This window comes from Collimonas sp. GW821-FHT02H07 (assembly GCF_059421505.1).
The window spans coordinates 57,056-113,538 of sequence record NZ_JBWKVC010000009.1 but is presented as its reverse complement, the minus strand read 5'-3'; the positions used below and the strand labels follow the sequence as shown (position 1 = coordinate 113,538).

At 62.0% G+C, this 56,483-nt stretch carries 52 protein-coding genes (2 of these 52 running past the window's edge); 20 read left to right on the top strand and 32 right to left on the bottom strand.

Annotated features, from left to right (window positions below; genetic code table 11):
* The 3 genes from AC07V8_RS15445 to AC07V8_RS15435 form a co-directional block, all read right to left on the bottom strand.
* Positions 1-309 carry the beginning of a fimbria/pilus outer membrane usher protein gene (locus tag AC07V8_RS15445; RefSeq protein ID WP_494679175.1) on the bottom strand. 1,905 nt of this gene lie to the left of the window's left edge, so the window shows 309 of its 2,214 coding nt (coding positions 1-309); the start codon lies at positions 307-309; its stop codon lies beyond the left edge, outside the window.
* A 67-nt stretch (positions 310-376) separates the two neighbouring features.
* Positions 377-1,099, bottom strand: coding sequence for a fimbrial biogenesis chaperone (locus AC07V8_RS15440; protein ID WP_494679176.1), 723 nt, complete (start codon positions 1,097-1,099; stop codon positions 377-379).
* 21 nt (positions 1,100-1,120) lie between these two features.
* Positions 1,121-1,651: a spore coat protein U domain-containing protein gene (locus AC07V8_RS15435; protein ID WP_494679177.1), complete on the bottom strand. Its 531-nt coding sequence runs from the start codon at positions 1,649-1,651 to the stop codon at positions 1,121-1,123.
* 339 nt (positions 1,652-1,990) lie between these two features.
* Between AC07V8_RS15435 and AC07V8_RS15430 the strand changes: the two genes are divergently transcribed.
* From AC07V8_RS15430 to AC07V8_RS15415, 4 genes are all read left to right on the top strand, one after another.
* Positions 1,991-2,437 (top strand): RrF2 family transcriptional regulator, encoded by a 447-nt coding sequence (locus AC07V8_RS15430; RefSeq protein ID WP_494679178.1) that lies wholly within the window; start codon positions 1,991-1,993, stop codon positions 2,435-2,437.
* Positions 2,438-2,541: 104 nt separating this feature from the next.
* A complete protein-coding gene (gene hmpA / locus AC07V8_RS15425; RefSeq protein WP_494679179.1) occupies positions 2,542-3,750 on the top strand; it encodes an NO-inducible flavohemoprotein in 1,209 nt (402 codons plus the stop codon).
* Between the two features lie 230 nt (positions 3,751-3,980).
* Positions 3,981-6,038: a S46 family peptidase gene (locus AC07V8_RS15420; protein WP_494679180.1), complete on the top strand. Its 2,058-nt coding sequence runs from the start codon at positions 3,981-3,983 to the stop codon at positions 6,036-6,038.
* Between the two features lie 101 nt (positions 6,039-6,139).
* Positions 6,140-6,706: an NnrU family protein gene (locus AC07V8_RS15415; RefSeq protein WP_494679181.1), complete on the top strand. Its 567-nt coding sequence runs from the start codon at positions 6,140-6,142 to the stop codon at positions 6,704-6,706.
* 139 nt (positions 6,707-6,845) lie between these two features.
* Here AC07V8_RS15415 and AC07V8_RS15410 read toward each other — a convergent pair whose 3' ends face one another.
* From AC07V8_RS15410 to AC07V8_RS15395, 4 genes are all read right to left on the bottom strand, one after another.
* Positions 6,846-8,351 carry an NAD(P)H-hydrate dehydratase gene (locus tag AC07V8_RS15410; RefSeq protein WP_494679182.1) on the bottom strand — a complete coding sequence of 502 codons (1,506 nt, stop codon included), beginning with the start codon at positions 8,349-8,351 and terminating at the stop codon, positions 6,846-6,848.
* Positions 8,352-8,465: 114 nt separating this feature from the next.
* A complete protein-coding gene (locus tag AC07V8_RS15405; protein WP_494679183.1) occupies positions 8,466-9,743 on the bottom strand; it encodes a D-amino acid dehydrogenase in 1,278 nt (425 codons plus the stop codon).
* Positions 9,744-9,916: 173 nt separating this feature from the next.
* Positions 9,917-11,119: a DUF2252 domain-containing protein gene (locus AC07V8_RS15400; protein ID WP_494679184.1), complete on the bottom strand. Its 1,203-nt coding sequence runs from the start codon at positions 11,117-11,119 to the stop codon at positions 9,917-9,919.
* Between the two features lie 138 nt (positions 11,120-11,257).
* Positions 11,258-11,857, bottom strand: coding sequence for a short chain dehydrogenase (locus AC07V8_RS15395; RefSeq protein WP_494679185.1), 600 nt, complete (start codon positions 11,855-11,857; stop codon positions 11,258-11,260).
* 122 nt (positions 11,858-11,979) lie between these two features.
* Between AC07V8_RS15395 and AC07V8_RS15390 the strand changes: the two genes are divergently transcribed.
* Complete coding sequence (locus tag AC07V8_RS15390) at positions 11,980-12,900, top strand: LysR family transcriptional regulator (protein ID WP_494679186.1); 921 nt, start codon at positions 11,980-11,982, stop codon at positions 12,898-12,900.
* Here the strand turns inward: AC07V8_RS15390 and AC07V8_RS15385 are convergent.
* From AC07V8_RS15385 to AC07V8_RS15360, 6 genes are all read right to left on the bottom strand, one after another.
* Entirely contained in the window at positions 12,884-13,480 is a 597-nt protein-coding gene (locus AC07V8_RS15385; protein WP_494679271.1) for a Csu type fimbrial protein, read from the bottom strand. The genes AC07V8_RS15390 and AC07V8_RS15385 overlap by 17 nt on opposite strands.
* Complete coding sequence (locus AC07V8_RS15380) at positions 13,473-15,824, bottom strand: fimbria/pilus outer membrane usher protein (protein ID WP_494679187.1); 2,352 nt, start codon at positions 15,822-15,824, stop codon at positions 13,473-13,475. Before AC07V8_RS15380 ends, AC07V8_RS15385 begins: the two co-directional genes overlap by 8 nt.
* A gap of 33 nt (positions 15,825-15,857) precedes the next feature.
* Positions 15,858-16,526 carry a fimbrial biogenesis chaperone gene (locus tag AC07V8_RS15375; RefSeq protein WP_494679188.1) on the bottom strand — a complete coding sequence of 223 codons (669 nt, stop codon included), beginning with the start codon at positions 16,524-16,526 and terminating at the stop codon, positions 15,858-15,860.
* Positions 16,527-16,632: 106 nt separating this feature from the next.
* Positions 16,633-17,148: a Csu type fimbrial protein gene (locus tag AC07V8_RS15370; protein WP_494679189.1), complete on the bottom strand. Its 516-nt coding sequence runs from the start codon at positions 17,146-17,148 to the stop codon at positions 16,633-16,635.
* A 7-nt stretch (positions 17,149-17,155) separates the two neighbouring features.
* Positions 17,156-17,626 (bottom strand): Csu type fimbrial protein, encoded by a 471-nt coding sequence (locus tag AC07V8_RS15365; RefSeq protein WP_494679190.1) that lies wholly within the window; start codon positions 17,624-17,626, stop codon positions 17,156-17,158.
* A gap of 236 nt (positions 17,627-17,862) precedes the next feature.
* Entirely contained in the window at positions 17,863-18,780 is a 918-nt protein-coding gene (locus AC07V8_RS15360; RefSeq protein ID WP_494679191.1) for a LysR family transcriptional regulator, read from the bottom strand.
* 148 nt (positions 18,781-18,928) lie between these two features.
* On the opposite strand from AC07V8_RS15360, the gene AC07V8_RS15355 reads away from it, so the two are divergent.
* Positions 18,929-19,945: a zinc-binding alcohol dehydrogenase family protein gene (locus AC07V8_RS15355; protein WP_494679192.1), complete on the top strand. Its 1,017-nt coding sequence runs from the start codon at positions 18,929-18,931 to the stop codon at positions 19,943-19,945.
* Positions 19,946-20,141: 196 nt separating this feature from the next.
* Complete coding sequence (purL, locus tag AC07V8_RS15350) at positions 20,142-24,146, top strand: phosphoribosylformylglycinamidine synthase (RefSeq protein ID WP_494679193.1); 4,005 nt, start codon at positions 20,142-20,144, stop codon at positions 24,144-24,146.
* 132 nt (positions 24,147-24,278) lie between these two features.
* On the opposite strand, the gene AC07V8_RS15345 is transcribed toward purL, so the two are convergent.
* From AC07V8_RS15345 to AC07V8_RS15310, 8 genes are all read right to left on the bottom strand, one after another.
* Entirely contained in the window at positions 24,279-24,584 is a 306-nt protein-coding gene (locus AC07V8_RS15345; protein ID WP_494679194.1) for a hypothetical protein, read from the bottom strand.
* Between the two features lie 137 nt (positions 24,585-24,721).
* Positions 24,722-25,501, bottom strand: a complete 780-nt coding sequence (locus AC07V8_RS15340) for a peptidylprolyl isomerase (RefSeq protein ID WP_098496763.1) — start codon at positions 25,499-25,501, stop codon at positions 24,722-24,724.
* Positions 25,502-25,619: 118 nt separating this feature from the next.
* Positions 25,620-25,898, bottom strand: coding sequence for a BolA family protein (locus AC07V8_RS15335; protein ID WP_494679195.1), 279 nt, complete (start codon positions 25,896-25,898; stop codon positions 25,620-25,622).
* Positions 25,882-26,514 (bottom strand): septation protein A, encoded by a 633-nt coding sequence (locus AC07V8_RS15330; RefSeq protein WP_494679196.1) that lies wholly within the window; start codon positions 26,512-26,514, stop codon positions 25,882-25,884. Before AC07V8_RS15330 ends, AC07V8_RS15335 begins: the two co-directional genes overlap by 17 nt.
* A gap of 42 nt (positions 26,515-26,556) precedes the next feature.
* Positions 26,557-26,958 carry a peptide-methionine (R)-S-oxide reductase MsrB gene (gene msrB / locus AC07V8_RS15325; RefSeq protein ID WP_494679197.1) on the bottom strand — a complete coding sequence of 134 codons (402 nt, stop codon included), beginning with the start codon at positions 26,956-26,958 and terminating at the stop codon, positions 26,557-26,559.
* A gap of 34 nt (positions 26,959-26,992) precedes the next feature.
* Complete coding sequence (locus tag AC07V8_RS15320) at positions 26,993-28,489, bottom strand: protein adenylyltransferase SelO (protein ID WP_494679198.1); 1,497 nt, start codon at positions 28,487-28,489, stop codon at positions 26,993-26,995.
* Between the two features lie 76 nt (positions 28,490-28,565).
* On the bottom strand, positions 28,566-29,177 hold the full coding sequence (locus tag AC07V8_RS15315; protein WP_494679199.1) for a DUF2239 family protein: 612 nt from the start codon (positions 29,175-29,177) through the stop codon (positions 28,566-28,568).
* A 149-nt stretch (positions 29,178-29,326) separates the two neighbouring features.
* Positions 29,327-29,632 (bottom strand): zinc-binding dehydrogenase, encoded by a 306-nt coding sequence (locus AC07V8_RS15310; protein ID WP_494679200.1) that lies wholly within the window; start codon positions 29,630-29,632, stop codon positions 29,327-29,329.
* Between the two features lie 13 nt (positions 29,633-29,645).
* On the opposite strand from AC07V8_RS15310, the gene AC07V8_RS15305 reads away from it, so the two are divergent.
* From AC07V8_RS15305 to AC07V8_RS15290, 4 genes are read left to right on the top strand one after another with little or no spacing between them, the layout of a single operon-like run.
* Positions 29,646-30,590, top strand: a complete 945-nt coding sequence (locus AC07V8_RS15305; RefSeq protein WP_494679201.1) for a branched-chain amino acid ABC transporter permease — start codon at positions 29,646-29,648, stop codon at positions 30,588-30,590.
* Positions 30,590-31,651 (top strand): branched-chain amino acid ABC transporter permease, encoded by a 1,062-nt coding sequence (locus AC07V8_RS15300; RefSeq protein ID WP_494679202.1) that lies wholly within the window; start codon positions 30,590-30,592, stop codon positions 31,649-31,651. Before AC07V8_RS15305 ends, AC07V8_RS15300 begins: the two co-directional genes overlap by 1 nt.
* 8 nt (positions 31,652-31,659) lie before the next feature.
* Entirely contained in the window at positions 31,660-32,421 is a 762-nt protein-coding gene (locus AC07V8_RS15295; RefSeq protein WP_494679203.1) for an ABC transporter ATP-binding protein, read from the top strand.
* Positions 32,418-33,113, top strand: coding sequence for an ABC transporter ATP-binding protein (locus tag AC07V8_RS15290; protein ID WP_494679204.1), 696 nt, complete (start codon positions 32,418-32,420; stop codon positions 33,111-33,113). Before AC07V8_RS15295 ends, AC07V8_RS15290 begins: the two co-directional genes overlap by 4 nt.
* Before the next feature lie 13 nt (positions 33,114-33,126).
* Here the strand turns inward: AC07V8_RS15290 and AC07V8_RS15285 are convergent, their stop codons facing one another.
* From AC07V8_RS15285 to hutC, 3 genes are all read right to left on the bottom strand, one after another.
* Positions 33,127-33,927, bottom strand: a complete 801-nt coding sequence (locus AC07V8_RS15285; RefSeq protein WP_494679205.1) for a ferredoxin--NADP reductase — start codon at positions 33,925-33,927, stop codon at positions 33,127-33,129.
* Positions 33,924-35,453 (bottom strand): MFS transporter, encoded by a 1,530-nt coding sequence (locus AC07V8_RS15280; RefSeq protein WP_494679206.1) that lies wholly within the window; start codon positions 35,451-35,453, stop codon positions 33,924-33,926. The genes AC07V8_RS15285 and AC07V8_RS15280 overlap by 4 nt, the downstream gene beginning before the upstream one ends.
* 94 nt (positions 35,454-35,547) lie before the next feature.
* Entirely contained in the window at positions 35,548-36,258 is a 711-nt protein-coding gene (gene hutC / locus AC07V8_RS15275; RefSeq protein WP_494679207.1) for a histidine utilization transcriptional repressor HutC, read from the bottom strand.
* Positions 36,259-36,549: 291 nt separating this feature from the next.
* Between hutC and hutU the strand changes: the two genes are divergently transcribed.
* The 6 genes from hutU to hutG all read left to right on the top strand — a co-directional run bounded on the left by hutU (position 36,550) and on the right by hutG (position 44,004).
* Entirely contained in the window at positions 36,550-38,265 is a 1,716-nt protein-coding gene (hutU, locus tag AC07V8_RS15270) for a urocanate hydratase (protein WP_494679208.1), read from the top strand.
* Between the two features lie 48 nt (positions 38,266-38,313).
* Positions 38,314-39,861 (top strand): histidine ammonia-lyase, encoded by a 1,548-nt coding sequence (gene hutH, locus AC07V8_RS15265; RefSeq protein ID WP_494679209.1) that lies wholly within the window; start codon positions 38,314-38,316, stop codon positions 39,859-39,861.
* 71 nt (positions 39,862-39,932) lie between these two features.
* Positions 39,933-40,502 carry a HutD/Ves family protein gene (locus AC07V8_RS15260; RefSeq protein ID WP_494679210.1) on the top strand — a complete coding sequence of 190 codons (570 nt, stop codon included), beginning with the start codon at positions 39,933-39,935 and terminating at the stop codon, positions 40,500-40,502.
* 17 nt (positions 40,503-40,519) lie between these two features.
* Entirely contained in the window at positions 40,520-41,788 is a 1,269-nt protein-coding gene (gene hutI, locus AC07V8_RS15255) for an imidazolonepropionase (protein WP_494679211.1), read from the top strand.
* Complete coding sequence (locus tag AC07V8_RS15250) at positions 41,785-43,182, top strand: formimidoylglutamate deiminase (RefSeq protein WP_494679212.1); 1,398 nt, start codon at positions 41,785-41,787, stop codon at positions 43,180-43,182. Before hutI ends, AC07V8_RS15250 begins: the two co-directional genes overlap by 4 nt.
* Positions 43,183-43,200: 18 nt before the next feature.
* Positions 43,201-44,004 (top strand): N-formylglutamate deformylase, encoded by an 804-nt coding sequence (gene hutG / locus AC07V8_RS15245; RefSeq protein ID WP_494679213.1) that lies wholly within the window; start codon positions 43,201-43,203, stop codon positions 44,002-44,004.
* Positions 44,005-44,045: 41 nt separating this feature from the next.
* Here the strand turns inward: hutG and cls are convergent, their stop codons facing one another.
* Entirely contained in the window at positions 44,046-45,386 is a 1,341-nt protein-coding gene (cls, locus tag AC07V8_RS15240) for a cardiolipin synthase (RefSeq protein ID WP_494679214.1), read from the bottom strand.
* An 83-nt stretch (positions 45,387-45,469) separates the two neighbouring features.
* On the bottom strand, positions 45,470-47,614 hold the full coding sequence (locus AC07V8_RS15235; RefSeq protein ID WP_494679215.1) for a site-specific recombinase: 2,145 nt from the start codon (positions 47,612-47,614) through the stop codon (positions 45,470-45,472).
* Between the two features lie 114 nt (positions 47,615-47,728).
* On the opposite strand from AC07V8_RS15235, the gene aroQ reads away from it, so the two are divergent.
* Positions 47,729-48,304, top strand: a complete 576-nt coding sequence (aroQ, locus tag AC07V8_RS15230) for a gamma subclass chorismate mutase AroQ (RefSeq protein ID WP_494679216.1) — start codon at positions 47,729-47,731, stop codon at positions 48,302-48,304.
* 33 nt (positions 48,305-48,337) lie between these two features.
* Here aroQ and AC07V8_RS15225 read toward each other — a convergent pair whose 3' ends face one another.
* From AC07V8_RS15225 to AC07V8_RS15215, 3 genes are all read right to left on the bottom strand, one after another.
* Positions 48,338-49,435, bottom strand: a complete 1,098-nt coding sequence (locus AC07V8_RS15225; protein ID WP_494679217.1) for a patatin-like phospholipase family protein — start codon at positions 49,433-49,435, stop codon at positions 48,338-48,340.
* A 53-nt stretch (positions 49,436-49,488) separates the two neighbouring features.
* Entirely contained in the window at positions 49,489-50,109 is a 621-nt protein-coding gene (locus tag AC07V8_RS15220; protein ID WP_494679218.1) for a hypothetical protein, read from the bottom strand.
* 90 nt (positions 50,110-50,199) lie between these two features.
* Positions 50,200-50,643, bottom strand: coding sequence for a CHRD domain-containing protein (locus AC07V8_RS15215; protein ID WP_494679219.1), 444 nt, complete (start codon positions 50,641-50,643; stop codon positions 50,200-50,202).
* Positions 50,644-50,838: 195 nt separating this feature from the next.
* Between AC07V8_RS15215 and AC07V8_RS15210 the strand changes: the two genes are divergently transcribed.
* The gene (locus AC07V8_RS15210) at positions 50,839-51,150 is read left to right on the top strand and encodes a double zinc ribbon domain-containing protein (RefSeq protein ID WP_494679220.1); all 312 of its coding nucleotides are present in this window, start codon (positions 50,839-50,841) and stop codon (positions 51,148-51,150) included.
* 42 nt (positions 51,151-51,192) lie between these two features.
* The gene (locus AC07V8_RS15205) at positions 51,193-52,143 is read left to right on the top strand and encodes a cation diffusion facilitator family transporter (protein WP_494679221.1); all 951 of its coding nucleotides are present in this window, start codon (positions 51,193-51,195) and stop codon (positions 52,141-52,143) included.
* Positions 52,144-52,190: 47 nt separating this feature from the next.
* Here the strand turns inward: AC07V8_RS15205 and AC07V8_RS15200 are convergent, their stop codons facing one another.
* The 3 genes from AC07V8_RS15200 to AC07V8_RS15190 form a co-directional block, all read right to left on the bottom strand.
* Positions 52,191-53,204, bottom strand: a complete 1,014-nt coding sequence (locus AC07V8_RS15200) for a GGDEF domain-containing response regulator (RefSeq protein ID WP_494679222.1) — start codon at positions 53,202-53,204, stop codon at positions 52,191-52,193.
* Between the two features lie 68 nt (positions 53,205-53,272).
* Entirely contained in the window at positions 53,273-54,337 is a 1,065-nt protein-coding gene (locus tag AC07V8_RS15195) for a chemotaxis response regulator protein-glutamate methylesterase (protein WP_494679223.1), read from the bottom strand.
* A 137-nt stretch (positions 54,338-54,474) separates the two neighbouring features.
* Positions 54,475-56,483 carry the 3' portion of a hybrid sensor histidine kinase/response regulator gene (locus tag AC07V8_RS15190; RefSeq protein ID WP_494679224.1) on the bottom strand. Its footprint extends 256 nt past the window's final position, so the window shows 2,009 of its 2,265 coding nt (coding positions 257-2,265); its start codon lies beyond the right edge, outside the window — the gene reads right to left on this strand; the stop codon is at positions 54,475-54,477.

Sequence of the window (56,483 nt, the reverse complement as noted above, 5' to 3'; positions counted from 1 at the left end):
GAAGGCGCCGGTTTCGGAAGTCTGTTCCAGCAATTGACGGTGATCGCCAAGATTGAATTCCGAGTCGATGAAGGCGCTTGCCTGCGCCTGGATGACCAGCGTCTGGGTGCGGCTTTCGATCTCGGCGCGGACGCCAGGCAGGGCTTCCAGCGGATAGTAGTTTTCCTGATGGCTGCTGATGGCGGCAGTATTCGGCAAGCGCAAGCGGGCCTCCGTCAATAACTGCGACGGCACGATGATGCCATTTGCCGCAGTGCGCAGAATAAGCGTTGCGTCCGTCAATTTCTTGTCGTTGACGACAACGGCCAATAATATTTCCTGCTCTGCCGATGGCTTCTCCGCCGCGGCCGGCGCCGGGGTTTGGCAGGCGATCAGGCTAGCGGCTAGATACCTGGTCAGCCTCCAGCGTGAGGTGTTCTTCAATCTCGCCCTTGTCTGTCTGAATGTGCAGCCGGACCGCGCCGTCACGGATTTTCCCGTTCGCCAAGGACCATTCCTTGCGCTGGCCCGGCAAAACATAAGCAGGTGTGCCGATTTGCACCGCATCCTTGTCTTCGGCGTTGCGGAGCAGGATGCGGTTGATCTTGCTGTGGACGTTGCCCTCGTTGGCGGCGCTCAGCAACAGCGCGCCGGACACGTGCTTCAACTGCCAGGAAATCTTTTCCTGGCGGATCTTCGGGCCGATGAATACCGGAATGCTGACCCTCAGCAAAGTCTTCAGGCCGGGCCCTTGCAAGCCGGCTTGCGGAACTTCATCGATCAGCAGCCGATAGCTTTTCTCGCTGGGCGAGTTTTCCGGATGACGCAGGCCGAAGCGCAGGAATTGCATCTGGTCCGGCTCGATGGTGAAGATCGGCGGATTCAGCAGCAGTGCATCGGTATCGCTCAGCACCTCCTGACTGCCATCGGTGCTCCAGTCGACTGCTTGCACCTGGATGCGCACCGGCTGGTCGCCGGTATTCCTGATTTGCAGCACGCCGGCACTGCGCTCGCTGCTGAGGCTGAAGCCGATCGGATTGACGTTGAACGATGCTGCCGGCGCGTTGTTGGCCAGGCCTATGCATAACCCTGCGAGCAGACACCGCCACGTATTCAGCATGAGCGCCATTGATCGCCCCGCTTAAAACGTGACGGTGGCAACGACGGTATCGGTATAGGTTGCAGCAGGCTGGGACTGGGCGGCCGGGATGCTGGCGTAGATGGTGATCGGCGTTGCCAGGCCGGTGGCGGTGACCGCGGCTGGCGCGGTGCCGGCAGTGTTGCCCCAGGTTACGGTATGGCCGCTGTCGGAAAACAGGCCATAGTTGAGGTAGGTCGGGCTGCCGCCGCCGCTGGACAGGCGGCGCAGCGGCACTGCGTTGGTCGAACCGGTATTGGCATTGGCGCCCTGGCCCAGGGTAATCACCGGACTGGCGCCGACGGTGCAAGTGGTGGAGACGCTGGCTGTCGTGGTCTGGGGCGTCGACAGGTTGGCGACAATCGGATCGTAGGTGGTGGTGAAGCCGGTCGTGGAGATGATGCAATTGTTGGAAATGGTGACCGTATTGGTCATGGTCGCCGTGGCGGTGCTTGCGGAAGCGGTGTTGGAAACAGTGCTGTATGCCGTTGCTGACGCGATAATCAAAATGCCGTTCCGTACAAACTTTTTCATGACAAATCTCCCGATTGACATTTTTCGTTGTGGAAACCCAGGTAAACGCCTGGACATTTGTTTATGCCGCACTTCCCCAATAAAATTTCCCTAAAGGAAATATTTCTTTGAGCCATTATTGGCTTCATAGAGAAGCGGCGTCAAGTTACATTTTGTAGATGCATTTTGTATTTTGTTAAACATGCAAAAATCCTTCGCGTTTGCGAGTATCGCGCTCTCGATCAGCAAATGTCATTCAGGAAGGATTGTTAAATCGACTTATTGTTGCTTTTAAAATGCAACAATTGTATGATGAGGACATCCCGGACCCATGTTCCGCTCCTGGCAGGAAGCAAAGTCATGCAATTCACCAAATTTACAGATTTCGGCTTGCGCGTTTTGATGTATCTGGCGGCCACGCCGGAGCAGGGCGTGATTACGGTAGGCGAGCTGGCGAGTCATTTCGATATCCCCAAAAATCATCTGAACAAGGTGGTCAACCGCCTGGTCAAGCTGGGCTGGATCAGCGCCACGCCGGGCCGCAACGGCGGCCTGCGGATGGCGCAGGCGCCGGCCGGTTTGCTGCTGGGCGACATCCTGAGCGCGCTGGAAGGACACAAGGGGCTGGTGGATTGCGATGAGCCGCCATGCGCATTGCGCGGCAGCTGCCACTTGAAGCGGGTGCTGGATATCGGCCAGCGCGAATTCTATGCCGGCATGAACCGGCATAACCTGGCCGAACTGGTGATGTCGCCGACCTCGACGGTGATTGCGCGCATGCAGTTCCAGCCGATGGCCGCACACTGATTTCATCGATTTCCGGAGCGCCGCCGCTTCCTTTCCGGGCAGATATGGCGGCGCGTTTTTTTAATCTAATTGTAGTATTTTAAATGTCACAATAGGAGTTTGATATGCTTTCAGCCGCTTCCCGTCCCTACATTGCCGCTTCCGTTCCTGTCCTGCGCGAGCATGGCGTCACCATTACCCGCTGCTTCTACCAGCGCCTGTTTGCCGCGCATCCCGAACTGAAGAACATCTTCAACATGCCGAACCAGGAATCCGGCGCCCAGCAACAGGCGCTGGCCTCAGCCATCTTTGCCTATGCGGCCAACATCGATAATCCCGCCGCGCTGGCGCCGGTCATCAGCCGCATCGTGCAAAAGCACGTCAGCCTGGGAATCCGCGCCGAGCACTATCCGATCGTCGGCAAGCATCTCCTGGACGCCATCGCCGACATCCTCGGCGCCGCAGCCACGCCGGAATTGCTGGCCGCCTGGGCCGAAGCCTACGGCTTGCTGGCCGACACCCTGATCGCGGAAGAGCGCAAGCTGTACCAGGCGCATGGCGTCGAGCCGGGCGAATATCGCGCGGTCAGGATAGTCCGCAAGCAGAAGGAAAGCGACACCGTCAGTTCCTTCTATCTGCAGGCCAGCGACGGTGCCGAACTGCCGCCATTCCAGCCTGGCCAGTACATCAGCGTGGCCGTCAATGTCGCCGAATTGTCCTTGCGCCAGCTGCGCCAGTACAGCCTGTCCGGCGCGCCGGACAGCGGCCACTGGCGCATCAGTGTCAAGCGCGAGGAGGGCAGTCCGGCCGGACTGGTGTCGAACCTGTTGCACGACCAGTTCCAGGAAGGCGACGTGCTGTGGGTCAGCCCGCCCTGCGGCGATTTCGTGCTGGCCCCGGATGACATGGATACGCCGCTGGTGCTGATCAGCGCCGGCGTCGGCGTCACGCCGATGATGAGCATGCTGCACAGCAGCCTGCAGTTGAGCCCGCAACGGCCGGTCAACTTCCTGTATGCCACGCTTGATGGCCGGCATCATCCGCTCAAGCGCGAACTGGACAGCCTGCTGCTGCGGCACAGCCGGATGCAATCCTATGTGGCTTACGAAAGGCCGGCGGCGAATGATTGCGTGCCGCAGGATTACCAGCAGCAAGGCTACCTGCAGCTGGCGGCCGTGCCCGATGCGCTGCTGCCGCAGAACGCCGCGTACTTCCTGTGCGGCCCGGCGCCGTTCATGCGCGCCCAGCGCAATGCCTTGCTGGCGCGCGGCGTGCCGGAACGGCAGATCCAGCAAGAAGTCTTTGGTCCTTCCTTGCTCGAACACCTGCAATAGGCGATAGGCAAGCGGCAGGCAGGCGAGGCCGCCTGCGGCTGAAACGGCCACGCATTTTCCAGCCGCTTCAGCCGCGGCAAATCGTTCTTCCGATTGTCAAACAAGAGCGCAAATACGGCCGAATGAATGTCAAATGGTCGCCGCTAAATCTGAGCTGCATTCCTGATGACGATTCTCATTTCTATGTGGTAATGTCTCACTCCTAAAAATTATTTAATGTTAGAAAGACGATGCGAATTCATTGGCTTTTTGCGGTACTGCTGGTTCCAGGCATGAGCATGGCGGCGGAGGGGATGTGGACCTTGGACAACTTGCCGAAGGCGAAGATGCAGGCCGAGTACGGGTTCACCCCGAGCGATGCATGGATCAAGCGCACCATGCTGGGGTCGGCACGGATTGCCGGCGGCTGTTCGGCGTCCTTTGTGTCGAAAGACGGGCTGGTGATGACCAATCATCACTGCGCATCCGAATGCCTGGACCAGATGTCGACGGCGAAAAAGAACCTGATCAAGGACGGCTTCCTGGCCAAGAACCGCGAGCAGGAACTGAGCTGCCCGGAAATCGAGCTGAACCGTCTGGAGCAGATCACCGACGTCACCGGCGAGGTCAAGAAAGCCACCGCAGGGCTGGACGGCGCCGCCTTCAAGAACGCGCAGAATGCCGTCAAGGCCAAGCTGACATCGGCCTGCGTCGGCAACGACAAGGAAACCGTCCGTTGCGACGTCGTCGACCTGTATCACGGCGGCCAGTACCAGGTTTATAAATACCACCGCTTCCAGGACACGCGCCTGGTGTGGGCGCCGGAAAAGGCTGCCGCGTTCTTCGGCGGCGATCCGGACAACTTCAATTTCCCGCGCTACGACCTCGACATCACTTTGCTGCGCGCCTATGAAGACGGCAAGCCGGCCAAGATCGAGAACTATTTCCCGTTCAGCAAAGACGGTGCGCAAGACGGCGAAATGGTGTTCGTCACTGGCCAGCCGGGTTCGACCCAGCGCCAGCTGACCGTCTCGCAACTGACCACCATGCGCGACCTGACCCTGGTCAACACGCTGATCCGCTTGTCCGAATTGCGCGGCGTGCTGGAACAGTACAGCAAGAGCAGCCCGGAAGCAGCGCGCAATGCGGGACAGATGCTGTTCGGCGTGGAAAACGGCTACAAGGCTTTGCGCGGCCGCCTGAGCGCCCTGCAAGACCCGGTGCTGATGCAGCAGAAGCAGGACGACGAAACCGCCTTGCGTAAATTCGTGGCGCAGACGCCGGCGCTGCAAGCCAAGGTCGGCGGCGCCTGGGATGCGATTGCCGCTTCCCAGCAAGCCTATCGCCAGATCGAAGCGCCTTACGGCATGATCGAAGGCGGCCGCGGCTTCAGCAGCAAATACTTCAGCTACGCGCGCGACCTGGTGCGCGGTGCGGAAGAACGCGCCAAGCCGAACGGCGAACGCCTGCCGGAATATGCCGACGCCAAGCTGCCGGAAGTAGAGCAGGAATTGTTTTCCACGGCCCCGGTTTATCCTGATTTCGAAAAAGTGACGCTCGGGCTTTCATTCACCAAGATGCGTGAAATCCTTGGCACCGACGACGCTTTCGTCAAGCAGGTGCTGGGCAAGCAGTCGCCGGACCAGCTCAGCGCTGCCTTGATCGACAACACCAGGCTGGGCGACCCGGCCGTACGCAAGGCCTTGTGGCAGGGCGGCAAGGAAGCCATCCTGAAATCCGACGATCCGTTCATCAAGATGGAACTGGCGCTGGATCCGGCCGCGCGCGCGATCCGCAGCCGTTATGAAAAAGAAGTGGAATCGGTTCAGCAAAAGAACTCGGAACTGATCGCCCAGGCCCGTTTTGCCCAGCAAGGCACCAGCGCCTATCCGGATGCGACTTTTACCCTGCGCCTGTCGTATGGTGAAGTGAAGGGCTGGAAAGACGGTGACCAGCAGATTCCGCCGTTCACCGCCATCGGCGGCGCCTTTGCCCGCGACACCGGCGCCGATCCGTTCGCCTTGCCGGCTTCCTGGCATGCCGCCAAGAGCAAGCTGAACCTGGCGCAACGCTATAACCTGGCTACCACCAATGACGTCATCGGCGGTAATTCCGGCAGCCCGATGATCAACCGCAACGGCGAAATCGTCGGCCTGATTTTCGACGGCAATATTCACTCGCTGGGCGGCGCCTTCTGGTACGACGCGCGTTACAACCGTTCGGTGGCGGTGCACAGCGGGGCGATCCTGGAAACCCTGGAAAAAGTCTATGGCGGCGGCGAGCTGGCCAAGGAAATCCAGGCACACTAGAAAAAGCCCATTTCTCATATAATGAATCCCTCCCGGTGGCGACGCCGGGAGGGATTTTTCATTGCAGCTCCCGTCGATAGCCTATCTTCAAGGAGAGTGATTTGGAAATTTTAATTCTCGGCCTGCTGCTCTTCATCGGCCTTCACCTGATTCCCGCCTTGCCGCCCCTGAAAGCCGGCCTGCAGCAATCGCTGGGCGAAAACCGCTACAAAGCCATGTTCGCCATCCTGGCTGCGCTTGGACTGATCCTGATCATCGTCGGCTACGCCAAGGCGCCGGCCGAACCGCGGTTTTTCAACTCGTTCATTGGCGCGAGGCATGGCGCTCCGCTGGCCATGGCGATCAGTTTCATCCTGCTGGCGGCGGCAAACATGAAAGGCCACATCCGCGCCTGGGTCAAGCATCCCATGCTGCTAGGGGTAGGCATCTGGGCGCTGGTGCATCTGCTGGCCAACGGCCACGAAAAGGCGACCATTCTGTTTTCCGCGTTCCTGGCTTTTGTCGTGATCGATTTGATTTCAGTGCTCAGGCGCGACAGCTACAAACCGTTCGAGCCGGCGCTGAAGTACGATGTGATCGCGGTGGCGTCGGGATTGCTGCTGGCGCTGCTGGTGATGACTTTTCATCGCCAGCTGATGGGAGTGGCGGTGGTGCCGTGGGGACGGTAACAAAGTCAGCCGCGTTGCAAATGCTCTTTTAACTCCGGATCGGCCTTGTTTTTGATAAGCTTCGTGATCCTGGGGCTCTACCTGTCGCGCCACTTCGGCGCAGTCCGCCGGAACAATAATCCGCGATAAAGCCTGGCCGTCAGCGCTCCTGCAGCAGTTGGTTCAGCAGTAGCCGGACTTCCGGAATCAGCTCGCCCGCGGTCAGGCCGACCGGTCCCATGCCCTGTTCGACCAGCTGGTCGGCGGCGCGGCCGTGCAGCCATGTTGCCGCCAGCGCCGCTTCCCATTGCGGCCAGCCTTGCGCCAGCAGGGCGCCGCAGATGCCGGACAAGACATCGCCGCTGCCGGCGGTAGCCAGCGCCGGATTGCCGGTGGGGTTGACCGCCACTGCGCCGTCGGCGCGGGCGATGATGCTGCCGGCGCCCTTCAGCACCACTACCGCATTGAAGCGGCAAGCCAGCTTGCGCGCCGCCGTCACCCGGTCGGCCTGGATTTCGCTGGTGCTGAGGCCGAGCAGGCGCGCGGCTTCCAGCGGATGCGGCGTCATCAGTATGGCGTGCTGGCGCTGCGCTGCCTGGATCTGCAGCTGCGGCTGGCGCGCCAGCAGATTGAGAGCGTCGGCATCCAGCACCAGCCAGCTGAGCGCATCCAGGGCGCGCGTCAGCAAGGCCTGCGCGCTGTCGGCCATACCCATGCCGGGACCGAGCACCAGCACGGCGGCGGAAAAATCCAGATCGTCGGCGTGGCGGCACATCAGTTCCGGCTGCATGCTGTCATATGCCGGCGGATTGTCCGCAAAGCCGACCAGCACACGGCCGGCGCCGCACTTGATGGCGGTGCGCGCTGCCAGGATCGGCGCGCCGGTCATGCCGGGCGCGCCGCCGATCACGGCGACATTGCCGAAACTGCCCTTGTGCGAATTGCGTCTGCGCGGCAGCAGGTAGTCGCGGAACAGATCCGGATGATTCAGCCACATGCCCGGCGCCGGCAGGTGCTGCTCTGCAATCTCCAGCGTCGCCAGTTCGACGCTGCCGGCATAATCGGGACCGTCGCCGGTATGCAGGCCGGCTTTGTCGGCGATGAAGGTGATGGTGTGGCTGGCGGCGACGGCGATGCCGCTGGCGCCGCCAAGCACGGCGCCGGTATCGGCATCCAGGCCGCTCGGCACATCCAGCGCCAGCAGCGGGCAGGGCATGGCGTTCACTGCCTGCACCAGGCTGCGCCAGTCGCCGTCGAGCGGGCGGCTGAGGCCGATGCCGAACAAGCCATCGATGACCAGCGTCCATTGCGCGCCGTCAATGTCGGCAAACTGTTCAGGCGGCATCAGGTGCACGCCTTGTTGCTGGGCGCGGACCAGCGCCTGGGAGGCGTCCGGCGGCAATTGGGAGGGCGGAGCTGTCAGCAAAACCAGCACTTCGGCGCCGGCTTCGGCCAGGCCGGCCGCCGCTTCCATGGCGTCGCCGCCATTGTTGCCGGGACCGGCCAGCACCAGGATGGCGGCGCTGTGAGGCGGGCAGGGGAGCAGGCGCAGGGCGGCTTGGGCAGCGGCTTGGCCGGCGCGTTGCATCAGGGTATAGGAGGGCAGGTTGCGCAAGGCTGCCTGCTCGATTTTCCGGATGTCGGCGATGGAGTAGATGGCGCTCATGTTGGGACCTTGTCCATTCAGTGGGGACAGAGCCATTTTACGACGATACGGCCGGCCGTAAAAAAACTCTGATTCTGCGTGGCTGCGCCAGCCGGACATCCGTCGCGGCGTGTTTTAACGGTAACGCGCAACGGTCAGGCCGTCCAGGTCTACTTCCGGCACGCGGCCGGAGACCTGGTCGGCCAGGACCTTGGCGGCGCCCAGGGCCATGCTCCAGCCGGAACCGCCGTGGGCGATGTTGACGAACACATTGCTGGCGCCGGTCGGTCCGACCAGCGGCACTTCGTCGGCCAGCATCGGCGTGTGGCCGCACCAGAAGCTGGCGCTGTTGAAATTGGCGGCGTCGGGGAACCAGTCGTGCGCCACTTTCAGCAGGGTGCGCAGGGCCTTGTCGTCGAAGGCCATGTCCTTGGCGCCGAATTCGGCGATCCCGGCCAGGCGCATGCGAGCGCCGATGCGCGCCATGGTGATCTTGTAGCTGTCGTCCAGCACCGCCATCTGCGGCGCCACCTCATAGTTCTTGACGCTGGCGGTGGCGGTATAGGTCTTGATCGCGTGCAGCGGCAAGCGCAGTCCCAGCGGCCGCAGCAGCTGGGCGCTGGCGCTGCCGGCGGCGCACACCACGGCATCGGCGTTCAGGATTTCGCCGCCTATGTGCAGGCCGACCCGGGCGCCTTGCGGATCGATGGCGGTGACCGTGCTGTCGAAATGGAACTGCACTCCCAGGCCCTGCAGGATGGCTTTCAGCTGCTTGGTGAACAGGGTGCAGTTGCCGGAGCCGAGATCTGGAAAATGCAGGCCGCCGGCCAGCTTGCCGGCGCTGGCCAGAGCCGGCTCCAGCGCCCGTACCGCGGCTTGGTCCAGCAACTGGTGGGCAACCCCGCATTCGCTCAGCAGCTCCCGCGTGGGCTGCAGCGCCGCCAGTTCGGCTTCGCTGCGGAACAGGCGCAGCATGCCCGGGCTTTGCTCGAAATCGAGCTGGAAATGCTGTTGTATCTGATCCAGCAAATCCTGGCTATAGGACGCCAGGCGCTGCATCTGGTGGGTATGGGAGCGAAAGCGCTGGATTTCTGATTCCGCCATCCAGCGCCGCATCCAGCGCCACAGGGAAGGGCTGAAACGGGCGTTGAGGACGTTGGCGGCTTCCTGGTTGAACATGCCGGCCAGGATTTTCTTGCGCATGCCGGGCGCGGACCAGGGCAGGGCCGAACCGGCCGACAAGATGCCGGAATTGCCTAGCGTCGATTGTTCGGCTACATTGCTGCGTTGTTCGACTACGGCGACCTGGTGTCCGGCTTCGGCGAGGAAGTAGGCGCTGCAGACTCCCATCACGCCGCCGCCGATCACCACGATTTGTTTCTGTGTCTGTTGCTGTATCACTATTGTTCTCAAGGGGTTTTGCGCAGATATCCGGGCAGGTGGCGCAATTGCTCCCGGATGTTTTTCTGGTCTGCGTACTGGATGCAGCGATCAGAATCATACCTTGAATTACTTGATAATAGGACAGCACCGCAAGCATTTAGTCTTTCCGCAGCGAGCGGCCGAGGGATTGCCGATTGCCGCGATTACAAATCAAAGGCGCCGGCGTCATAAGCCTTGCAGTAGGCCTGCCAATCCTTGCGCACCTGCACCGCGCAACTCTGGGCGGCGTCCAGCAATTGCTTTTTCCACTTCTTGCCCTGGCCGAAGGCGATCAGCTCGTCGGCGATCGCCGAACCCTGGCGGCCGGCGCTGCGCAGCTGCGCCCAGGCGACGATGTCGCCCATGACAGTCATGACTTGCTGGATTTCGGCGGTGCTGTGACGCGGCCGCTTCAGCGCCACCCGGTCTTCGCTGGGTTGCAGGCCGCGCAGCACATACGAGGTCTTGCCTAGCATGACCGGCTGCAGGAAGGCCATGGAAACCGCTTGGCAGCGCCGTTGCAGGGCTACTACGCGCTGTGCCTCGCTTTTCCATTTGGGTTGCGCCACTTTCAGGTAGGGCGTCAATGAAGAAGGTAGCGCCTGCTTCAGGTCCAGCAGGTAGTTGCCGTTGGGAGAACCCTTGCCCTCGACCAGGATCACATAGCGGTCGACGCCCAGGCTGCCGGTGCCGGCGATGCGGCGCGCCACGTCCAGCACCTTGTAGAACGCCGGATTGGCTTGTTTACTGGCGAATTTCTGCATGAACCTGGTGACTTTGGCGCGCTGCTTGTCGGATACCGGCAGCGCTTTCTTGCCGTCCACCCGCAGTGCGCGCTGCTTGCCCTTGCGCAGGCTGCGGCTATCGAGATAAACCGAGCGCTGGCGGCCGCGCAGGCTGTTCAGCAAGTTGCCCACCATGCCGGTGGCGGTGTCGCGTTCGATCCAGCGCGGCTTGCCCAGGCTCAGCGCATTGGCATAGGCGTCGATAAAGCTGCGGCATAGCAGACGCGTATCGGCAGGCTTGGCGGACGAGCCGTCGGCCGCGATCAGCACGCTGGTCAGGAGCCTGACCAGTTCCCAGCTCGCCGGCGCCAGTACGGCCTCGTCGAAATCGTTCATGTCGAAGTAGGCCAGGCGGTTGTCGCCCTTGTAGCTGCCGAAGTTTTCCAGATGCATGTCGCCGCAGATCCACGCCAGCGGCGCACTGCGCATCAAGCCACTGTATGGCAGGCGCTCATAGAACAGATGGCAGGTGCCGCGCAGGAAGGTGAAAGGATCGTTGCGGATGTTCTTGTATTTGAGCTGCAGGCGCTGCGGATCGCGGCCGGCGTTGTATTCCTGGATGCGCTTTACTACATTCACCATGAGAGGCCTCTTGAAAGGGAAGGATTGGCTGCGCTTAACTATGCAGCCAATCTTACTGCATCATCTTGACAAAATCCTGACATCTCTCGACAAAATCGCTGTCAGCGATGACGCAGCCTGCCCTGAGGCGGCGGTGAATTACCAGACCCGGTAAACCTGGCCGGTCTGTGCGCCTTCGACGCTGCGGCTGTAGGCCAGCGCCACGCGGCTGGCCGGCGCTGCTTCAAAGCCGTAGAAGAACGGACCGTAGCTGGGCAGCGATTCCTGCAGCACGGTCGGGCTGACGATGTTGATGCGGATGCCGCGCTTGAGTTCGATGGCGGCGGCGCGCACGAAACCGTCGAGGGCAGCGTTGACCGTGCTGGCGTTGACCCCTTGCAGGATTGGTTCATGGCTCAGGATGCCGCTGGTGAGGGTGATCGAGCCGCCGTCGTTGAGGTGGTGCTGGGCCACCAGCGCCAGGTTGATCTGGCCCATCAGCTTGTCGCGCAGTCCGACCTGGAATTTTTCCGGGGTCAGTTCCTGCAGCGGGCCGAAATGCAGTTTGCCGGCGGTCGAGACGATGGCGTCGACCTTGCCGATCTGCTCGAACAGGCGTTCGACGCTGTGAATGTCGGTGATGTCGACCTGGTACTGGCCGCTGCTGTTGCCGACTTCGATGATGTCGTGGCGCGCCGCCAGTTGCTGGACGACTGCCTTGCCGACTGTGCCTGTGGCACCGATAACCGCTATTTTCATGTTGCGCTCCTTAACAGGTGAGATCAGAAGCTGATTATGATTGCTTCTCATTGGTGGATAAATATCTTATTATTACTATCACTTGGAACTGTTGGTGTTTAATCGAGGGTGAGTGGCAAATCATGGACAGACTGACCAGCATGCAGATTTTCGTCCGCGTGGTAGAGAAGGGCGGGTTTTCCGCCGCCGCCGAGGAAGCGGGGATTTCGCCCACCATGGTCGGCAAGCATGTGCGCCAGCTGGAGGAGCAGCTTGGGGTGCGGCTGCTCAACCGCACCACGCGGCGCCAGAGCCTGACCGAGATCGGCCAGCTGTATTTCGAGCGCTGCAAGCAGGCGCTGCTGGAAATCGCGGCGGCCGACGCCTCGGTCAAGCAGATGCAGCTGCTGCCGCGCGGCGTGCTGCGGGTGACCGCGCCGGCGACGTTCGGCGGCTTGATGCTGACCGCGGTGATACGAGAATACCTGGAGCGTTATCCCGACGTCGAACTGGACCTGTCCCTGAACGACCGCGTGGTCGACCTGGTCGAAGAGGGGTTCGAGGTCGGGCTGCGGATCGGCCCCTTGCCGGATTCGAGCCTGATCGCGCGGCCTTTGCAGCCGTATCGAGCCATGGTTTGCGCTTCTCCGGATTACCTGGCGCGGCATGGCGCGCCGCAAACGCCGCAGCAGCTGCCTGAGCACAATTGCCTCAGCTTCGTCCATGGCAGCCGCTATAACCTGTGGCAGTTTTCCCTTGGCGGCGTACAGCATGAGATCGAGGTGCACGGCAATTTCCGCGCGAATAACGGCCTCGCCTTGCGCACCGCGGCCTTGCAAGGCATCGGCATCATCATGCAGCCGGAAGCCCTGCTGCGCGACGAGGTGGCTGCCGGGCGGCTGCAGCGCCTGCTGGCCGATTACGAACTGCAGCACCGGCCGATGCACCTGGTAGTGGCGTCGAACCGCAAGATGACGCCCAAGCTGAAATCGTTTGTCGATTTCGTGCTGGCGCATTTTGGGCGCGACCGCATTCCGGATGACGCAGTCACGGCTCCACTGTAACAACGATGCTTTCTTCGTAGCTGCCCGGCCGTATGTTCTGGCTGGCGCCAACCTTGCCAAACACGTCCAGCACCACAATCCCTGCGCCAGAGTTTGTGATAGGCGAGGTCGCCTGTGTGCCGTCGCCCCAGATCGTCGTATGGTTCCAGTCTGTATACAGCTGGTAGCCGAGCGTGTCGTCGCCGCCGACCTGGTTCATCCGGCGCAAGAAAAAGTTTCCGGTTCCGTCGCTGGGAGTGACGGTGGCCGTAATGGTCTGGAAACTGTCGCAATTGACTGTCATGCCCCATGAGCCATTCAGCGACGTGGCCTGGCCGGATACATACCTGCCAAACGTAAAATTATTGATGATCAGCGTGCAGGCGCCGGCGATTGCCGGCGCCTGACTGGCATTGACCGCACGCCCATTTCTTGCCTTTGGCTGGGGAATCGATAATGACGGCCCTGATCCGAGCGGCGCCGCGCCGCCGCTCAGTTGCGCCTGCGCCATCGGCAAGACGCTGAGATGCAGCGCCAGTGCAGCCAGCAAGGCAGGCGGCAGATGCCGGCATGACGTTTTTTTGGCGCAGGCATCATTCATCTTCACAATGCACATCCCCCATCTGGAATATCGCTGGCGCGTCAGGCGGCACCGCCACGGTGGCGTGGCAGCTGCCGGCGACGCGCAAGCGATAACTGCCGGCGCTAATGCCGTCAAGTTCAAAGAAGCCGTCGCTGCCGGTGCGGGACGTGCTTGTCTTGCCATCCGGGCCGGTGATTTCAATGCTGCGATTTTTCACAGGACCATCGGTTCTGCGTAAATTGCCGCTCATGGCGGCAATTTTCGGCAATGCAAATTTCAGCAATAGTCCAGCACCATCGGCGGGCACGACTTCCAGCTGCGGCGCGAGCAAATCGACATCCAGCGGCAAGTCGTCCGCTTCGATCGCGATCGTGGTGTCCGCATAGGGCGCCAGTTGCGGGATCAGGATCGATCCGCCGGCATCCGTGCGTCCGATCATCTGGCCCGAGCGATAGACCCGGACATCGGGATATCCGACCGAGGCAACCGCAAACGCCTCACGTATGAATGGCGCCGCGCGGATCTCTCCCCCGACCGTCGCTAGCGCTCCGGAGACCTGCAGCCGCTGGGCTTCGTAGCTGGTAGAGCCGGTGTTGGCGCTGCGCGCGCTGCCGCTCAGTTCCAGCCATTTCGCCTGCCAGTTGAACTCGGCCTCTTGGTCTTTGTTGCCGGCTTGCTCGCTGCCGTACAAGCGATAGCCGAAACCGCCGTCGGAGGCGATATTCTGCGCCGCCTGCAGATAGTACTGCGGCGGGCTGTCCTGGTTTTTTCGGAGGCCGCTGTTGATGTAAGAGCGTTCGCCGAGTGCAAAGCTGGCCGAGATGAACAAGGAGCGCTGCCGCGTGGTGTCGCCAAACGTGGTCAGCGCGCCGACTTGCAAGGTGCCGCGCCCCGGCAGTTTGTGCGACCAGGAGATCGAGGCGTCGGCTTCCATCTTGCCGTCAAAGCGCCAGCGGCGCGTCGCTACCGTGGAGAAGTAGCCTAGCGCTCCCAAATTCTGGTCCCAGCCCAGCGACAGCGCGTCATGCGCGCGGATATCGGGCAGCAGCTGGACGCCAAGCGATGCCGGCGGAGCATCGTCAAAGCCGTTAGAAGTGGCGCGCCATTGGGCACGCAGGGTGGTGCCGCGTTGTTGTGCGCTGAAATTCAGTTCCTGGGCGGAATAGCGCTGCCCGTCATGCCAGCGCGTGGCGGCGATCATTGTCGCAACGGCGACCGTCCCCAGCCGTGCTGTCAGCAACGGCGATAGCCGCTGGTCGCCCGGCACGGAATTGCCGCGCAAGCCGACGGTGAGATCTTCGCTCAGTCCGTAGCGATACTGGCCACTCGCCGCCAAGCCGCTGTAGCTGCCGAAACCGTAGGTCTGGCGCTGCCGGCCGACACCGATGTCGAAATCGTCGATACCCTTGCGCAGCAGATTGTTGGTGAAATAAAACGGCAAGGAATAGGTTTGCTGCGCGCCCGAGGCGTCGCGCACGACAACCTGGATGTTGCGCAAGCCGCCGTAATCGCGCAGATTCTGTAAATTGAAGGGGCCCGCGCCCAGGTTCGTGGTGGCGGTCAATACCCCGTCCATATAGATGTCGGCTGTCGATGGGGTTGCGGCGACGCCGGACAAGGCGGCTGTCTGGTCGCTGATGAAGCCCGGCTGCAGATTGTAATTGCGTTGCAGGCGCATGCCGAAAAATGGCGTGGCGCGCCCCAGCTCGGCCGTATCGATGGTGTTGTCGCCGAGCGACAGCCGCAGCGCTTGCGCCGGCCAGTCATGAAAGGCCGCGGTTTGTATGCGTTGCTTGAGAAAGCCGCTGCCGCTGTTTTGGAAAACGTGATCGTCGTACAGCGACCAGCCGAACAGCCGCAGATGCGACGACAGGCTGCCCTGGCGCGCGAGATTGCCGCCGGCGCGGGTCTCGCTGTAGCTGTAGTCGACATAGGCCGACCATGGCGGTTCTGGCGACAGCGGCAATATTTTTGCGGGCGAAAGATCGATGGTTTGCGCCTTGAGCCGTTCCGGCGGCACATGCAAGTGATATTTTTGCTGATCGAAGTCGGCGTTGACTTTCGCCCCCTCAATCTGATCCGGCAAGAAATACATGCCATCGTCGAAAGGCAGCAAGGCGGGGAAGGGCGCTTGCGTGACGATGCCGGCCTCCTGCAATAGCGCCTGGGGCAGGTACACCAGCTTGCCGTTGGTGCGGGCAAAGACTTCAATATCGGGGCGGCCGTTGATGTCAACCAGCCAGACCGTCGGCTCGCCGGTTTGGGGCGTGGCGGAGGCGGCCCAGCCGGCGGCGGGGATCGAGTGAGAAATGCAAGCTGCAAGCAGCACGCTGCTTGCCATCGTGAAGTCATATCTTGCCATTGCGGCGGCATGTCCCTTGGATGCCGCGGCTGGCTATTTACCGCTGCAAGTCTCGGCGGGCAGGGCGATGCCGACCGGGATGACGCGGCTGTCGGCGCGTACCTGCAGCGTGACCTTGCGATCGCTTGCCTGGCACAAGGCCGGCGTCACCTGGAGGCGGTAAGTACGCTCCGCAGCGGGTAACAGATACCATTGCTTGAATTGATTCTCATCGATGCCTTCCGGCTTGGAGCGGATGGTTTCGATGCGCGCGTGCGCGCTGCCCGTGTTTTTCAGCTTGACGTCCACCGTGCCGGGACTGCCATTGACCGCTACGGCGCTAAGCGCCGGCGCGGCATGGTCTTGACGTATGAAAACCGGCAAGCCGAAACGGACTTCCAACTGGATGGCTTCGCCATGCTGCGCGTGCTGCGCCGGCGGCAACTCGGTGATGTAGAGACGGTAGGCGGCTTCGACGGCTGGCCGCGGTGTACCGGGCTTGGCGCTGACCCGGATGCTGCGTTTCGCATGCGGCGCCAGGCTGAACGCCGCGGGATAAAACGCCAGCGCATCGGTTTTCTGGTGTTGATCGGCCGCGCTCTCGTCTTGCGTCCAGGTCATCGCATTCACGGCCAGGTCAAGTGTGTTGTCGCTGTCGTTGCTGATAGTGACAACCGCGGATTTATTTGCCGCCAGGTCCAGCCGCAGCGGCGTCACACTCATGTTCGCCGCCATGCCCGACCCTGCGCAGGAGATCAGCAAGCCAACAATCCCAGCCGTTGCGGCCCTAATTTTTTTATGCACGATACGCCCCTGTCTTGACGATGGATTATGGTTCGATGGTAATCACCAGATTGTCGCGGTAAGCCGCTGCTGCTGCGTTTCTGACATCTTCTGCGCGGACCGTGGCAACCATCTGGAAGGTGTCGGGCGGCGTCGGTCCGTTGCCGATGTAAGGATTGCCTGGCGGTTCCTGCAAGGCGTAGGGAAGAGTGCCGCTGCCTCCTTCCTGCACCATTTGCCGCAAACCTTTGCCCGCATCATAGTTCTCGCCGTTGCCGAGCTGAATGCTGTATGGCGTGCCTTTCGCGCACCAATAGCTCACTGTGCCCGTCGCCGTTGCCGGGTTGCCGCTGGCGGGATTGAGCACACCAAAGTCGAGTTCGCCGGAATCGACGATGGTGCATCCGCCTTCGACAATCACGCGCACCAGTATGTCGCCGGTATCGGCCCGTCCGTCGCGCGTGGCGAGTTGCAGCAGGAGCAGGAAAATGCACAGGGCAAGGCGGCGGTGGCGTGCAGCGGGCCAAACCGCTAGCGAGTGTGGGTGGCTGCATGGCGCCATGGCGTCGCTATGGCTCGATGGTCACAATGACATTGTCCAGGTAGTTCGCGGCGGCGGCATTTTTGACATCGGCGCTCAGTATGGTTCCTGTCAGCGACAGCCGTTCATTGCTTGCCGGGCCAAGGCCGCTGCCGCTGCTCTTGTCCGCGGCGAGCTGATACGGAAGCAGCGCTGCGCCCCCGCTTTGTTTCATTTGTCGGGTTGCGCTGCCCGAGTCGTAATTTTCACCATTGCCCAAGGTGATCGTGTAAGGCGTATCTTTTGTGCACCAATAAGTTATCAGGCCATCGGCGGTGGCGGGGCTGTTGCTGGCCTGGTCCAGACCGCCAAAATCCAGCTCTCCGATACCAGCTATTGTGCAGCCGCCGGCAATCGACGCTTTTACCACCACATTTGCGCTGGCGGCCCAGGACGGGCTGGCGAACGTCGCGCATAGCATCGTACTTGCTAACAATAACAAAACGGCTTTGAGTTTCATCTTGATGTCCCTCGGCTCTGATGCGACGAATTCACTTCTAAGGATTGATTATCCGATATGAAGGTTGAATATTTCCATGTGGATTTTTTTTAATATAGTCCCAAGCTTGGATTGCCGTCAATACATGTCAATTCCGCAGATCCGCCCAACTGCTTTTGTGTACTGTTTGCTCCACAATATTCGACACATTTTGGCGGAAAATCTTTTACAGCGGCATGGTTGCGCGCATCGGACGCTCAGCCGGGAATTGCGATTCCAGATGCGTCGTCCAGCGCGGCAAAACGCTCGCGCAGGAACGCCAGCAAGGCGCGCAGCGACGGCGACATGCTGCTGCGGTGCGGATACACCATATTCAGCGGCGTGTCTTCGCCGCCGAACTGCTCCAGCAGGATTTCCAGCCGGCCTTCCACCACGTCCTGCCGCACGTCAAGCCAGGATTTGTAGGCGATGCCGATGCCGGCGATGGCCCAGGCCCGCGCAATCGCGGCATCGTCGCTCATGCGGTCGCCGCGCACCTTGACGTCGATCGCCGTCTTGCCCGAATAGAAGCGCCAGTTGTTGAACAGGCCGTGCTGCAGGTAATACAGCAGGCAGTTGTGGCTGGACAAGTCCTTGGGCGTTTGCGGCCGGCCATGCTTTGCCAGATAGGACGGCGCCGCCACGACGACGCGGCGGCTGGCGGCCAGGACTTGCGACACCAGCGTCGAATCGTCCAGCGGACCGTAGCGGAAGGCGACGTCGACCGGATCGCGGAACAGGTCGATGACGCGGTCGGAAAACTGCAGCGACAGCGTGACTTGCGGGTGGCGCGCCTGGAAGGCGTCGAGCCAGGGCAGCAGCACATTGCGGCCGACATCGGACGGCATCGACAAGCGCAAATGGCCGCTCACCGGCCCGCCGGCATTCAATAGCGCCTGTCCTTCATTCAACAGGGCCAGGGCCTGGCGGCTATATTCCAGGAACACGCTGCCCTCTGGCGTGAGGCGCATGCTGCGGGTGGAGCGCACGAACAAACGGGCGTTGAGCTGCTGTTCCAGCCGCTTCAGGCTGGCGCTGGCAGTGGCCGGCAGCAGATCGAGCTGGCGCGCTGCATTCGACAGGCTGCCCAAGTCTGCGGTGTAGATAAAAAGCTGGAGATCGGTAGTTGAATACATTATCAAATTTCAGTTGAAAGTGAATCAAATACTGCCATGTTTATAAAATAATTCAACATTATCATAATGGCGTTCAGGTAATCCACTCAGCTAAGCCAATCCAAGGCCGGATTCAGATTGAAACGGTCTCTACTCCAGGAGTTTGAACATGAAAGCCATCGCTTTAACCCGGTATCTGCCCATCGACAACCCGGAATCGCTGCTCGACGTCCAGCTTGACCAGCCGGTTCCAAAAGGGCGCGACCTGCTGATCGCTATCAAGGCCATCGCTGTCAATCCGGTCGACGTCAAGGTGCGCGCGACGAAAGACACCGTCGAAAAATCGCCGCGCGTGCTGGGCTGGGACGCCGCCGGCGTGGTGCAGGCGGTGGGCCCGGAAGTCAGCCGTTTCAAGGTCGGCGACCGCGTGTTCTATGCCGGCGACATTACCCGCCCGGGCAGCAACAGCGAATTCCAGCTGGTCGATGAACGCATCGCCGGCAACATGCCGCAGACGCTCTCGTTCGAACAGGCGGCGGCCTTGCCGTTGACCGCGATTACGGCCTGGGAAGCGCTGTTCGACCGCCTCAAAGTGCCACCGCGCTCAAGCGCGTCGGCCAAGTCGTTGCTGATCATCGGCGGCGCCGGCGGCGTCGGCTCGATCGCGATCCAGCTGGCGGTCAAGGTCGCCGGCCTGAACGTGATTGCGACCGCATCGCGTCCCGAGTCGGAACAATGGGTGCGCGAACTGGGCGCGAAGCACGTGATCAACCATTTCGGCGACCTGCCGGCGCAGCTCAAGGAGCAAGGTTTCGACAGCGTCGACTACGTGCTGATCCTGAATGACACCGACCGCCATTTCCCGGCTGCCGCCGCGGCAGTGGCGCCGCAAGGCATGATCTGCACCATCGTCGAGAACGCCGCGGCGCTGGATGTCAGCCTGCTGAAGGCCAAAAGCGCCGGCTTTGTCTGGGAGTTCATGTTTACGCGCTCGATGTTCCAGACCGCCGACATGCTGGAGCAGGGCAAGCTGCTGGACCAGGTGGCGCGCCTGATCGACCAGAAGGCGCTGGTTACCACGCTGAACCAGGTCTTGTCGCCGATCAGCGCCGCCAATCTGCGCCAGGCCCATGCCATGCTGGAAACCGGGCGCGTGATCGGCAAGATCGTCTTGAAGGATTTCTAAGAAGACTTCCAAGGCGCAAATTGCTTTAAATGCAATTGCGGGCCGGAGCTTTCCAGCTTTTCCGGCCCGCAAGGCTTTTGCGTGCGCAGAAAGGGTGATTTTGTCATCACTGGCAGGGGCCAGGGGCAGGGCATCACTGTATAATGACGGCTTCTGATTTAACCCGCAGCCACGCTGCATCAACTCCCCCCTCGCCATGTTGATTTTGCCCGGTTCCAACGCTCTCCCTGCCTTCCGTTCCCAACGCCTTCTGGCCCAGCTGCAAGCGATCGACAGCAATGTCGTCGAAGTCAGCGGCCGTTTCGATCATTTTGTCGACGCCTCGACTCCGCTCAGCCAGGACGATATCGGCCGCCTGAACGCCTTGCTGACCTATGGCGACCCGTTCAGCGCTACCGAAGGTGGCGAAGAATTCATCGTGATCCCTCGTTTCGGCACCATTTCGCCGTGGGCCAGCAAGGCCACCGACATCGCCCACAACTGCGGCATGGCGCATATCAAGCGCATCGAACGCGGGATTGCCTATCAGGTCAAGCTGAAGAGCGGCTTGCTGGGCGGCGCCAAGAAGCTGAGCGAAGACAGTGTGCGCGCCATCGCCGACGTACTGCACGACCGCATGACCGAAACAGTGCTGCGCAGCGCCGAGCAGGCTGCCGGCCTGTTCCGCGAACTGGACGCCAAGCCGCTAGCCTTTGTCGATCTGCTGGCAGGCGGCAAGGCTGCGCTGGAACACGCCAACAGCGAGCTGGGCCTGGCGCTTTCGGACGACGAAATCGATTATCTGCTGAACGCTTTCACCAGCGCCAAGCGCAATCCGACCGACGTCGAACTGATGATGTTCGCGCAAGCCAACAGCGAACATTGCCGCCACAAGATTTTCAACGCCGACTGGGTGATCGACGGCGAAGCGCAGGACAAGTCCTTGTTCGCCATGATCAAGAACACCCACCAGCTGGCGCCCAAGGGCACCATCGTCGCCTATAGCGACAACTCGTCCATCATCGAAGGCGCCACCGTGTCGCGCTTCTATGCGCGCGGCGCGGCGGAAGGCAATACCTACCGCGCTTCGGAAGAGCTGACCCACATCCTGATGAAGGTCGAAACGCACAACCATCCGACCGCGATTTCGCCATTCCCTGGCGCCTCCACCGGCGCCGGCGGCGAGATCCGCGACGAAGGCGCGACCGGCCGCGGCGCCAAGCCGAAGGCTGGCCTGACTGGCTTCACTGTATCGAACCTGTTGCTGCCGGAAGCGCAGCAAGCCTGGGAAAACTCCACCGACGTCACCATTGCCGGCGAGGGCAGTGCCGCAGCTTACGGCAAGCCAGAGCGCATCGCTTCGGCCCTGCAGATCATGATCGACGGCCCGCTCGGCGGCGCTGCCTTCAACAACGAATTCGGCCGTCCCAACCTGGGCGGCTACTTCCGCACCTACGAACAAAACGTCGGCGGCAATGTGCAGGGCTATCACAAGCCGATCATGATCGCCGGCGGCATCGGCAGCATCTCGGACAAGCACACCAAGAAGAACGAACTGCCGGTCGGCAGCCTGCTGGTGCAGCTGGGCGGCCCCGGCATGCGCATCGGCATGGGCGGCAGCGCGGCGTCGTCGATGGCGACCGGTTCCAACACGGCGGACCTGGATTTCGATTCGGTCCAGCGCGGCAATCCGGAAATGGAACGGCGCGCGCAGGAAGTCATCAACGCCTGCTGGGCGATGGATGACAAGAATCCTATCCTGTCTATCCATGACGTCGGCGCCGGCGGCCTCTCCAACGCCTTCCCGGAAATCACCAACGACGCCAAGCGCGGCGCGATTTTCGACTTGCGCAAGGTGCCGCTGGAAGAGAGCGGCATGGCGCCCAAGGAAATCTGGAGCAACGAATCGCAGGAGCGCTATGTGCTGGCGATCGCGCCGGAAAGCCTGCCGCTGTTCGAATACTTCTGCCAGCGCGAGCGCTGCCTGTTCGCTGTGGTCGGTACCGCAACCGAAGAACGCCAGCTGAAGGTGATCGATCCGGAACACGACAATAACCCGGTCGACATGCCGATGGATGTCTTGCTCGGCAAGCCGCCGAAAATGCTGCGCGACGTCAAGCACCTCAATCCGGTGCTGCCGGCGGTCGACCTGACCGGCATGAACCTGCTGGAAGTGTCGCAGCGCGTGCTGAAGCTGCCGACAGTCGCTGACAAGTCCTTCCTGATCACCATCGGCGACCGCACCGTCGGCGCCACTTCGGTGCGCGACCAGATGGTCGGCCCATGGCAGATTCCGGTGGCCGATTGCGCCGTCACCAGCATGAGCTTCGAAGGCTACCTGGGCGAGGCGATGGCGATGGGCGAGCGCACGCCGCTGGCCGTGATCAACGCGCCGGCGTCCGGCCGCATGGCGGTGGGCGAAGCGCTGACCAACATTGCGGCAGCAGCGATTGCCGATATCTCCGACGTCAAGCTGTCCGCCAACTGGATGGCTGCCTGCGGCCAGCCTGGCCAGGACGCCGCCTTGTTCGACACCGTGAAAGCGGTCGGCATGGAACTGTGTCCTGCGCTTGGCATCAGCATCCCGGTCGGCAAGGATTCGCTGTCGATGCGCACTACCTGGAAAGACCAGGACCAGGCCAAGGCCGTGACTTCGCCGGTGTCGCTGATCGTCTCCGCCTTCGCGCCGGTCAGCGACGTGCGCCGTTCGCTGACGCCGCAGATTCGCACCGACGCGGGCGAGACCGCGATCATCCTGATCGACCTCGGCCGCGGCAAGAACCGCATGGGCGCTTCGGCACTGACGCAAGTCATGCAGCAGATCGGCAATGAAACGCCGGACGTCGACAGCGCGGAAGACCTGAAAGGCTTCTTCGCAGCGATCCAGCAACTCAACCGCGAACAGAAACTGCTGGCCTACCACGACCGTTCCGACGGCGGCCTGTTCACCACCTTGTGCGAAATGGCCTTCGCCGGCCACAGCGGGCTGTCGATCAATCTCGATATCCTGACCATGGAAAGCGAGCATGCAGCCGACTGGGGCGATTCCAAGAACTGGACCGGGCAGGTGGCAGAGCGCCGCAACGAACTGACCTTGCGCGCGCTGTTCAGCGAAGAACTGGGCGCCGTGCTGCAAGTGCGCGCCGAGCAGAAATCGGAAGTCATGAATGTGCTGCGCAGCTTCAATCTGGGCGCCTGCAGCCACATCATCGGCAAGCCGAACACGCGCGACGTCATTGAATTCAGCCGCGACGCCAAGACCATCTACAGCCAGACCCGCATCGACCTGCAGCGCCTGTGGAGCGAAACCAGCTGGCGCATCGCCCGCCTGCGCGACAATCCGGCCAGCGCCGATGCCGAATACGATCGCATCCTGGATGCGGCCGATCCCGGCATCACGCCGAAGATCCCGTTCGACATGCAAGAGAATATCGCCGCGCCTTTCCTCAACCTGGCTGCCAAGCCACGGGTAGCGATCCTGCGCGAGCAAGGCGTCAACTCGCATGTGGAAACCGCCTATGTGATGCACCAGGCCGGCTTCACCGCGGTCGACGTCCACATGAGCGACCTGATCGCCGGCCGCGCCCGCCTGGACGACTTCAAGGGCTTCATCGCCGTCGGCGGCTTCTCCTACGGCGACGTGCTGGGCGCGGGCGAGGGCTGGGCCAAGACCATCCTGTTCAACGCCAAGCTGGCCGAGCAGTTCTCGCTGTTCTTCCAGCGCGGCGACACCTTTGCGCTGGGCGTCTGCAACGGCTGCCAGATGATGAGCAACCTGAAAGCCATCATCCCCGGCGCCCAGGCATGGCCTAAATTCACCCGCAACAAGTCGGAGAAGTTCGAAGCGCGCTTCTCGATGGTGCAGGTTGAATCGTCGCCTTCGATTTTCTTCCAGGACATGGCCGGCACCCAGAGCGCGATTGCCATCGCCCACGGCGAAGGCTTTGCCGATTTTTCCCAAACCGGCGATATCAAGGAAGCGCTGGTCGCCATGCGTTTCGTCGATAACAAGGGCCAGGTCAGCGAAGGCTATCCTTATAATCCGAACGGATCGCCGCAAGGGATCACCTCGGTGACGACGCCGGACGGCCGTTTCACGGTCTGCATGCCGCACGCCGAACGGGTATTCCGCACCGTTCAGCAGTCGTGGCATCCCGAGTCGTGGGGCGAGGATTCACCTTGGATGCGCATGTTCCGCAATGCGCGCAAGTGGGTCGGCTAAGCCCGGCCGGCAGCGGGCTGGCGCTTCACCATGAAGCGCCATCGGCCGCCTTGTAGGAATATGATCTTCAAATAAAAACGCAGCCGCTGATACAGGGCTGCGTTTTTATTTTGACCCAAGCCGGCTTGCTCCCTATTCTTTGAGCGCATCGCGCCGGAAGCGCCATACGGCCAGGCCGCCGAACAGATAGCCGAAAAAAGCGCCCAGCACGGCGCGCAGTCCGATCTCCAGGCTGCTGTCATTGCCGGCGATATCGATGACGCCCGGCTGAAGGCGGATCTGATCGAGCAGAATGGCGTCGGCAGGCAACGCCAGGTCGACTCGCAGCGCTGCTTGCGCCGGCAGCCGCCGGTACAGCGCAGCCGGGGTTTCATCGGCCAGTACTTTGCCGTGATCGATGACGACGATGTGGTCGGCCGGTCTTTCGATTTCTTCCATGTAGTGGCTGGTGTAGATCAGTGAACGGCCTTGGCGCTTGATTCTCAGCGCCGATCGATAAGTGCGAGGGCGTAAAAAAAGCGCTCCGAAGAGCGCTTTTTTCCAGCGGGTGTTTTGCCGGCTATGCTGCGCAGGTCTTATTGCACCTTGGCTTTGGCGCGCAGATCTTGCTGGTAAGCCTGCAGTTTCTTCTGTTGCAGAGCTTCAGTGATTTGCGGCTTTACTTCAGCCAGGGTAGGGATCTTGGCGGCGCGGACTTCGTCCAGCTTGATGACGTGGTAGCCGAACTGTGTCTTGACCGGTGTTTCAGTCAGTTGGCCTGGCTTCAGCGCCACCAGTGCATCGGAGAATGGCTTCACGAACGAAGCTGGCGTTGCCCAGCCCAGATCGCCGCCGTTGGCTGCCGAACCTGGATCCTTCGATTGCTTGGCCAGGTCTTCAAACTTGCCGCCGGCTTTCAGCTTGACGATGATGGCTTTGGCATCGGCTTCGTTTTCAACCAGGATATGCTGTGCGTGGTATTCCTTGTCGCCGGCCTGTGCCTTGAACTTGTCGTACTCAGCCTGGATGTCGGCATCCTTGATCGGGTTCTTCTTGATGAAGTCGGCGACCAGGGCGCGGATCAGGATCGATTGACGAGCGATGTCGGCTTGCGCCTTGACGTCAGCGTTGTTGCCCAGGCCCAGCTTGTCGGCTTCCTGGATCAGCACTTCACGGTTGATCAGTTCATCCTTGACCATGTTGCGCAGCTCTGGGGTATCAGCCTGGCCGCCTTGTGCGGACAATTGCTTGACCATCATGTCAGCGCGCGACGAAGGAATAGCCTTACCGTTCACGACTGCCAGGTTTTGGGCCATAACAGGCAATGCAGCAGCTGCAAAAAGTACCACCAGTAAACGTGAAGGTTTAAATGTCATTATCAAATCCTAAATTGGGGAGGTTGTTAATAAATTAATGCGAAACCAGGGCAGAATAACCGAAGTATATTTGAAGGACAATTAAATTATTCTTTCCGATTACATATATAAATATGTTCTACGCAGCTTTTGTTTCAGATGGTGCCAGTGCAGTGATAGCCAGTGCATGAATTTCGGCGTGCATCATTTCAGCCAGGCAATCATACACCAGCCTATGGCGTTTTAAGCGGTTTTGTCCCTCAAAAAGCGCGCAAACTATTCGCACCCGGTAGTGTCCGCCGCCTGAGGCGGCGCCGGCGTGTCCCACATGCAGCGCCGATTCATCCTCCACTATACATTCCAGTGGGTCCAGCGCAGCTGTCAATTTGTTACGAATGGTATCAAGCCTTGGGTTCATCGGGGTCCTTGATGTATTTGGAGAGCAGGATGCTTTGGCCGATCACGAAGGCGAACATCAGTCCCATGCCGCCGAACAGCTTGAAGTTGACCCAGGTCGCGGTCGGATAATTGAAGGCGATGTACAGGTTCAGGCAACCCATGAGGGCAAAGAAAGCGATCCAGGCAAAGCCGACGCGCGTCCAGATCGGCTCGGGCAGGGCCAACTGCTTTTCCATCATGGTGCGGACCAGGTTTTTTTTCAGCAGCAGCTGGCTGACCATCAATGCCACCGCAAAGGCCCAGTACAGCACGGTCGGCTTCCATTTGATGAAAGTCTCGTTATGGAAATAGATGGTGGCGCCGCCGAACACGGTGATGATCAGCAGCGAAACCCACAACATGGCGTCGACTTTCTTGCGGCGCAGCAGCAGGTAGCCGATCTGGGCCACGGTAGCGACTATCGCCACCGCGGTCGCCAGCAGCACCGGCGCCTGCGCGGCGGTGACGACGCCGCCGGAAACGAAGCCTGACAGATAGTGGCTGACCAGCGATTGCGCGGCCTCGGGACTTCCTTCGCCCCACTTGAAGATGCCGAAGAAAAGTATTACCGGGAAAAGGTCGAACAGGAACTTCATGTGTTTGCCGTGCTTTCAGTCAGGATAAGATAGGTTGATGGATCAGCCCGCCGGGTCGAACCGCAGCGAGGCCGAGTTGATGCAGTAGCGCAGGCCGGTAGGCGGCGGCCCGTCCGGAAACACGTGGCCGAGATGGGCGTCGCACACCTTGCATAAAATTTCAGTGCGCATCATGCCATGAGTACGGTCAATGCGCTCTTCTACATTGTCGGGATTGATGGCTTTGAAGTAGCTCGGCCAGCCGCAGCCGGAATCGAATTTGGCGTCCGATTCGAACAAGGGCGTGTTGCAGCACACGCAGGTGTAAACACCATGTTCGTGATGGTCCCAGAAGCGGCCGGTGAATGCCCGTTCGGTCGCTGCATGGCGGGTCACTTCGTATTCCATGGGATCAAGCTCGGCGCGCCATTCGGCGTCGGTTTTGACGATTTTTCTGCTGCTCATGTTTTAAGTTCCAATATAGTGTCGTATCACGCCACTAGGACGAACAGCTGACTTCCAGTCCGCGCGCCCAGTCAGGGGGCAATTCGGCGTACTTTGCGTGCTGCGGCTGTTCGTCAAACGGGTTTTCGAGAATTTCCAGCAGTTTCCTGACTTCCGAGAAGTCCTTATTTTGCGCCTGTTCGATGGCGGTTTGCGCCAAATAGTTTCGTAATACATATTTGGGGTTGCAGCCATCCATTGCAAGCTTGCGGCTGTCGTCCCGGCTATTTTCCAGTTTCAGGCGCGCCCGGTATTGTAACGCCCAGGCGTCGAATGCCGCACGGTCTATGAACAAGTCGCGCAAAGGGGCATCGGCGCCGGCATCGTCCAGCCGCAGATTGCCCAGGCGGCGGAAAAACAGCGTGAAATCGACATGGCTGGCTTGCATCAGCGCAAACATGGCATCCAGCAATTTATCGTCGTCCGGCTGGTGCGACGCCAATCCCAGCTTGGCATGCAGCAATTGGTCCAGCTTTGCTCCGTATTGCGCCTGATAGCTGCTCAGCGCCGCTTCGGTCGCCTCGACGCTGCCGATCAGCGGCAGCAAGGCCTGGCCCAGCGCAAAGCAGTTCCAGTGGCCGATCTGCGGCTGCTTGTTGTAGGCGTAGCGGCCCTGCTGGTCGGTATGGTTGCAGATATGGCTGGGGTCGTAGGCTTCCATGAAGCCGAACGGGCCGTAGTCCAGCGTCAACCCCAGGATCGACATATTGTCGGTATTCATGACCCCATGCATGAAGCCGACCGCCTGCCATTGCGCCATCAGATGGGCGGTGCGGCGGGTGACTTCGGCCAGCAGCGCCTGGTAAGGGTTGGCGGCCGCCAGCAATTCCGGATAAAAGCCGGCGATGACATAGTCGGCCAGGATTTTCAGGGCGTCGTGCCGATTGTTGTAATACCAGTGCTCGAAGGAGCCGAAGCGCACAAAGCTGGGCGCCATGCGCGTCACCACTGCGGTCGTCTCGGGGCGTTCACGCATCGCCAGCTGGTCGGAGCCGACGATCGCCAGCGCGCGCGAAGTAGGAATGCCAAGCGCGGCCATCGCTTCCGAGCACAGATATTCACGGATCGAGGAGCGCAGCACGGCGCGGCCGTCGCCCATGCGCGAGTAGGGCGTGGCGCCGGCACCCTTGAGCTGCAATTCCATGCGGCCGCCATGATTGGCGGCGACATCGCCCAGCAGGATGGCGCGGCCATCGCCTAATTGTCCCGCCCAGACGCCGAACTGGTGGCCGGAGTAAACCGCAGCCAGCGGTTGCGAGCTGGCTGCGATGCGATTGCCGCTGAGTGTCTGGATCAGGTCCGTGCTTTCAAATGCGGCAGGATCTAGTCCGATCAGCTGCGCCGCTGAACGGCTGGCATCCACCAGATAGGGAGATGGCAGCGGCGTCGGCGCCAGCCGTGTATAAAAGGCAGCGGGTAAATTTGCAAATGCATTGGCAAACGGCAAGTGTTCCGGCGCGGGCGTTTCCGAGATAGCCAAAGGGATGCTCATTGGTTGCAGTAAAGAATAGTGACAGTCCCCAAGTATCGCATGGCTAGGACGGCCGTGAATGCCGGCAGACGCGCGCTCATGGCCGTGCAGCGAAGGCGCGGCTTGCCAATATTCTCACATGGTCGCGCACATCCGCTGCCCACGTCTCGATCAGCAGCTCGAACCCGGCCTGGTCGCCGGCAAACAAGGCGCGCGTCGCTTCGTCGAAATTCACGCTGTTGCCAGCCATGGCAGACATGAAGCGATACGCATATTCCTGGGCGCGGCGCAGCTGGTCGCGCTGCTCGCCGTGCCGCCGCGCTTCCTCCACGAGCTTGCGCAGGGCTACCGAAGCCCCGCCTGACTGGGCGTTGAGCCAGTCCCAGTGGCGCGGCAGCAGGGTGACTTCGCGGCCGATGACGCCCAGTTTGGGGCGGCCAGGACCGCGCGCGGGTTCTTGGTTGCCGGAGTTTTCTTTAGGCGTGGCGGCAGGGGTGTCGTTGGCCGCCAGGCGTTGCAGCACTTGCTCTGCGCTGCCGCGGAAATCCACTTCGACCTGTTCGCTGGTGACGTCGTCGAAAATCAGGACGGCGGCGCTGTCGTTGCGGTCTATCAGTTCTTTTGCTTTCAGGGCCACCAGCGCGAGCTGGCCGGCGGCGATACGGTGTGATCCGGCAAAGGCGATGACCGGATTGGTGGAAGTGCTCATGGCGCAATCACTCTCTTAAGTTGGATAAGTGATGCAATATTACCCGGGTTTAATTGTGTGGTCAATATTACCTTGGTAAAAATACTTGCTTATGCGATGCAATTTTCCGACGGCGGCCGGATTTCTCAGGCCGCCTTGACTCCGCAGGCTTATCCGGCAATATCGATCACCAGTTTGCCGGCAGCCTGCCGGCACTCCATCAATGCATAGGCTTCGCCTACGGAGCCGAGATTGAAGCGGGGCGAGTCCAGCTGCGGCTTGATTTTTCCGCTTTCAGCCAGCTTCGTCGCGTCGCGCAAGATGCCGCCATGGTGCAGGCGGCCTTCGCCGCTGAGGGTGAAGATGCCGGAATAGCTAGCCGTCTTGAAAGAGAGCGGGGCCGGCGCATCTGGCGAACTGAAAATCGGCTCCAGGACAAAGCGGTAGAATGCCGGACCTGAGCATTGCCTGAGCATCACATATCGCACAATGGAATTTACCCTTATCACTCTGCTGAACGGCCTCAGTTATGGCTTGCTGCTGTTCCTGCTGTCGTCAGGACTGACCTTGATTTTCAGCATGCTGGGCGTGCTGAATTTTGCCCATGCCAGTTTCTATATGCTGGGCGCCTATTTCGCCTATGCCATCAGCATCCAGCTGGGATTCTGGCCGGCGCTGCTGCTGGCGCCGTTGCTGGCCGGCCTGCTGGGGGCGCTGGTCGAGCGGTTCGGGCTGCGCCATGTGCGGCGCCATGGCCAGGTGGCCGAACTGCTATTCACTTTCGGTCTGTCCTATGTGGTGGTCGAGCTGGTGCAGCTGGCGTGGGGCAAGTCGGCGCTGCCGTACGCGATTCCGGCGCAGCTTGATGGTCCTTTGTTTACCTTGTATTCCACCGCATTTCCGGCCTATCGCGGCTTCATGATGCTGCTCGCGCTGCTGATATTGCTGGCGGCGAGCTGGCTGCTGAAGCGCTCCCGCATCGGCTTGCTGATCCAGGCCGCGCTGACCCATCCGCAGATGCTGGAAGCGCTCGGCCACAATGTGCCGCGGCTGTTTACCCTGGTGTTTGCCGCCGGTTGCGCCATGGCCGGCCTGGCCGGCGTGGTCGGCGGCAATGCCTTCGTCACCGAGCCGGGCATGGCGGCGGGGGTGGGCAGCATCATTTTCGTGGTGGTGGTGGTCGGCGGCCTGGGTTCGCTGAAGGGCGCTTTCATTGCGTCGCTGCTGATCGGCATTTTGCAGACCTATGCAGTGGCGCTGGATGTTTCCCTGTTGAGCAGCCTGGCGCACTGGGGCATCCGGCTGGCGTCCGACGCCGTCGGCCATCCCTTGCTGCGGCTGACGCTGGCCCAGGTGGCGCCGGTCCTGCCCTATCTGCTGCTGGTGCTGGTCATGCTGCTGCGTCCGCGCGGCTTGTTCGGGGTGCGGGATTGATGCTTTCTTCCTGGCGCGGCAAATCGGTGTGGCTGGCGTTCGCCGTGGTCTTGCTGGCGGCGCCGCTGGCATTCCGCCAAAGCGGCGCGCTCTCCATTCTGTCGCAATGCGGCTGCATGATGCTCCTGGCGTTGTCCTTCAATATGCTGCTGGGGCAGAGCGGCATGCTGTCTTTCGGCCATGCCCTGTATGCCGGCCTGGCGGCTTTCGCCAGCGTGCACCTGATGAACCGGCTGGCCGGCAGCAGTGTGGCCGCACTGTTGCTGGTGCCTTTGGCGGGCGGCGTGGCCGGCATGCTGGCAGGTGCGCTATTCGGCTATATCACTACGCGCCGGGCGGGCACGGCATTGTCGATGATCAGCCTGGCGCTGGTCGAATTGATGGCTGCCGCGGCGCTGATGTTTCCCGGCTGGTTCGGCGGCGAGAGCGGCGTCAGCACTGACCGCGTGCTGGGCGCGCCCTTGCTCGGCATCGATTTTTCCTCGCAGCTGCAGGTCTACTACCTGATCGCGTTCTGGCTTTTCATCTGCGCCGCGGCCATGTACGGCTTGACGCAGACACCGCTGGGCCGTATCGCCAATGCCGTGCGCGACAATCCGCAGCGCGCTGCCTTCATCGGCCACGACCCGCGCCGGGTGCGTTATCTGATGTTCATGCTGTCGGCCTTCTTCGCCGGCGTCGGCGGTGCGCTGACCGCGATCAATTTTGAAATCGTCAGCGCCGAAAACCTCGGTCTGCTGCGCTCCGCGCAAATCCTGCTGTTCACTTTCATCGGCGGCATCGGCTATTTCTTCGGGCCGATGATAGGCGCGCTTGTCGGCGTGCTGTTTTCTTCTTTGCTATCGGCTTATACCCGCGGCTGGCAGCTGTATCTGGGTTTGCTGTTTGTGCTTGTCGTGCTGTTTGCGCCGGGCGGCATCGCTGGCATCTGGATGAGTTTGCTGGCCGGCTGGCGCCGGATGACAATGCGATTTCTGCTGCGCCTGGCCGGTGCGCTGCTGATGGCCGGCGCCGCCGTGTTCCTGATTGAAATGCTGTACCGGCGCGCGACGGTCCTATGAACGGAAAAATGCATCCTGCCGTTCTGGAGCTGCGCAATCTGCACAGGCAGTTCGGCGCCGCGCGCATCATCAAGGGCGCCGATTTGCAGTTGCGGCAAGGGGAGAGGTTAGCCCTGATCGGTCCCAACGGCGCCGGAAAATCGACCTTGTTCAACCTGATCTCGGGAGGCATGGCCGCCAGCAGCGGCGAGATTCTGCTGCACGGGCGCGAGATAGGCGGCATGCTTCCGTGCCAGATCAGCCGGCTGGGCCTTGCGCGCAGCTTCCAGATCACCAGCATTTTCCCGCGCCTGAGCGTGGCGGATAACCTGCGGGCGGCGGTATTGGCCGCGCATGGCTACCGCTATACCTTCTGGCGGCGCCTGTCCGGGATGAAGGAAGTCAATCATCGGATCCAGGAACTGCTGCAGCAATGCGGCTTGCAGGCTAGCAGCGCCACGCCGGCCGGCGATCTCAGCTACGCCGGCCAGCGCGCGCTGGAAATCGGCATCACGATTGCCGGCGACGCCGACGTGATCTTGCTGGATGAGCCGACCGCCGGCATGAACCGCGAGGAGGCTGCTGCCGCAACCGAGCTGATCCGGCGCGTCAGCACCGGCAAGACCCTGCTGCTGATCGAGCACGATATGGACGTCGTGTTCGGCTTGGTGGACCGCATCGCGGTGCTGGTCGACGGCCGCATCATCGCCTGCGATACGCCGGCGGCGATCCGCGCCAATGGCGCTGTGCAGGCGGCCTATCTCGGCAGCCTGGGGGAGCCGCAGTCATGAGCGTCTTGCTTGAGATCCGCGACCTGCATGCTTTTTATGAGCAAAGCCACGTGCTGCATGGCGTCGATATCGATGTCGGCGCCGGAGAAATCGTCAGCCTGCTGGGCCGCAACGGCGCCGGCCGCTCCACCGCATTGAAAGCGGTCATGGGCATGCTGCGCTGTAGCGGCTCGGTGCGGCTGGATGGCGTCCAGCTGGCCGGCCTGAAAACATTCCAGATCGCTCGCCAGGGGCTGGCCTATGTGCCGGAAGAGCGGGCCGTATTTCCGACGTTGACGGTACAGCAGAACCTGCTGCTGGGGCAGCTGCGGCCAGAGCCGGCGGCCTTGGACCAAGTGTGGCGCCTGATGCCGCAGCTGGCCGCGCGCAAGCATGTCGCCGCCGGCCTGCTGTCCGGCGGCGAGCAGCAGATGCTCAGCCTGTGCCGCAGCCTGATGGGCAAGCCGCGGCTGCTCATGGTGGATGAGCCGACCGAAGGACTGGCGCCGGAGACGGTGAGGGCGGTGGCGCAGCATTTGTCGGCGCTGCGGACGCAGGGGCTAGGCGTATTGCTGGTCGAGCAAAAACTCAGCATTGCGCTGGAGATTTCCGACCGCGTGCTGGTGATGGGACACGGGCGGATTGTGTTCGCCGGGACGCCGGCGGAACTGCGCGCCGATCCGGCGGTGCGGCGTAAGTGGCTGGAAGTCTAGCGCACGCTTTGCATTACCAATAATCTTCCGTTACAAACTGCCCCGGCACCGCCCGCCGGCAAGGCCGCAAGCCGCGCTGGTGCAGGATGTCGCGCGTTTCGGTGATCATTTCCGGATTGCCGCACATCATGACGCGCGATGCTTCCACGGTGATCGCCAGGCCGGCCGCGGCTTCCAGCGCGCCGCTGGTCAGCAGGGTGGTGATGCGTCCCTGCAGGTTGCCGGGGGCGGCCGCCGCGTCGCGCGTGGTGGCGCGGATCAGTTGCAGGCGGGCGCCGCCTGCGGCCAGTTCGGGCCGTTGCGGCAAGGATGCCAACAATTCCTGATAGGCCAGTTCTTCGACGTTGCGCACGCAATGCACCAGGATCAGGTTGCGGAATTTCTGCCACACCGTCGGGTCCTGCAGGATCGAGATGAAGGGGCCGAGCCCGGTGCCGGTGGCCAGCATCCACAGATCCTCGCCGTCGACGAAGCGGTCAGCGGTCATGAAGCCGTAGCTGAATTTCTCCACCAGCACCGGATCGCCCGGTTTCAGGCTTTTCAGCTGTTCGGTGAACTGGCCGCCAGGCACCTGCACCAGGAAATACTCCAGTTCGTTTTCGCCGGCGGCTGAGGTGACCGAATAGGCGCGCCACAGGGTTTCTGCACCGGCCGTCACGCCGAGGCGGGCGAACTGGCCCGGCGTGAACTGATAGCCGGCCGGGCGCGTGGTGCGGAAGGAAAACAGCTTGTCGGTCCAGTTGCGCACGCTGGTGACGGTTTCGGTGCTGGCCTTGAGCGGCGAGACCGCTGGTTTTGGGGGCGTGCTGCTCATGGCAGAGGTTCCTGTAGTGGCCGATCGTGTTGATTGTGCTGGCCGGGTTGATCGTCGCCGATGGCGCCCGGCGCCGCAGTTGCCGGCGCTTTCAGGCGCAAGGCCTGGCGCACCGTGAAAAACGCCAGCAATGGCGCTGCCGCAAAACAGATGAATAGCCATTGTGCCGCATTTGCCGCTCCCGGCAAACCGCCCGGGTCGGCCAGGCCGGCCAGCGAAGTCGCCATGCCGGCGAGGGCAGCGCCGATGGCGGTCGCAAACAGTTGCACTGTGGTCAGCGAATACGCAGCCAGGCTGCCTTCGCCGGGATGGGCGCTGCTCAATATGCTGGCCATCAGATGCGGCATGCCCATGCCGATGCCGAAGCCGACCAGTATCAGTGCGATGCACAGCGGCAGCAGGCCGTAGCTGTCCAGCGCGGCGGTCGACGGCAGCATGAGCGACAACGCCAGGAGGGCGGCAATCACCACCAGCGGCCCGGCCTTCATGACGAATTGCGCACGAGCGCCGCTGTAGCTGGAGAACAGCAGCGCCGCCAGGGTCCAGCCGCAGGACATGATGCCGGTCAGATAGCCGGCCAGCAGCGGCGAGTGGCCTTGGATCACCTGCAGGAAATACGGCACGTAGATCTCGGTGGTCAGTCCCAGGATCATCAATATCATGGTGGCGTACAGGGCGCCGATGCGGCTGCGCAGGGAAAATGCGCCGCTGGGCAGCAAGCGCGTTTTTCCTGCACCGCCGCGTCGTTCCAGCCACGCGATCAGCCCGATCAAGGCAATGCCAAAGACGATGCCGCCGATATTCAATGCAGTGCTGCGGAACAGGCTGGCCGCCGACACCGACAGCACCGCTGCCGCCAGCAGCAATATCTTGGCGATGGGAACGCTGCCCGGCTTGTCTTCCGAACGTGTTTCCGCCGGAATTTTCAGCGTGAACTGCACCAGCAGCGCGAGTATGACAGCCGCCGGCAACAGCGACCAGAACGCGCCGCGCCAGCTGCCGGCCTGGGCAAACATGCCGCCGATGGCCGGGCCGGACAGGGTGGATATGCCCCACATGCCCGACATCAAGGCCATCGCACGAGACCACAGCGGCGCTGCGAACACCACCCGTATCATGGCGTAGGACAGCGCCACCAGCACGCCGCCGCCGAAGCCCTGGATGGTGCGCGCCAGCAGCAGCCACACCATGTGCGGCGCCAGCGCGCAGCCGGCCGAGCCGATGGAAAACACCAGCAAGGCCAGCAGGCAGGCGGCACGGTAGCCCAGCCATTCCGTCAGGCGCGAGGCCAGGCCGGCGGCGATGATGGAAGCCACCACGAACAGCGAGGTGGCCCAGGCATAGTATTCCAGGCCGCCGATATCTTTCACTACCGACGGCAGGATGGTGGTGACGATATAGACGTTGGTGGCATGCATGCCGATGCCGCCGGCCAGCGTCAGCGAGCGCAGGGCGTTGCGTCCCGACAGCAGGTCGGCCCAGTTGGCCGGCGGATCGGTGTTGATAGCGGTAGGTGCAGGCGACATGGTTGAGTCTGTCCAGATTGATGCTGATAAGTCGAAATGGGCGTGCGCAGCCTCTGTCGGCGCCAGGCGCCGATGCCACGCGCTCCGCCTGGTATTAGAAGCCGCCGGTAAACTGATACCTTGAGCCGGGATGCCACAGCGTCACCGAAGTCGCCACGGTATCGTGCACCCAGGTGCGGCGCGACAGCAGCAGACAGGGTTCGCCGGCTTCCATCTGCAGCTGCTTGCGCATCGCCGCCTCCGGCATCTTCGATTCGATGCTGTATTCGGCGCGGTCGAGCGGCGCGATCTGCACCATGTAGTGGTTCGGCGTCACCAGGTGGAAATCTTGTCGCAGGTAGTCGGGAAACAGCTGCGGATTGGTGTAGCGGTCTTCCAGCTGGATCGGGATGTCGTCGGCGAAATGCACGATCACCGAGTGGAATGCCGGTCCGGCATCCAGTCCCAGCGCTTTCAGCGCGACCGGCGTGGTGCTGGCTTCCAGCGTCAGCACCTGGCTGCGGTAGCGGTGGCCGCGGGCAACGAGTTCGTCATCGATACTGCGGATTTCCACCAGTGTAGACTGGTATTTGCCCGGCGCGACATAGGTGCCGGAGCCCTGGATCCGCACCAGCATCTGGTTGTCGGTCAATTCGCGCAGGGCGCGGTTGACGGTCATGCGCGACAGGTTGAACTGCACCATCAGTTCGCGCTCGGACGGAATCAGGTCGCCCGGCTTCCATTCGCCGCCGCGGATCTGCTGCAGTACGTGGTCTTTTACCTGCTGGAATGCGGGAATTGCTTTTTTTGCTATTGCGCCATGCATATGCCGGCTCCTACTCAATAAATTTCATCACGGATACTAACTCAGTTACCAGCGCAGTTGCCGACGAGGCAAGTATGCAAGCTCAAGTGGACTTGAAGTCAACATCTTTTTTGCAGGGTAAGGGATAGCGGCCCATTCGGGATAGCTCAAATTATCTAACGATTCTGCATAAATTCGATTGACTAAGTTGTATAGGCATTATATTTTACTGGACTATACAACTTGTTGTTTATTTTCGGGCGGTCAGGATAGTAAATCGGCGCACCGATATTTTTAAGGAGATTAGCCAGCATGACTAACAACATCGCCAACATCGTCAATACCGATCCACGGCGCGACCCTAGCCGCACCATCCGCGCCGCCCGCGGCACTACCCTGACCGCCAAGAGCTGGCTGACCGAAGCGCCGCTGCGCATGCTGATGAACAATCTCGACCCGGAAGTGGCCGAGCGCCCGAACGACCTGGTGGTGTACGGCGGCATCGGCCGGGCGGCGCGCGACTGGGCCTGTTTCGACAAGATCGTCGAAGCCCTGACTAATCTGAATGACAACGAAACCCTGCTGATCCAGTCCGGCAAGCCGGTCGGCGTGTTCCAGACCCATGCCGATGCGCCGCGCGTATTGCTGGCCAATTCCAACCTGGTGCCGAAATGGGCCAGCTGGGAGCACTTCAACGAACTCGACCGCAAGGGCTTGTTCATGTACGGCCAGATGACCGCCGGCAGCTGGATCTACATCGGCAGCCAGGGCATCGTCCAGGGCACCTTTGAAACCTTTGCCGAAGCCGGCCGCCAGCATTTCGGCGGCGACCTCTCCGGGCGCTGGATCCTGACCGCCGGCCTGGGCGGCATGGGCGGTGCGCAGCCGCTGGCGGCCACCCTGGCTGGCGCCGCTTCGCTGACCATCGAGTGCAAGCAGTCCAGCATCGATTTCCGCCTGCGCACGCGCTATCTCGACAAGCAGGCCAAGAACCTGGACGATGCGCTGGAGCTGATCAAGTACCACACCGAACGCAAGGAAGCGATTTCCATCGGCCTGCTCGGCAATGCCGCGGAAGTGCTGCCGGAACTGGTCAAGCGCGCCAAGGCCGGAGGCATCAAGCCCGACCTGGTGACCGACCAGACTTCGGCGCATGACCTGATCAACGGCTACCTGCCGATCGGCTGGAGCGTCGAGCAATGGGTGGCGGCGCAAAACGATCCGTCGCAACAGGCGCGGCTGACTGCCGATGCTGCCCATTCCTGCGCCCAGCATGTGCAGGCGATGCTGGACTTCCACGCGATGGGCATCAAGACTGTCGACTACGGCAACAACATCCGTCAGGTGGCGTTCGACCAAGGCGTCAAGAACGCCTTTGATTTCCCCGGCTTTGTGCCGGCTTACATCCGGCCGCTGTTCTGCGAAGGCAAGGGGCCGTTCCGCTGGGTCGCGCTGTCCGGCGATCCGGAAGATATCTACAAGACCGACGCCAAGATCAAGGAACTGTTCCCGCACAACAAGCACGTGCACCGCTGGCTGGACATGGCGCGCGAACGCATTTCCTTCCAGGGCTTGCCAGCGCGGATTTGCTGGCTGGGCCTGGGCGAGCGGCACATCGCCGGCCTCGCTTTCAACGAAATGGTGCGCACCGGCGAACTGAAAGCGCCGATCGTGATCGGCCGCGATCACTTGGACACCGGCTCGGTCGCCAGCCCCAACCGCGAAACCGAAAGCATGAAGGACGGCACCGATGCGGTCTCCGACTGGCCGCTGCTGAACGCCTTGCTGAACACCTCCGGCGGCGCCACCTGGGTCTCGCTGCACCACGGCGGCGGCGTCGGCATGGGCTATTCGCAGCACTCCGGCATGGTGATCGTGGCCGACGGCACCGACGCCGCCGCCAAGCGCCTGGCGCGCGTGCTGGTCAACGATTGCGCGTCCGGCGTCATGCGCCATGCCGATGCCGGCTATGAAGCGGCGATCGAATGCGCCAAGCGCCACAATCTGAACCTGCCGATGATCAAGTGACTGGCTTTGCCATAAAATCGACTTCTGCAATACGCTAATCTGAAAGAAATGAATATGAAAACATCGTTGACTCTGCAACCAGGAAAAATGACTCTGGCAGAGATCCGCAGCATCTGGGCCGCGGCCGTGCCGCTGGCCTTGCCGCCATCCGCTTACGACGCCATCAATGCCTCCGCCGCTACCGTGGCGCGCATCGTCGAGCGCGGCGATGCCGCCTACGGCATCAATACCGGTTTCGGCAAACTGGCCAAGACCCGTATTCCGGACGAACAGCTGGAACTGCTGCAGCGTAACCTGATCCTCTCGCATTCGGTCGGCACCGGCGACCTCATCGACGACGGCGCCGTGCGCCTGATCCTGGCCATGAAAATCGCCAGCCTGGCGCGCGGCTTTTCCGGCATCCGCGCGCAAGTCATCGATACCTTGCTGGCGATCTACAACGCCGGCATCATGCCTTGCATCCCGGTCAAGGGTTCGGTCGGCGCCTCAGGCGACCTGGCGCCGCTGTCGCACATGACACTGGCGATCCTGGGCGAAGGCCAGGTAAGGGTCGATGGCAAACTGGTTGACGCCAAGGAAGCGCTGGCCAAGGCCGGCATCGCGCCTATCGTGCTGGCGGCCAAGGAAGGCCTGGCGCTGATCAACGGCACCCAGGTGTCGACCGCGCTGACCCTGAACGGCCTGTTCCTGGCCGAGCGCGTGCTGGAAGCAGCCACCGTCACCGGCGCGCTGGCAGTGGATGCGGCGCGCGGCAGCGATGCCCCGTTTGATCCGCGCGTGCATGAAGTGCGCGGCCAGCCGGGCCAGATCGCCACGGCCAAGATCTATCGCCAGCTGCTGAGCGGCAGCGCGATCCGGCAATCGCATCTGGTCAACGACGAGCGCGTGCAAGATCCGTACAGCTTGCGTTGCCAGCCGCAGGTGATGGGCGCTTGCGTCGACATCATCAGCAACGCCGCGCGCACTTTGCTGATCGAAGCCAATGCCGTGACCGACAATCCGCTGATCTATGCCGAGCGCGATGAGGTCATCTCCGGCGGCAATTTCCACGCCGAGCCGGTGGCCTTCGCGGCCGATACGCTGGCGCTGGCGATTGCCGAGATCGGCGCCTTGTCGGAGCGCCGCATCGCACTGCTGATCGATTCTTCGCTATCCGGCCTGCCACCGTTCCTGGTGCAGTCTTCAGGCCTCAATTCCGGCTTCATGATCGCCCACGTGACGGCAGCCGCGCTGGCGTCCGAGAACAAGGCGCTGGCGCATCCGGCCAGCGTCGACAGCCTGCCGACTTCCGCCAACCAGGAAGACCACGTCAGCATGGCGACCTTCGCCGGCCGCCGCCTGCATGAAATGGCGCACAATACAGCTACCATCGTGGCGATTGAGTTGCTGGCGGCAGCGCAGGGCGTCGACTGCCATCAGCCGCTGGCCACCTCGCCCATGCTGACCCAGGTGCACCAGCGTTTGCGCCAGCAGGTCGCGTTTTACGATAAGGACCGTTTCTTCGCGCCGGATATCGAAGCCGCCAAGCAGCTGGTGCTGCAAGGCGCGGTGAGCGATAGCTGCAAGAGCTTGTTTGCCGAGTTGTACAGCCGTTAAGCAAGACCCGGTCTGGGCCGGGCAGCTTTAATCCGCCCCGGAATGTGTCAATGAGTTTGTAGAGCGAGCCAATGAAACTGATTGAGTTTGAAGACTTGCCGGCCACGCCGTGGAAAAACGGCGGCGGCGTGACGCGTGAGCTGTATTGCCAGCCGCCGGGAGCGTCGTTCGACAACTTCTTGTGGCGGGTGAGCATCGCCGACGTCAGCCAGTCAGGCGCCTTTTCCAGCTTTGCCGGCGTCGACCGGATAATCACCCTGCTGGACGGCGAAGGCATGAACCTGGTGTCCGACAGCGGCAATCACGTGTTGCTGTCGCGCCTGCAGCCGCATCGCTTTCGTGGCGAAGACAAGATCAGCGCGCAGCTGGCCGGCGGCGCCTGCCGCGATTTCAACCTGATGCTGAGGCGTGGCGCGGCCGCCGGCGAAGTGCAGGCGTGGTCCGTCGACCAGGACCTGGAGCAGGGCTGCAACCTGCTGTTTTGCGTGCAAGGCCGCTGGGATGTGCTGACGCAGGATGGCGAGCACGGCACCCTGGAGCCGCGCCAGAGTCTGGCATGGGATGACCGGCCGGGCAAGATGGCGCTGCGTTCCCTGAGCGCCGGCAGCGTCCTGATCGGCGTCAACGTCAATCTGAAATAGTGCAATAGGAAAATAGCATGGCGCATAGTCAATACGAGCAAGCCGATGGCATCTGGACCAACGCCAGGATCGCGCCCGCCGGCGATCCGGCGCAAGTCATCCTGGACGGCGCCATGGTAGTGCGCGGCGGTTTGATTGCCTGGCTCGGCAAGGCGGCCGAATTGCCGGCCGCATACAGTAACGAAAATCTGGCGCGGCACGACGCCGGCAACCGCTGGATCACGCCCGGTCTGATCGATTGCCATACCCATCTGGTGTATGGCGGCAACCGCGCCGATGAATTCGCCTTGCGGCTGGCAGGCGCCAGCTATGAGGAAATCGCGCGCAGCGGCGGCGGCATCGTCTCGACCGTGCGGGCGACGCGGGCGGCGGACGAGGACAGTCTGTTCCTGCAGTCCGCACGACGGCTGGAAGCCTTGCTGGCGGAGGGCGTGACCACAGTTGAAATTAAATCCGGCTATGGCCTGGACCTGGCCAGCGAGCGCAAGATGCTGCGCGTGGCGCGCCGTCTCGGCGAGCGCTATCCGGTCACGGTGTACACCACTTTTCTCGGCGCCCATGCCCTGCCGCCGGAATACCAGGGCCGCGCCGACGACTACATCACGCTGGTGTGCGAAGAAATGCTGCCGGCCCTGCATGCCGAAGGCCTGGTCGATGCGGTCGACGTATTTTGCGAAAATATCGGCTTTTCAGTGGCGCAGAGCGAACGCGTGTTCGCAGCCGCCGCCAGGCTTGGGCTGCCGGTAAAAATGCATGCCGACCAGCTCTCGAATATCGGCGCCACCCGACTGGCGACGCGCTTCAAGGCCTTGTCGGCGGACCACCTGGAACATCTGAACGAAGCCGATGTGCTGGCGATGAAGGAAAGCGGCACGGTGGCCGTGCTGCTGCCCGGCGCCTATTACTTCATCCGCGAAACCAGACAGCCGCCGCTGGAGCTGCTGCGCCGTCACGGCATACCGATGGCGATTTCCACCGACAGCAACCCCGGCACTTCGCCGACCACCTCCTTGCTGCTGATGCTGAACATGGCATGCACGCTGTTCCGCATGACCACGGCGGAAGCCTTGCTGGGCGTCACCAGCCACGCCGCGCTGGCGCTGGGCCAGGCCGGCAGGCACGGCTTGCTGGCGGCAGGGCGCAGCGCCGACTTTGTGCTGTGGGACGTGGCATCATTGGCCGAACTGGCCTACTGGTCGGGACTGAATCCGTGTCACACCATCGTTCGCGGCGGCCGCTTCAGTCCGGCTGCGCCGCAGGGAGTAGATCAAGGAGCTTATCCATGAAACCCGTCATCAGAGAATTGATCGCCGACCGCGCCTTGCTGCCGGACGGCTGGCGCAGCAACGTCTTGCTGGAATGGGACGAGCAGGGCATCCTCACGGCGGTGCGCCCTGACGCCGAAACCCTGGCGCTGGCGCCGCGCGCCGCCGCCACGGTACTGCCCGGCATCGTCAACCTGCACTCGCATGCGTTCCAGCGCGCCATGGCCGGACTCACCGAATACCGCTCCGATCCGAGCGACAGTTTCTGGAGCTGGCGCACCTTGATGTACCAGTTTGCCGGCAAGCTGTCGCCGGCCGACCTGAAGGCGGTGGCGCTGCAACTGTATATTGAAATGCTGCAGGCCGGCTATACCTCGGTATGCGAATTCCACTACCTGCATCACGACCGCGACGGCAAGCCGTACGCCAATCCGACCGAAAACCTGGCGTGCCTGATCGAGGCCGCGCAGGAAGCCGGCATCGGCCTGACCTTGCTGCCGGTGATGTACCAGTACAGCGGCTTCGGCGCCCAGGCGCCGCATGCCGGACAGGCGCGTTTCATCAATTCGCCGCAATGGATGATGGCGGCCCTGCAGCGGCTGCAGGCCGACCATCCGCAGCATGCCGGCTTGCGCTACGGCGTCGCGCCGCATTCGCTGCGCGCGGTGTCGCCGCAATCGTTGCAGCAGCTGCTGGCTGAACTCAGGCAATGGGATGCGCAGGCGCCGGTGCATATCCACATCGCCGAGCAGCGCAAGGAGGTGGAGGATTGCAGCGCCGCCCTGGGCGCGCCGCCGGTGGCCTGGCTGCTGGATAACATGGAGGTCGATCGTCACTGGTGCCTGGTGCATGCTACGCACATGACGGCGGCGGAAACCCTTGGATTGGCGCGCAGCGGTGCTGTCGCCGGGATTTGCCCGACGACCGAGGCCAACCTGGGCGACGGCATTTTCAACGGCGTCGAGTATGCGGCTGCGCATGGCGCCTGGGGCGTCGGTTCGGACAGCCATGTCAGCACCAGCCTGAGCGAAGAACTGCGCCTGTACGAATACAGCCAGCGCCTGCAGCATCGCCAGCGCAATATGCTGGCCGATGACCAGGGCGCTTCGGTCGGCTCGTATTTGTACCGCAAGGCCTTGCACGGCGGCGCTGCCGCCAGCGGCCGCCAGGTGGCGGGGCTGCAGGTGGGGCAGCGCGCAGACCTGCTGGTGCTGGACCAGCAGCATGCGGACCTGGAAGGCAAGCATGGCGACCAGCTGCTCGACAGCTTCGTGTTTTCCCATCATGGGCAAACGCCGGTGCGGGATGTCATGGTGGGCGGCCATTGGGTCATCAATGACCGCAAGCATCGCCTGCAAGACGCCAGCCTTGCTGCTTATGCGGGAAGCATGAAGAGATTGTTGGCTTTAACCTGAAAAATTCTACCGAGTTCAATGATGGAAAAATTCCTGTTTCATCGCGGCAGCCTGCCGCTGCTGGTCTCGATGCCGCATGCGGGGGAGCATATTCCGGACGATATCCGGGCCGGCATGAGCGCGCCGGCGCAGGATCTCGCCGACACCGACTGGCACCTGCCGCAGCTGTACAGCTTCCTGCAGGAACTCGGCGCCTCGGTGCTGGTGGCCACCCATTCGCGCTATGTGATCGATCTCAACCGCCCGCGCGACAATGTGAATCTCTATCCCGGTCAGGATACGACCGGCTTGTGTCCGGTCGATACCTTCCACAAAGAGCCCTTGTACCAGCCGGGCAAGAATCCCGGCGACGCAGAAATACAGCGCCGCATCGAGCTCTACTGGCAGCCTTATCATCAGCAGCTGGAGCAGGAACTGCAGCGCATGCGCGCCGAACACGGCATCGCCATGCTGTGGGATGCGCATTCCATCGCTTCGGTGGTGCCGCGCTTTTTCGAGGGACGGCTGCCGGACCTGAACCTGGGCACGGCCTCAGGCACTTCCTGTGCGCCGGAACTGGAGCAGCAGCTGCTGCAGGTTGCGGCCCGGGCAGATGGCTATAGCCATGCCTTGAACGGCCGTTTCAAGGGCGGCCATATCACGCGCCATTACGGCAAGCCGCAAGACAACATCCATGCGGTCCAGCTGGAGCAGGCGCAAATCACTTATATGGAAGAGCAGCTGCCGTTTGCCTTCGACCCGCAGCGGGCGGCCCAGGTGCAACCCGTGTTGCGCCGTTTCATGGACGTGATGCTGGCATGGGCCGCCACGCATCGCGCCTGAGTCGCGTCTAAACCGGCGTCTAAACTAGCGTCTAAGCTGATCTACAGCCAGTAGCCCAGCGAGCGCGCCGCCCATTCCTTGACGCGGTCGGAAAACGGCCGCTGCCGCCATTGTTCCAGCGTGATTTGCTGCGAGCCGCGCACGTCCTCGCGGAAGGCTCTTTCCATTTCATGCCCGAACTGATCGTCGATGACAATCACGTTGGCTTCGTAGTTGTGCAGGAAGCTGCGGATATCCATGTTGGCGGAGCCGACCGTGGACCAACTGCCGTCGATGACCGCGGTCTTGGCGTGCAGCACCGAGCCCTGCAGCTGGTAGATGCGGATGCCGGCGCTCAGCAGCTGGGTATAGAAGGACTGGCCGGCATGAAATACCAGGCCGCTGTCGATCACGCTGGGCAGGATCAGGCTGACATCGACGCCGCGTCTGGCGGCGGCGATCAGCGCCTCCGCCAGCTGGCGGTCGGGCGCGAAGTAGGGCGTGGTGATATGGATGCTGTTGCGGGCCTGCTGTATCGCCAGGATATAGGCTTTGTACAGGCTGTAGTCGCCGTCGGGCTGGCTGCCCAGCACATGCACGGTCTTGTCGCCGGCCTGCTCCAGTGTGGGAAAATAATCCAGGTCCGGCAAATCCTCCGCATGCTGGTTGCTCCAGGTTTGCAGGAACAGCAATTGCAGCGACGCCACCGCCGGGCCTTCTATCTGCACATGGGTGTCGCGCCAGCCGACCGGGTCGGCGCTGTTCCGCATCCGTGACCGGAACAGCGAGCTGTTGGCATACGCCGCGCTGATATTGACGCCGCCGGTGAAGCCGATCTTGCCATCCACCACCAGGATCTTGCGATGGTCGCGATGATTCAGCTGCCAGCGGCCGAAGCGTTTCAAGGGATTGACCGGATTGAATTCGACCAGGCGGATGCCGGCGGCGCGCATGCGTTCAAAGAATTCGGTCGGAGTGCCTATGCTGCCGACGCTGTCATAGATGATGTTGACCTGCACGCCGGCGCGCTGCTTCTCAATCAAGATGTCGGCAAAGCGCTGGCCGAGCTGGTCCTGGTCGAAAATATAAGTTTCAAAATTGATGGTGCTCCTGGCCTGGCCGATGGCGGCGATCATTGCCGTCATGGTCTGCGGGCCGTCGAACAGCAGGCTGACCTTGTTGCCCTTGATAAGCGGACTGCCGGTGACCGCTTCTTCCATCGCCGCCAGCGTGTCCAGGCGCGCCGAGCCATTGGCGTGGCCGGCAGCCGGCGTGGCGAGCGGCGGCAGCGAAGCGCTAAGCTTGCTGACGTCGGGCAGGGTCGAGCAGGCTGCGGCCAGGAGGCACAGCAGCGCGATTGCACAAAACCGGAAAGGGCGCAGCAAGGGCAGATCATTCAACATGTAAATTCATCTCTCGCGGCGTATTCATCGTTATTGCCGTTCGGATACTACCTTGTTGCTTCGCTTTTTGCTTGAGTACATCCTCAGGCGTTGGGGCTTTTCTCGCTGTCCTCCGAGATGGGCATTCTCTTTGGCGCAATGAAGAAATCCTTGGGATTTTTCAAAAAGCGCGAGAACACCGCCTTGGCCAGGGTCCAGCCATGGCGAAAATGCACCTGGCGCGCGCGCAAGGCGACGAACAGCGCCAGCGAAAAGCTGACCCACAGGTTGACGGTGCCGATGCCAAGCACGCCGAGCACGGAAGCGACCGCCGTATGCCAGCTCATGTGATTGTCGAGGCCGACCAGCGCGGTGGCGAAGTTGGTCGCCGAAAACGTGATGTGGCGGATATCGATAGGCAGGCCGAGCATGAAGCCGATAGTGCCGATGGTGCCGAGCAGGATGCCGAAGTAGAAATTCCCCATCAGGCCGCCCAGGTTGCGCTCCAGGTATTCGCCGAACCTGGCCAGGCGCGGCTGGCCCATCAGCTTGCCCAGCCAGCGCGCGCGCGCCACCCGCTGCGCCATATGGGTGTAGAGCGCCTTGTTGTCGTAGTAGCCGGAAATCAGGCCGGCCAGGAACAGGCAGACGCCGGCGATCGCCGCATGGAACAGGGCCAGGCTGGCGAACGGATCGATGTCGTGCAGCAGGTGGGCCGCCTTGTCCGGGTTCACCAGGTGGTGGCCGAACAGCGCATGGTAGCCGAGCGCGATCAGGTAGGCCACCGGGAAGGCCAGCATCAGGTTGCCGGCCACGGCGATGAACTGGGTGCGTAGCACCTTGACGATCAGTTCCACCAGGCTGTCGATGTCGATATTGCGCCCATCCCGGCTGTGCAGGCCGGAGGCGATGCGCGAGGCGGTCATGGCCGGCTGCTTGGTGGCGACCGTGAAGTGCAGCACGTGGATCAGCATGAAGCCGACTGAGTAATTCACGCTGAACAGGAAGGCTTCCACCAGCGGCGCCGCGCGCAGGTAGGAGGCCAGGATTTTCAGCATCGACATGAAGCCGATGATGAAGCCGGCGCCGGCGGCGGAGCGGAACATGGCGCCGTATTCGCCGCGGTCTTCGGCGATATAGTGTTCGCCGGTGCGGCTGGCGTTTTCGGTGACGTTGCGCGCCAGCAGGTTGATATTGTCGGCGAACAGTTCGCGCACCGCGTACTTGCGGTTATGTCCTTCGATCAGCTCCCGTCCCAAGGCCAGCGCCTGGCTGCGCTTGGCCACGCGTTTCGCGCTGGCCTGTGCTTCCGCTTCATCGCGCGGCACCGGACCTTCCGGCTTTTCGGTATTCGGCGCGCTGATGCTGACTTCGCCGACGTCGACCAGGTTGAGCAGCTTGCGCAGGCGGGCGATGCTTTGCTCCAGCCGCACCAGCAGGTAGGTGAGCGAGACGCTGCTGCCCATGCGCAGCGCATTTTTGCGGATCTTGAGGACGATGGTGTCGCACTGGTCCAGCATCACCGACAGGTGCCGGGCATCTTCCAGCGGCGGCAATTCAGCCAGCGGCACGGTGGAATCGGCGGCAGCCAGATGCTGGCGGTAACTGTTCAGGTACAGATGCAGCTCGACATTCTGCATCAGGAACGGCGATTCGAATTCGTCGATGCTGGGATACAGCCTGAGCAGCGCCGGCTCCAGGCCCATGGCGCTGATGCGGTAAGACAAGGTCTGGATCGCTTCCAGCAATTCGCCGACGGTCTTATGGCGCTCGATGGCGTCGCTGGCGGCATTGTTGTCGGCGTCGGTATAGGGCGCGGCCTGGCTCAGCAGGTCGAACAGGCTGAACCAGTCCTCGCTGGGGACGGCATTGATCCAGAGATAGTCGGTGTCGGCCGGCAGCAGGCGGTCCAGGCAGTCGCGCAGATAATTTTCGTCCAGCGCCGGCGGCAGCATGCGAAACGACAGGCGCTGGAACAGTTCGGTGAAAAAGCCGGCGTTCGGCAAGATGCCGGTGTCGGTATACAGGCTGATCTGGCGCCGCGTCGAAAACAGCCGTAGTACATAATGGCGCAAGGCGCTCGCCTGGTCCGGTTCGCCCTGCAGCAGTTGCACCAGTATCCGCACATTTTCGGCAGCTTCCGCCGCCAGTTCAGGTTTGCGCGGACGCAGGGTCTTGATCAAGGCTGCCAGATGACCTATATCGTCAGTGTTGGGGTCGGCGGCGATGAGTTTTAGTGTTGACAGCATGTAAGGTTTTATAGAATACGAAGTCGATAGTGTACGTTCAGTTTGGTTAAACCGGCTTTTGATGTGCGCGAATGTTATTCGAATATTATGTTTTTGAATGTTGAAAAAGGAAATATGAGAGTCATTGTTTGGAAGTTTCACGGCAAATTCCTTGCCTGCCTGTCATTCTTGTTGCTGCTGGCGGCCTGTCAGAGCCTGCCGCCGGCGCCGAATCCAGCCGATGCCGCGGCCGCCGACCACCTGCTGCGGCTGATCGACCAGCGCCTGGATGCCGCTCCCATGGTGGCCAAGGCTAAATGGAATTCCGGCGGCGCCATCAACGACCCGCCGCGCGAGCAACTGATCCTGGACGCCGTGACTGCGCAAGCCAGCGGCTTGGATGCGGTTTTCGTGCGGAGGTTCTTCCAGGCCCAGTTCGATGCCAGCAAGGCCTTGCAGCTCGGCTTGCATGCCCAATGGCGGCAGCAGGGCGTGGGCAAGTTCAGCGATGCTCCCGACCTTGGACGCGATGTGCGGCCGCTGCTGGACCGGCTGACGCCGCAGCTGATTGCTTCATTGCGCCAGTTGCAGCCGCTGCTGGCCGAGCCGGGCATGCGCGCTTATATCGAAGCCCGTTCGGCCGTGCTGGTGCGGGCTGATTTCGACGGCTTGCCGCGCCGCATGGCGGTGGCGGGGCTGTTCGCCAACTAGTCAATTGGTGGATCAACGGATCAGCGCCGGCCCTCATGGGGCAGGACGATCCCTGTTATGCCTGGTGGCATGGCGCATATGCTGCCGGTAGTTGGCTGAAGGATTTGCAAAAGCTTCCATGCCGCGCTGGTAACCATACTGCCATTGGGCTTCCACATCTTCCAGGTAGGTTTCGTAGCGGGCCGGCATCAGCAGGCTGAAACGGTTCTTGGTCCAGGATATCTTCATTTGCATGCCGCGCTTGTCGAACCGGCTGTCGACATCGGAAGCATCGATCCAGGCGTCGGCGTATTGGCCATGCATGTGACGCAATCTGTGATTGCCATCGACACCCAGTACGGCGCGCCAGGCCGGGATGGCGAGCGCCTGGTTGAACGGCGCTTTCAATTCCATGATCACGCGCTGCCCCAGCCGCTGCGCCAGTTCGATAGGAAACAGATCCACCACGCCGCCCGTATAGTGCCCGCTTTCGTGCGCGTGGCAGGGGAAGTAAAACATGTCGGAAATGGATATGCGCACCGCATCGCCAATCGGCATGGCAACGTCGGTGAGCAACTCCCGGGCAATGGCGTTTTCGCCCCACATCGGATCGCTTAAGGGCGAATCCATGCCGCGCAGCAGCGCCGCAGTGCGCGGCTCGCCGAATACCACCTCTGAAAATAACTTTCGCTTGTTCCTGGGCTGCCCGACCTGATCCTTTGAAAACAGGATCTTGCCGCCGACGATGGCGACCGCGACGGCATGTCCGGACTGCTGTGCGGGCAAGGGTAGTTCGGGTGGTATGTCGAAAAAATAATCGTTGAACAGATCCGGGATCACGGGTGCTCGCCTGCTATCCAGACGGCGTTTCGCCGCATGGATGAATGCGCGTCCGATAGCAGCCTTGGGCGTGGTTCGCAAGCCGCACAGGAACTGGTACATCGCCGGCGAACTGATCCAGGCCTTGCGTTGCGCGTCGTCAGGCAGGGCTTGGATGACAGCGGCCGCGATGGCGCCGCCGCAGCTGGCCAGCAGGATGTCCGGCTTGTTATCGGTTTCAACTGCTGCTGCGTACATGCCCAGGTAGTAGCCAAAGCGAAAGCCGCCGCCTGCCATCACCATGCAGCATTGATATTGTTCGGTTCGATTCATAGGCTGGAATAGTGCATCACTTCCAGCACGTATGACAAGCGGCTTAGGCGCCGTTAGCAATGCGCCCAGAACATCCTGGTTTGCAGGTCGTCGCGTTCACGCCGCATGCGGTCGTGCACGTAGTACAGCTGGCGCCGATGGAGCATGCCGTTCAGCCAGTCGAGGCGGCGTCCCAGGGCCGGGCAGTCGACGGTCGGTTCGGTGCTGATAGAAGTGACGGGTTCGATCACGCCGCCCGCCGGCGCAGCCTGCGCCAGTGCCGGCGGCGGCTGGCGAAAAGTCTTTTCAACCGTGGCCCGGTCGTAGCCGGGAATCACCGCGTTATCGGTAATCTGCAGCGGCTTGGCCTTGCTGCCTTGGGGGCAGCCTTTGTCGGTGTAGACGATCTTGCCGTCGACATTGCATTTGGCGATAGTGTTGCCGCTTTCCGCCGGCGGCGCGGCGGCGATCAACGGCAATGGCGATGGAGCGCTGGCGGCAAGGGGTGCTGCCGCCGGCGCTGTCGGCGCGGCTGCCTGCGCCGTGGTGTCGGCGGTGCCGCTTGCGCTGGACCGACTGGCGGCAGGGGGCTTGCCGCCGACTGGCGCGCGCGAGCGGTCGATTGCGTACAAGGCGGCGCTGAGCAGGGCGATGGCAAACAGGAATACAGCAAAAATCCTGGCGATTGGATGCATGGCTTGGTTCAAAGAATTAATTGGGCCGCGCTTGCTGCCATGTGGCGCCGGCAGCAAGCGCGTGGCGGGTCGTGCGCTCAGGCGCCAGGATCAAGGCAGCAGCTGGCCGCGGATCTCGCCGCCGGGATTGGTGGCGCTGTGGACGTTGATGTACAGGTTGCCTGCCAGGTAGCTGGCGTACTGGGCGTCGGTGAACTTGGCGCCGGCCGGGACTTCCCAGGTGTCGTCGCCGACCTTGGTCAGGGGCACCAGCACGGGGCCGTTCTTGCCCAGCGCGCCCTCGTGGATATGCGCCATCTTTCCTTGTATGCCGCGGGTGTTGACGGTGCCGCTGACAGATTTATCCGCTGCGACCTTGATGGTGGCGCTGCCGCTCGCCGCCGAATTGGTCGGCGGTACTTCGTGTCCGCCATCCAGGGTCACTTCGCTGATGTGGCTTTGATCCGTCGACATGCTCGAACACGCTCCCAGCAACAAAGCCAGAGTGATAGAAGCGAACAACGACAGCCTTAGGGCTTTTAGCAGCTTGGTCATTTTTTTTCCTTGGTTTTGTTTTGGGGAGAAGCAACTATTAGTGTAGTCCGCTTTTGGCGCTGTGAAATATTTTATGCATCTGCTTGACCCTAAAGTAACTACAGGGTTTTTAATGAGGCCATATCAATGCAGCACCTCAATGCAGTACCTCAATGCAGTACCTCAATGCAGCATCTCAATGCGAAGGAGTATCAAATGAGTTTTCTCAAGAATTTGCTAGGCATGGGACATCACGGCGGCGGCAACCACGGCAGCGGCAACACCCCGCACCAGCAGCGCAACAAGCATCATGGCGCTTCGCAGTCGCATGGCGGCAGCCGGCAGAATGCCTGGGGAAATGCTCCGGCAGATCAGAATAACTGCGCCGGCTGCAGCACAGTCAATCCGTCCGGCGCGCGTTTTTGCCAGCAATGCGGCAATCCGCTGCCATTGAAAAACTGCAGCGGCTGCGGCGCCGCGAAAGCAGCCGGGGCGAAATTCTGCGCCAATTGCGGTACGCCGCAATAAGGCTGTACATTACATCAATGCCAACTTTCAAGGACGGTACCCATGAGCGCAGGCCATACACATGCCTTACCCAGCGGCGGCAATGAAAGATATATCTGGATTGCGCTCGGCCTGACCTCCACCTTCCTGGTGGTCGAAGTGATCGGCGGCCTGGTCACCGGCAGCCTGGCGCTGATATCCGATGCCGCCCACATGCTGACCGACACCATGGCGCTGGCGATTGCGCTGGCGGCGATCCGCATCGCCAAAAGGGCGGCCGATGCGCGCCGTACCTTTGGCTATCACCGTTTCGAAATCCTGGCGGCGGCTTTCAATGCGGTGCTACTGTTCCTGGTGGCGCTATACATTCTGTACGAGGCCTACCAGCGCTTTCGCAGCCCGGCCGAGATCCAGTCCACCGGCATGCTGGTCATCGCCACCGTCGGCCTGGTCGTCAACCTGATCAGCATGCGCCTGCTCAGCAGCGGCAAGGATGCCAGCCTTAACGTCAAAGGCGCTTATCTGGAAGTCTGGAGCGACATGCTGGGTTCGGTCGGCGTCATCGCCGGCGCCTTGCTGATCCGCTATACCGGCTGGACCTGGGTGGATTCGGCGGTCGCAGTCCTGATCGGCGTCTGGGTGCTGCCGCGCACCTGGGTGCTGTTGAAGGAAAGCGTCAACATCCTGCTGGAAGGCGTGCCGGAGGGCATGGACATAGAACAGGTGCAGGCGGCGATGCGCGCCGTGCCGGGCGTGGTGAGCGTGCATGACTTCCACCTGTGGGCCGTCACCAGCGGCAAGGCCAGCCTGACCGCGCACGTAGTTTACGATGCGGCCTATTCAGCGGAGCAGCAGTTGCTGCCGGCGCTCAAGGAAATCCTGGCCTCGCAGTTTGCGGTGTATCACACCACCTTGCAGTTCGAGACGCTGCCGTGCGCCCATACGGAGGACGGCTGCAACTACAGTGCGCCGGCAGGGCAGCATGATGAATCGCATGAACATGCGCATGGCTAGCGCCGTGCATGCATGCCGGCAGCGCAGGTCGCCCGCTCTTGCCGGATTTACTCCTGGGCGATCTCGACCCGGTTCTTGCCGCCGCGCTTGGCGCGATAGAGTGCCTGGTCGGCCGCCTCCACCAGTTTTTCCTGCGAACTGCCGCGTTGCGGCACCATGCTGGCGCCGCCGATGCTGATGGTGACACGGCCATCGTTGTTGGAAGTGGCGTGCGCAATGCCCAGTGCGTGCACCGCCGCTTGCAGCTTGTCTGCCTGAGCCTCCATGTTCTCGCGCGACATGGATGGCAGCACCAGCACAAATTCTTCGCCGCCGATGCGCGCCGCCAGGTCGGTTGGCCGCCTGGCGAAAGTGCCTATGCTTTCCGCTACCTGTTTGAGCGCGGTGTCGCCTGCCAGGTGGCCGTAGGTATCGTTGTACAGCTTGAAATCGTCAACGTCGATCATCAGCAGCGACAACGGGCTTTGCTCGCGTTCGGCGCGCTTCCATTCGGCGCCGAAATATTCGTCGAAATAGCGGCGGTTGGCGAGCCCGGTGAGGCCGTCGGAATTGGTCAGGCGCTGCAGCTCCAGATTGGTTTCCAGCAGCTGCTGCTGGCTCTGCCGCAGCGCGCGGTAGGCTTCGTCGCGTTGCAGCAGATTGACATAGGAGCGCGAGTGATAGCGGATGCGCGCCACCAGTTCGATGGTGTCGGGCAGTTTCACCAGATAGTCGTTGGCGCCGGCGGTGAACGCTGCGCTCTTGACCGCCGGGTCTTCGCGGGTCGAGAGCACGATGATAGGGACGTTGCGGGTGGCCGCATTGGCGCGATACTGGCGCACCAGGGTCAGGCCGTCGATGCCGGGCATCACCAGGTCCTGCAGGATCACCGTGGGCCGGGTTCTTTGCGCCGCTTCGATGGCTTCGTCGGGATGGGCGCAATAATGGAAGTCGATGTTGATCTGGTTGGCCAGCGCGCGCCGCACGGCTTCGCCCACCATGGCCTGGTCATCTACCAGCAGCACCATCACCGGATAGTCGTCTGGCGGCTGGTCGGTGTCGAGATTTAATTCGTTATACATGACTTGCTCCGTATCTGAACTCAGTGTTGCTATTGTTTGCTGTCGTTGCTTACGGCGACTATTTGCCGCTACTGCTTGCTGACGAGACTGACCAGCTTATCTGCAATTCGGTTGACCGGCAGGATGGCGTCGGCGGCATTGAGCTGCGCCGCCGCCTTCGGCATGCCATATACTGCGCTCGAATCGCGATCCTGGGCGATCGTGTAGTAACCCTTGTCGCGCATGGCTTTCAAGCCCAGCGCGCCATCCCGGCCCATGCCGGTCAGCAGGATGCCGATCGCCTTGCCGGCCCATGACTCCACCACGCTCTGGAAAAACACATCGATCGAAGGCCGGTACGGATAGCCGCTCGGCTGTTCGGTGTAACCCAGCTGAAACGGCCGGGTCAGGCGCAAATGGTCGTCGGTGCCGGCCAATAATACGGTGCCGGGGGTAGGGCTGTCTCCCGCCAGCGCCAGCCGCACCGGCAGTTTCGACTGGCTGCCCAGCCAGTCGGCCATGCCGGCCGCGAACTGGGCGTCGACGTGCTGCACCACCACCAGCGCCGCCGGAAAATCCGCCGGCAGCTGCGACAGCAGGGTTGCCAGCGCCGCCGGGCCGCCGGCGGAGGCGCCGATGGCGACCAGATATTTGGAATTGGGCGCCTGCGGCGACGGCTTGCGCGGCGCAGCGGCAGACCTGGCCGGGGCTGGCGCCGATGTCTCCTGGGCCGCCGCAGTCTCGGGTGCGGCCTGGCGCTGGTTGATCAGCTTTTCGATCGAATCGATCTTGGCCAGCAGGGAATTGACGCCGTTGCGCGGATGGCCGGCCAGGGTGCTCGGGGTGTCGATCGCATCCAGCGCGCCGTAGGCCATGGCGTCGTACACCGCCGAGACATTGGCGCCGACGTCGCCGGTGACCACCAGGATCGCGCACGGCGTGTGCGCCATGATGTGGCGGGTGGCGCCCACGCCATCGAGCACCGGCATCATCAGGTCCATCAGAATCAGATCCGGCACTTGCCAGGCGCACAACTCGATGGCGCGCCTGCCGTCCTCCGCAATCCAGATGATTTCGTGGTCCTGGCGCAGCGCCAGCGTGCGGCGCAGCGCTTCCACCGCAATCGGGGCATCGTTGACGATACCTATTTTCATTATCCAGGATTCCTTTGCTAAAAACGTGTGTCATCGCGCCGGTAAGGCTTGCTACTCAACAGGTAACATTGAATGACTGAAAATATACACGCGTTCATCAGGTTCTTTGGAGAAAAATAGGCGCTCAGTACCGAAAACTAGGAGCCATGGGCCTCGCCGATCAGGTCTTCGACCGCCTCCAGCAAGGTCTCGTCATGGAAGCTGGCCTTGGCCAGATAGTAGTCGGCGCCGGCTTCCAGTCCGCGCTGGCGATCTTCCTGGCGGTCCTTGTAGGAGACGATCATCACCGGAATCGCTTTCAGCTGCAGGTTGCTCTTGATCAATGTTACCAATTCGATGCCGTCCATGCGCGGCATGTCGATATCGGTGATCACCAGGTCGAACGGTTCGCTGCGCAAGGCGTTCCAGCCATCCATGCCGTCCACCGCGATCCTGACCGTATAGCCGCGGCTGCTGAGCAGCTTGCGCTCCAGTTCGCGCACGGTGAGCGAGTCGTCGACCACCAGCACCCGCTTGCTGGTCTGCAGCTGCTGCTGGCTGCCGCCATCGTGGATTTTGTCGAGCTGGCCGTGGGCGATCAGCTTGTCGACCGAATGCAGCATGTCCTCGACATCCAGTATCAATACCGGCGTGCCGTCTTCCATCAGCGCCGCCGCCGCGACATCCTTGATCTTGCCCAGCCGCGAGTCCAGCGGCTGCACCACCAGCATGTGCTCCCCCAGCAGGCGGTCGACCTGCAGGCCGTAAGTCTGGCTCATGTCGCCGATCACCACCAGCGCGATGCCGTCATCGCTAGTAGCGCTGTCGCCGCTTTGCAAGAGCTGGCTGGCGGCAACCAGGCCGATCTGCCGCTCTTCAAAGCTGAAATGCTGGCGGCCTTCGAGCAATTCGATCTGCGTCTTGTCCAGCACCATGGTGCGGTTCACATAGGCCAGCGGGAAGGCGTAGGGTTCGCCGCCGATGCTGACCAGCAGGCTGCGCACCAGCGACAAGGTCAGCGGCAGCTGCAGCTGGAAACGCATGCCGCGGCCGCTTTCGCTGAAAATCTGGATGGTGCCGCGCATGCGCTTGAGCATGTTGTGCACCACATCCAGGCCGACCCCGCGTCCCGAGATTTCGGTCACCGTGTCGCGCATGCTGAAGCCGGGCAGCAGCAGGAAGTGCAGCAATTCGGCGTCGCTCAGGCGCGCCGAGGTGGCGTGGTCGACCAGGCTGCGCGCCACGATGCTGGCGCGCAGCCGTTCAAGATCGATGCCGCCGCCGTCGTCGCTGACGGTGATCTGCAGCAGGCCGGCATGGTGGCGCGCGGTCAGGCTGATCACGCCTTCTTCGGCCTTGCCGGCCGCACGTCGCTGCGGCGCCGGCTCGATGCCGTGATCGAGCGCATTGCGCAGCAAATGCACCAGCGGCGCATCGAGTTGTTCCAGGATATCGCGGTCGACCTGGGTGGTCTCGCCGCTGATTTCCAGCCTGACCTGCTTGCCGAGACTGCGCCCGAGGTCGCGCACCATGCGGTCGTAGCCGACCACGCGATCGGCGAACGGCCGCATGCGGCAGGCCAGCGCCTGGTCGTACAGCCGTTGCGCGCGGCTGCTGTTGCGGCGCTCAAAGGATTCCAGTTCGGCCAGCCGCTCCGTCAGCATTTTCTGGCAGGCGTCGACCTGCTGCCGGGAATCTTGCAAGGTCGCGAATTGCGCGGCAGCCAGGCCGTTTTCGCGCAGCGTGTCATGCAATGCTTCCAGCGCTTGCGCTGCGCCTTGCTGCTGGCGCTTGAGGCGCAGCAAGGATTCGTTGAAGGCCGGCAGCCAGCGCGACTCCACCAGCGATTCGCCGGACAGGCTGACCAGCTGGTTCAGGTGCGCGGCGGTGACCCGCAGCATGCGGTCGGCGCTTTCGGCCTTGTCTTGTTGCTGTTGCTGCGGCAGATCACCGGCAAGCGGCAGCTCGCCGAGCGCGGCCGCCGGCGCGCTTGGCGTTGCGCGGACGCTGTCGTCGGCTTGCAGCAGGCTGTTTTGCAAGCCCTGCAGAAAGGCGTCGATTTCCTTGCGGCCATCGCCGGCTTGCCACAACGGCAGGTCTTCCGCGCTCACGGCAATCCGTTGCAGCAGATCGACGCCGCGCAGCAATTGGTCGATGCGGCGCGGGC

Bases quoted from the DNA above. Each gene is read 5' to 3' on its own strand.
- AC07V8_RS15395 (WP_494679185.1), bottom strand. From the start codon at position 11,857: ATGAAAATAGCGGTTATCGGTGCCACAGGCACAGTCGGCAAGGCAGTC.
- AC07V8_RS15290 (WP_494679204.1), top strand. From the start codon at position 32,418: ATGAGCGTCTTGCTTGAGATCCGCGACCTGCATGCTTTTTATGAGCAA.
- hutI (WP_494679211.1), top strand. From the start codon at position 40,520: ATGGCGCATAGTCAATACGAGCAAGCCGATGGCATCTGGACCAACGCC.
- AC07V8_RS15225 (WP_494679217.1), bottom strand. From the start codon at position 49,435: ATGAATCGAACCGAACAATATCAATGCTGCATGGTGATGGCAGGCGGC.
- msrB (WP_494679197.1), bottom strand. From the start codon at position 26,958: ATGAGCAGCAGAAAAATCGTCAAAACCGACGCCGAATGGCGCGCCGAG.
- hutU (WP_494679208.1), top strand. From the start codon at position 36,550: ATGACTAACAACATCGCCAACATCGTCAATACCGATCCACGGCGCGAC.
- hutG (WP_494679213.1), top strand. From the start codon at position 43,201: ATGATGGAAAAATTCCTGTTTCATCGCGGCAGCCTGCCGCTGCTGGTC.
- AC07V8_RS15235 (WP_494679215.1), bottom strand. From the start codon at position 47,614: ATGCTGTCAACACTAAAACTCATCGCCGCCGACCCCAACACTGACGAT.
- aroQ (WP_494679216.1), top strand. From the start codon at position 47,729: ATGAGAGTCATTGTTTGGAAGTTTCACGGCAAATTCCTTGCCTGCCTG.
- AC07V8_RS15430 (WP_494679178.1), top strand. From the start codon at position 1,991: ATGCAATTCACCAAATTTACAGATTTCGGCTTGCGCGTTTTGATGTAT.
- AC07V8_RS15440 (WP_494679176.1), bottom strand. From the start codon at position 1,099: ATGCTGAATACGTGGCGGTGTCTGCTCGCAGGGTTATGCATAGGCCTG.
- AC07V8_RS15305 (WP_494679201.1), top strand. From the start codon at position 29,646: ATGGAATTTACCCTTATCACTCTGCTGAACGGCCTCAGTTATGGCTTG.
- AC07V8_RS15435 (WP_494679177.1), bottom strand. From the start codon at position 1,651: ATGAAAAAGTTTGTACGGAACGGCATTTTGATTATCGCGTCAGCAACG.
- AC07V8_RS15300 (WP_494679202.1), top strand. From the start codon at position 30,590: ATGCTTTCTTCCTGGCGCGGCAAATCGGTGTGGCTGGCGTTCGCCGTG.
- AC07V8_RS15320 (WP_494679198.1), bottom strand. From the start codon at position 28,489: ATGAGCATCCCTTTGGCTATCTCGGAAACGCCCGCGCCGGAACACTTG.
- AC07V8_RS15345 (WP_494679194.1), bottom strand. From the start codon at position 24,584: ATGGAAGAAATCGAAAGACCGGCCGACCACATCGTCGTCATCGATCAC.
- AC07V8_RS15360 (WP_494679191.1), bottom strand. From the start codon at position 18,780: ATGTATTCAACTACCGATCTCCAGCTTTTTATCTACACCGCAGACTTG.
- hmpA (WP_494679179.1), top strand. From the start codon at position 2,542: ATGCTTTCAGCCGCTTCCCGTCCCTACATTGCCGCTTCCGTTCCTGTC.
- AC07V8_RS15310 (WP_494679200.1), bottom strand. From the start codon at position 29,632: ATGCTCAGGCAATGCTCAGGTCCGGCATTCTACCGCTTTGTCCTGGAG.
- AC07V8_RS15220 (WP_494679218.1), bottom strand. From the start codon at position 50,109: ATGCATCCAATCGCCAGGATTTTTGCTGTATTCCTGTTTGCCATCGCC.
- AC07V8_RS15365 (WP_494679190.1), bottom strand. From the start codon at position 17,626: ATGAAACTCAAAGCCGTTTTGTTATTGTTAGCAAGTACGATGCTATGC.
- AC07V8_RS15200 (WP_494679222.1), bottom strand. From the start codon at position 53,204: ATGTATAACGAATTAAATCTCGACACCGACCAGCCGCCAGACGACTAT.
- AC07V8_RS15285 (WP_494679205.1), bottom strand. From the start codon at position 33,927: ATGAGCAGCACGCCCCCAAAACCAGCGGTCTCGCCGCTCAAGGCCAGC.
- AC07V8_RS15315 (WP_494679199.1), bottom strand. From the start codon at position 29,177: ATGAGCACTTCCACCAATCCGGTCATCGCCTTTGCCGGATCACACCGT.
- AC07V8_RS15380 (WP_494679187.1), bottom strand. From the start codon at position 15,824: ATGGCAAGATATGACTTCACGATGGCAAGCAGCGTGCTGCTTGCAGCT.
- AC07V8_RS15250 (WP_494679212.1), top strand. From the start codon at position 41,785: ATGAAACCCGTCATCAGAGAATTGATCGCCGACCGCGCCTTGCTGCCG.
- AC07V8_RS15260 (WP_494679210.1), top strand. From the start codon at position 39,933: ATGAAACTGATTGAGTTTGAAGACTTGCCGGCCACGCCGTGGAAAAAC.
- AC07V8_RS15335 (WP_494679195.1), bottom strand. From the start codon at position 25,898: ATGAACCCAAGGCTTGATACCATTCGTAACAAATTGACAGCTGCGCTG.
- AC07V8_RS15420 (WP_494679180.1), top strand. From the start codon at position 3,981: ATGCGAATTCATTGGCTTTTTGCGGTACTGCTGGTTCCAGGCATGAGC.
- AC07V8_RS15355 (WP_494679192.1), top strand. From the start codon at position 18,929: ATGAAAGCCATCGCTTTAACCCGGTATCTGCCCATCGACAACCCGGAA.
- AC07V8_RS15385 (WP_494679271.1), bottom strand. From the start codon at position 13,480: ATGAATGATGCCTGCGCCAAAAAAACGTCATGCCGGCATCTGCCGCCT.
- hutH (WP_494679209.1), top strand. From the start codon at position 38,314: ATGAATATGAAAACATCGTTGACTCTGCAACCAGGAAAAATGACTCTG.
- purL (WP_494679193.1), top strand. From the start codon at position 20,142: ATGTTGATTTTGCCCGGTTCCAACGCTCTCCCTGCCTTCCGTTCCCAA.
- AC07V8_RS15340 (WP_098496763.1), bottom strand. From the start codon at position 25,501: ATGACATTTAAACCTTCACGTTTACTGGTGGTACTTTTTGCAGCTGCT.
- AC07V8_RS15210 (WP_494679220.1), top strand. From the start codon at position 50,839: ATGAGTTTTCTCAAGAATTTGCTAGGCATGGGACATCACGGCGGCGGC.
- AC07V8_RS15295 (WP_494679203.1), top strand. From the start codon at position 31,660: ATGCATCCTGCCGTTCTGGAGCTGCGCAATCTGCACAGGCAGTTCGGC.
- AC07V8_RS15410 (WP_494679182.1), bottom strand. From the start codon at position 8,351: ATGAGCGCCATCTACTCCATCGCCGACATCCGGAAAATCGAGCAGGCA.
- AC07V8_RS15400 (WP_494679184.1), bottom strand. From the start codon at position 11,119: ATGGTGAATGTAGTAAAGCGCATCCAGGAATACAACGCCGGCCGCGAT.
- AC07V8_RS15205 (WP_494679221.1), top strand. From the start codon at position 51,193: ATGAGCGCAGGCCATACACATGCCTTACCCAGCGGCGGCAATGAAAGA.
- hutC (WP_494679207.1), bottom strand. From the start codon at position 36,258: ATGCATGGCGCAATAGCAAAAAAAGCAATTCCCGCATTCCAGCAGGTA.
- AC07V8_RS15390 (WP_494679186.1), top strand. From the start codon at position 11,980: ATGGACAGACTGACCAGCATGCAGATTTTCGTCCGCGTGGTAGAGAAG.
- AC07V8_RS15370 (WP_494679189.1), bottom strand. From the start codon at position 17,148: ATGGCGCCATGCAGCCACCCACACTCGCTAGCGGTTTGGCCCGCTGCA.
- AC07V8_RS15330 (WP_494679196.1), bottom strand. From the start codon at position 26,514: ATGAAGTTCCTGTTCGACCTTTTCCCGGTAATACTTTTCTTCGGCATC.
- AC07V8_RS15375 (WP_494679188.1), bottom strand. From the start codon at position 16,526: ATGAGTGTGACGCCGCTGCGGCTGGACCTGGCGGCAAATAAATCCGCG.
- cls (WP_494679214.1), bottom strand. From the start codon at position 45,386: ATGTTGAATGATCTGCCCTTGCTGCGCCCTTTCCGGTTTTGTGCAATC.
- AC07V8_RS15280 (WP_494679206.1), bottom strand. From the start codon at position 35,453: ATGTCGCCTGCACCTACCGCTATCAACACCGATCCGCCGGCCAACTGG.
- AC07V8_RS15215 (WP_494679219.1), bottom strand. From the start codon at position 50,643: ATGACCAAGCTGCTAAAAGCCCTAAGGCTGTCGTTGTTCGCTTCTATC.
- AC07V8_RS15195 (WP_494679223.1), bottom strand. From the start codon at position 54,337: ATGAAAATAGGTATCGTCAACGATGCCCCGATTGCGGTGGAAGCGCTG.